The organism is Spiroplasma endosymbiont of Melanargia galathea (genome assembly GCF_964031075.1).
Classification (GTDB): Bacteria; Bacillota_I; Bacilli_A; order Mycoplasmatales; family Mycoplasmataceae; genus Spiroplasma_A; species Spiroplasma_A apis.
Genome location: NZ_OZ035000.1, coordinates 692,056 through 749,726, shown reverse-complemented (window position 1 = coordinate 749,726; position 57,671 = coordinate 692,056). Strand labels below are relative to the sequence as shown.

The following is a 57,671-nucleotide window of genomic DNA, read 5'->3' as shown; positions in this document are numbered from 1 at the left end:
ATAGGACAAAATATGACTTTTACAATTTTATCTTTATTTTTAATTAGTGATAATACTAAATGATTACTTAATTTTATTGTATCAATTATTTCTATTTTAGTAAGTATTTGATTATCAATCATGTTATTGAAAGTTTCTAAAAAGGCCAATAAAATAGCTTTATTATCAAATAATTTAACAGATGAAGATTTAAAGAAAAAGACTAAAAAAGCAGTTGAAGATGCAATAACAAATATAGATAATAATTATAATAATAAAAAGAAATCATTTAAAGAAAATCAAAATACCAAAGATTTCCAAGAACTACAAGACATTATGAAAAATATAGTTGAAATTAATACAAAAAGAGAAACAAAAAAATTTAAAAATGAACAAAAACAACAATTATTTAAAACTATAAAAAAATCAAAGAAAATAAAAAAATAGAGTATTATATATATAATAATAAATTTTAAGGAGAGTTTAAATGAATAATACTACTAAAACTAAAATATTAAAAGAAATTCAAGATATTATATTAGAACAAATTGATAGTGAAGAATATTTAACAAAATTTTTATATCCTTTATGATATAATTTTTTTGTATATGTTCAAAAATTTTTAAGTATAAATAAAAATTATATACAAATTTTAAAAGAAAAAATTAAAAAACCTGATAAAAAATTAGATAAAAAAAAGAATTTTTTATTTTTAGAAATTTTAGGTATTATAAATATATTAAATATTTATAATATAAAAGAAGAAAAATTTGAATTTGAATATGTTAAAAAAAGATACTTTAAAACTAAAATGGAAAAAAGTTACTTTAAAGAATTGGAAAATATTAATTCTACTTTAACTCCAATTTTTGCAGATAATAGAAATATTACTTTTTTTGATTTAAGAAAAATGAAAAATTTTTTTATAGGTTTGATTAAAGAAAAAGAATTAAGAGCACAAGTTTTTACAGATATTGTTTTATTAGAATTCGATAATGAAATTAGAGATCTTTTTAAGAATTCAATTGTAATTTCATCAAAAGAAGAAATTGAACTTAAAAAATTATCAAATATTAAAAAAATCAATAATAGTGATTATGAGAGTAAAAAAATATAACTTATGTTATAATTTTATTAAGGTAAATAGAGCACTAGCAGCGCTAGGACTCTATTTTTTTGTTTAAATTAATATTTTGTTACTAGCTATTGCTAGTTTTTTATTTACCAATTTTCCCTGGGGAAAATAGAAAGGTTTAAAAATGATTATACAAGATGAAATTTATGATTATAGTTGTGAACTATGTTGTATTGATCTAAAGGAAGAAAATATCAAATTAATAAGTTCGTATAAACAAGGAGCAAAAACGCTTTTAGAAGTTTGCAACGATTGCTATAAAGAAAATTTTATTTTAAAAGAAAGGAATATTAAATATGTTGTTTAATAGAAATTTTTATAAACAAGAGTTTATAACCATGGATAAGAGTATTAGAGCTTTTGTTGAATTAAAGGATGCAGAGCCAAATAAATACCAAATAATGTTTAAAAAAGATAATGAAATTTGAACAGAAGGAGAGAGTTTGATTACTTTCAATGATTGAACTAAAATAGTAGATAATAATTTGAAAATAGGAAGTTATAATATATATAATTCTCCAATAAATGATTATGACTATAAAAACATCTTATCGGGTTCTAAAAAGAAAGAATGTTATGGTTTTATTACAAATTTTGAAGGTTTTTTTCCTGACCGCGAAAATAAAGATATAGATACTTACTTGACTTTTAAATCACTGTTTAAGGAATTAGTGGAATATAGTTTAAGTCTTGAGGATGAAGATATTCAACAAAGTTGAGAAAAAGATAACATAAAGGATTGTTATATAGATTATTTAAATAAAAATTTTGTAGTCAATAATATTTGAAATAGCTTAAAGAATAACGAAATTTTACCAATAATATTAGACACTAATTCTGATGTTGTTGCTTATGTTGCAAAAAACGATGTTGCTTTAGATAATTCATTTATTGAAAACTATATAAACACTACTTCAGTAACAAACAAGAATTTTATTTGTGAGTTTGATGTAAAAGAACCACTAAATTTGAAAAAAACTTTCTTAAAAGTTTTTAAAAATAATTATTATAACAATTCAATATTAAATAAGAATGAAGAACTTGATATGGATTTTTAAAAACTATGTTATACTGAAATTAAGGTAAATAGAGCACTAGCAGCGCTAGGACTCTATTTTTTTGTTTAAATTAATATTTTGTTACTAGCAGCTGCTAGTTTTTTATTTATCGTTATTAAATTTTCCCTGGGGAAAATAATTGGAGGAAATAAATGCAAATAAAAAAATGATTATTAATAATATATATTATTCAAATAATTATTGCTTTAACTCCATTAATGATATATTTAATATATATATTAATTAATATAGGAGAAAAAAATATGGATTCAAGTTGAATAAGTGCTGTAATAACCGGTGTTTTTTCATTAATTGGTGTAATAATTTCTGGATATATAATGTATAAAATATCAAAAATTACTAAAAAAGATAAAAATGGTGAAAATACAATAGATAAAATATCAAAAATAGGAAATCCAAAGGAAACTTTAGCATCTGATCATGATATTATTTTAGAAATTTTGAAATATGATATAAAAAAACCATTAAGCGATGTAAAAGACAATATTATTTCTTTTACTTCTGAACAAAAAATAAGTAATGAGTATCTAAAATCAGATAAAGATAGTTTGAAAGATATCACTAATTCAATAATTAAAGACAGAATAAGAATTGAACAATTAAACGAGAAAATTTCTTTTTTAGAAAAAGATATACTAATAAAAAATGATAAAATTCAAACTTTAAATAAAGAAATAAAAATTCTCAATAATAAAAATAATATAGACAAAGAAAATAGAGACTATGATATAGAAATGTAATTTTAATGTTATACTTAAATTAAGGTAAATAGAGCACTAGCAGCGCTAGGACTCTATTTTTTTGTTTAAATTAATATTTTGTTACTAGCTACTGCTAGTTTTTTATTTACCAATTTTCCCCGGGGAAATAGAAAGGAAAATTATGAAAAAAATAATAATGTCTTTAGTACTTTGCCTAAATTTAGTTTATATCCCCATAACACCAGCTAATTCAGAAGGTAACAAATTAGAAAATATAGAATATAATAAAAATGAATCAATCACAAATTATAACTATGATCCATCATATCCAAGTTTTGATTTTTATGCTAACAATTATAGTGCCTTAAAAAGACTTTATATTAGTAGTAATGGAGATAATTGGTTGCCATATTATTCAAATTCCATTGATAGAACTTATTCAAAAGTTGGCAACGGAAGTTGATATAACTTTGAATGGGAAGTAAAAAGAATTAATATACTAAATTATTCTCCAAATAAACAAGTTTTTTTGAATAACTATAAAAATATGGAAGTGAGTTTTTTTTATAACTATAATTCTTGAGATTCATCAACTGGTTGAAGTGATAGTCTTGGCAAAAATATAAACTCAAGTATAAAAAGCAATAAAAATTATACACTAGATTCTAGTGACCGATGATTTAATTTAACAACGTATCATAACGAAACAAATAAGGCTCATTCAAATATGGATTTTGGTTGAAATTGAAATGGAAATGAAATAATTTTCAAATGAAGATTAAGTGCATGCGTTTATTGAACCGGATGGTCATCTATTAATCATAGTAGTTTAATAATTGTAAATTATGAATTAATAAAATTTAATTCTACTTTTAGTCAAAATAATTTAAAAGAAAAAATAATAAAAAGTTTAGAAAGCCCGTTTGAAATCAAAAGTGATACTTCTGCAAACATCTCATCAGAGGAAAAAAACGGTAGTGCAGGCAATTTAACCAAGTCGAACAAAGAATTTATAAATGACGAAATTGAAAAAAGATTAAAATACTCATTTGGGGTTGATTATGATGCTTGATTTAATAAACCCATTTTGAAAAGAAATGACACATTTAATGATGAGAAAAGTTTCGTTTCTATAACTTTTAAAGACGAGCAACAAATATCAGGAAATAGTCAATTTCTAAGTAATGTAGTTATGCCAATAACTGTGAAGTTAACTGACTTATATTATCAAAGAAGTGCACAAAAAAGGTTACAAGTTGTTCCTGGAAAAATTGTAAGTCCTAATTCAAACGAAAATGAATTAATTGTTGATAAACCTGAATATGATCCTAAAAATAATACATTAATTTATCATAATTCAGTTGATATAACGTTTTCTGCAATTAGTGAATCAGAAATTATGACAGTTAATGGTAAAGAAGTTCCGGTTTTTAACAATATTTATCGAATTAAATTAGATGATAGTGTTGATACATATAGAATTGAAGTAAATGGTATCAAAAATTCTGGGAATATCACTAAATTAAGTTTAAATATTAATATTCAATCGCTTTCCAATCAATTAAGTTATAGATGAGTTGGTTGAAATCCAAAAGAAAATTTAGAACAAAGTAAATTAATAGAAAAAAACCTTCCAAATGGAAAACCAAATCCCGATTATGATTCCTCAATTAACCCAAAAACAGGAATGAGAAATGAGTATGTTTATATTGAAAAAAAATCAAATTATCCCTTTTACCAAGATCCATTGGATAAGTTTGGAAACAGAATAACTGATTTTAGCAATAAAAATACAGGAATAATTGTTGAAGCTAGTGTTGCAAATAGCGGTGTAACATTAATCGAAAAGTTTGACATGTCAAAGATTTATAGAGTTGACAGATTATGATTAAACGAAGAACTTGAAGCAATTGAAACGCAAAAAAATGTGAGTCTAAATTTAAATGAGCAATGGTCTAAAGAGGGATTATGACATTATGTAATATATTTGAAAGATTATGTTGATAAAGAAATTGACCCCTCAAATCCAGGAAATGAAGAAATTTTAGCTACAAAAGGAAGCACTATTCATAAAATGCTTTATATATCTAATAAAACTAAAGATTATACAAAGTTCTCAGGTTTAGACTTTGTAATAAAAAACCAAAGTATTTCTAGATTTTGAGATTCTTTACAGGGTTCTCATTTAAAAAATTATTTAATTAATTACACCACAATAAATACAAGTCAAAAAATTGAACAATTAAGTTATGAACAAGTTATTATGTATTGAAAAAAGTATGTAAGTGATCAAATAAGTCAAAAAGTAGATGTGCCTCAAACCCCTGTTAACTTTAAAGACCTAAAAAACTTAAATATAAGTAATTTAAAAATGAACGAATTAAATCCTATTGAGGTAAGAAATAAAATTGTGGAACATGTTAAAAAATATGTAAAAAAATATAGTGATAACGCAGTTTATAAAGAAGACTATACAATTTGTGACTCAAACGAGAATCAAATAGAAAATATAGACTTTAAAGATTTCACTTCTTTTGACGAAAATAAAAAAATAAAAAAAATAAATTTATATATTATGGCAATAAACACATCGTCTCTATTAATAGGAAGAAAAGAATTTACTATTATTAATAATAAAGATTTCGAAGAAAATAATGTCTTAGACCTTTCTAAGATAAATAATTTAAAAGAAATTAAATACAATTTCACAAACCTTTCTAACGAGAAAAAACAAAACTTTGTCAAAAATTATATCTATGATTATGTAGAAAAAATTCTTGAGTCCTATAAACCAATAAATATAAAATGAGATTATATTTATAAGGAAGATTATTACATCTCTATAAACTCGAAAGATGGAGTTGATATAAAAGATTTAGATACTTTTGAAAAGACAATTTCTCTCTTTTTAGATTCCAAAGAAGAAAGTTCAATAGAAGTTTTTATTAATTCTAGTGATGATTCTATAAAATTGAGTGGTTTTACAAGTTATAAAATTATTAATGACCCTTCAAGTAAAGAGGTAGCCCCAGATAAGCCAACTCCTCCAACACCACCAGATAATAAAAATCATCAAGAAGATAAATCTAAAATATATAGAAAAAATCTATGATGAATAATTTCTTGTGTTATTCCTTTCATTGGATTAATAATTTTTTTCATATGATGGAAAAAAAATAAAAAAAATAAAAGAATAAAGTAATAAATGTGATATTATTAATTTATGGTTGATAGAGCACTAGTGGTACTAGTATTCTATCTTTTTTTGTCCTTTCAACACGTATTTTAATATTGAAAGAATCTAGTATAACTAGAGTTTTTTCAATCAGATTTTCTTAATAAGAAAATGAAAAACTGCTTGTTAGGAGGAAATAAAAATGAGCGAAGTAACTAAAAAATTTACAAATATATATTTGCATAGAAATGCAATTAAAAAAACATATGTAAACTCTAATGGGAATGAATTTTCTATTATAGAGATTATTAATAATGATAAGGAAAAAAAATATATTACACTTTCAACAAAGTTAATTAAAAATATAGCTTTTTCTAAAGAAAATGACAAAACTTTTTCATTGTCTGAAAATAAAGACTCACCTTTTGTGCAGGTAGCCATTCCAAATAGCGGTGAAATCACAATTGATGTTTTAAATAAAGAGAAAAATAAAGATAAAGAAAATAAAAACTATGAAAAAGAAACAATAAAAGCAAACGATTTATTTTCTGACCTTTTAAAAACTAATCAAGAAACAATTTCTTGAGCAAAACAAGCAAAACAAAAATGGGTAAGAGATATTGAAGAATCTGATTTACCTTCTCCAAATGTGCAAAAAGAAATCGATGTTCAAGAAGGAGATCTTGATTTGTATAATTAATTTAATCAAAATAAAAGCTATAAAACACCAAAAAAACTTGGTGTTTTTTATTTTGCTATAATAGTTAAAAATTAGAAAGGATTTATTATGGACAATATATTTTCAAACGAATATACTTCAATTAATCAAATAGATATTTTAAAAAAATTAGAAGAAATATACTTTATAAAGTTAAGGAATGAATTTAAATTGAATTTGGAAAAAATTGATGAAGAAGTTGTAAATTCACAATGAAGAATAAATAAAGGATGAATCATTAAAGAAAAAAATATAAAAAGAACCATAATAACTAAATTCGGAGAGGTTACCTATAAAAGAACAAAATTTATTAATAAATTTAATGGAAAGTGTAGTTTTTTAGCGGATCCTTATATGGAAATAGAAAAATATCAAAGAATATCATTTGCATTAGAAAAAGAAATTCTTGAATCATTTAATCATGGAGAAAGTAACATAATAGTTTGAGAAAAATTTAAAATGTCAAACATTACAAAAAGAACGATATCAAATATTTTAAAACGCAATTCAAATTTTAGATTTAAAAATTCAAACTTAATAAATCAAAAATTTGAGAATGATTTACCTATTTATGTGGACATTGATGATTGTTGAACAACTGCTAGATATAAAAAGAAAAAAAGATTGGTCAGAGTCAGGGTTGCTGTAGCATATCAAGGAAAAATAAAAGATAACAAAAGAAATAAACTAATTAATAAAAAAGTGTTTTTGAAAACTTTTTTAAAAGGCCGTTCATGTAACACTTATGAATATTCATTATGATTACAAAATAAATTAAAAGAAAATTATGGAAATATGGAAAATAAAAAACTTATTATTTGTGGGGATGGGGCAAACTGAATATCTGATATTTCAAATTTTTTAGGAGCTGAGTTTATTTTAGATAAATTTCATTTATTTCAAAAAATATATGCTTGTTTTCCATACAAAAAAAGTAATAATAAAAGTAAATTAATAAAATTATATGAATTAGCTATTGAAAAATACAATTCTAAAAGTATCAAATCACTAATTAATTTTTTATGCGAAAATATTGACTCAAATGGTTTGAATAACAAAAGAATTAAAGACGCTATTAGATATATTTCGAATAATACTAAAGGAATTGAAAATCACTTTAAAGACTGATATATAGGTTGTTTTGCAGAATCTGCAGTAAGCCATTTGGTTAAATCAATAAAAGGATATGGAGCTAAAATTTATAACAAAAAAACTTTTGAGTTACTTATTAATTTAAAAGCGGCAAAAATCAATAATATAAACATTTTAGAAATAATTTATTCTAAATTTAAAGAAAATTTAGAAGATCGAATTTATGATGACCTAAACGTTTTTATTCCAAATGAATATGAAATATTTGAAAAAACGGAAATAAAAATTGTTAAAATTCCTATTTTAGACTCTAAAAAATCTGCTTATACTGATTTAATTAGAAAAATATTAAATTAATTATTTTAAAATCAGATAATCTGCAAACTTGGACTCCAAGTTCTTTTTGTGCTAGTATTTATGCTAGCACAAAAATTGCGAATGATAGCATTTTTTTTGCCAAAAAACCCTTTAATAAAGGGTTTTTCAAAAAAAGTGATAGTATTCCTTATCCTGTTACCAAAAACTGCGTTTTTCGGTAAAAAAAAAGAAATTAGTCTTTTTTTTAAATAATATGTGTTAATATAATTTTGAAATAAAAAACTATTTAGCAGTTCTAAATTTTTACTTGAAAATAATTGAGCCTTTTTGATTCGAATAAACCGAATCAAAAAGGCCAACACCCCCTTATTTTTTCCCACAGCCTTATACACTAGCAATTTGCATATAAAGCATCTATTTGGTAGTATAGAAATAAGGGGGTATTTATATGGACATAGCAAAAGAAGTCATAGGTTGATTAGGATTTGCTACTAGTTTCTCTATGCTATTACCTCAGGTTATTAAAGTTATAAGATCAAGAGATACAAAATCATTATCTTTAGTTATGTTTTTATTAACCTTTGTTAATGCATTATTGTGATTTACATATGGTTTAATAGAAAAAAACATGCAATTATACATAGCGAACGCCTGTGCAATGGCAGCGAGTGTCATAATTTTATTTTTCATTATTGTCAATTTGTTGAAGATCAAAAACAAATCAAAGAAAAATAAAGTTGAGAAAAAGAGTGAATAATTTTTAAAATTATTAAAGGAAAATGAAGCAAGGTTGTGCTTTTTTTTTTTTTTTTTTTAAAAAAAAAAAAAAAACTACTTTAATTTTAGAGAAAGTAGTTTTTTATCCTTTAAAATTAATGTCTTTTCTTGTAAATAGTGGAGAATCATAATCGAAAGGGAATAGATTATGGAAATCAAATTATATGCACCTTCCGAATGTTTTGTGAAAGGTCTAGAAGAATGCTCTTTTAAAGACTTCTCACGCAAAAAAATAGGCAAGGTTTTATAATGATAAGTAATAATAATAAATTTTGTTCACCGTTTGATGATTTAAAGATAAAAAAAATATCATTTTCTAAAGAGTCTTTGAATTTAGAAGTAGAAATCAATAATTTCTGCATAATAATTCGTGTGTATACATATAACTTTAATAAAAATTTTATCACTCATAGCTTAAAATAAGGTCAAATTTTAAAGTAAGGCGAATCTTTTTTCAGCACTGATTTCAATAAGATGAAAATCAGTGACTCCAAATTTGAAGTAGCTTTAATTTTTCAAACAAATGAAAGTTTTAAACTTATAAACAACGTTCAAGAAAAAGGCTTGTTTAAAAAAGTTGACTTACTAGCAACTATAATTTTAGATAAAGAAAATATAAATGACGATGAGTTATTATTGACTAGCTATCAAAATAAATATCAAAATACCGCTAAGGATTTTATATCATATGTTGGAAGTTTTAGTAATTTTAAAGAAGTTTATAATTGCATGACAAGATTGAGATTCATTATTAAAGATAAAAAGCTTGTAGATACTAAAAGTATTTTAAAAAATGCTTTAGTTAAAGGCATAAAATGAAATGGTCTTGAACTTCAAATTGTTATTGGAGGAGAATGCTACAAGATTAAAGATGAAATATTTAAAATTAAAAAGTTAAATGAGGTACCAAATAAAGAAAATAAACCTTGTAAACCATCAATAGGTGCAAGATTGATGCAGGCAGTTGCTGGAATAATGGCACCAAATGTTCCAATTTTGATCGGAGCTGGAATTATATCAGCGCTTTACGCTGTGTTTTGTCAAGTCGGATTAACACAAGATTTAGGTCAAGGTACTTCAATGGGTAAGGCTGATTTATTTTCATCTATAATGTTCATTTCATCTAAAACTGGATTATTATTGATTGGAGTTTTCTTTTGTGTTAACACAACAAAATATTTTGGAGGAAATTACTTACTAGGTTTATTTATAGGTCTTGCACTAGTATCAAGGTACTTTTATGGAAGTGGTATTATTGATCCGAATAGCTATCATCTTGGTGCATATATCCAAAATGCTAATTATGGAGTACAGGGTTGGTACTTATTTTTTATATCCGACTACCCAATAGTTATTAGATCTTATGAAGGAAGTGTATTACCATTTATAATAGCAGGATTAATTACTGCATATTCTGATAAGTGAATTAAAAGTTGAATGCCAAATGCTGTTGATATAATTTTTAGAACAGCATTAGTATATACTTTCGCAATCGTACCAACATTATTCTTATTAGGTCCTCTATTATCTTTGATAGAGCTTGGAATGTCGCAGTTTATTTTTCAAATAGAAGGATTACCTATTGGATTAGGGGTGGCTATATTTGCATTTATTTGACAACCATTAGTTTTAACTGGTGTCCATGTTGCTGTTATATTGACAATTATGATTCCTTTATTTCAAGGCACTCCAAGTTTAATTTTACCTGGGTATATCATTGCGGTTTGAGCACAAGTTGGTGTTGCAGTAGGGGTATTGTTCGCAACAAAAAATAGAAATTTGAAGGTTATAGCTTTAGGGGCAATACCGGGCGGTATTTTTGGTGTTACTGAACCAATAATTTATGGTGTATCTCTGCCAAAAGGAAAATCCTTTTTAGTCAACTGTGCGGCTGCTTTTTTCGGTGGAATGTTATCTAGTATATTAGACATTAAACTTGATGTTCCTACTGGACAAGGTATTTTCTCCATATTAGGAATTTCAGCATTTAAAAAAACAACTTCTTTTCGTTTTGGTTTGAATCATTACCATAAGTTTAGCAACAGTATTTACATTCTTTGTTTACCGAGAGAGAGTTAACGAGTATAAATATGTCAAAAAAATTAACAAGAAAATAATAATATTTTTTAAAAAAGATGGATTTGAAAATATAACTATTTTGAAAAAAGAGTCCGATTCATTATTACATGATATTCATAACTCCAAAAAAATTATTCAAAACTACGAGAACTACCTGATCGGTTTAATAAAAATAGAATCCAAAATTTTTAAATTAGTTGAAAAAGAGGTACCAAAAAAACTTATTGTACATTTATGCCAAAAAGATTTTAAATAAGAAAAAGTCTAACAGAAATAGAAAAGTTGAAGCCGTTAATAGATATAACAGGTTTACTCTTGAATCCAAAATTGAAGTATTTTTAAAAGAAAAAGAGAATTACATTTTAAGTAACAAAAAAACTTATAAGTTTACTTAGGATTTGTTGATAAATTCATGATAAAAAGTGCAAACTTTATCAATAAGATTTCAACTTTGTCTAAAAGAATATATATAAAATCTTTTATCAATGGATATTTCAATGCTGCAAATAGTGTTGAAATTGGTTATGGTTATAAAGATACAATGTACTTTGGAAAGTTAAAAGAATAGTCGCTTTAATAAAATAATTTAGAAAATTTAACCAACCTACATTATAGGTTGGTTTTTAACACACATTTATTACTTTTTATATTTTTTTTTACTTATAACAAGTTATGATATTATCTTTAATATAAGAAAACAGTCGAGGAATTATAAATGAATAAATACAAAGATAAATGATTTTATTTTGAAATATTACTTGGTTCTATGATAATTTTTGGACTTGTTTATGTATATCTTGACCATATGATTAATCAATATTGATTACGTAATATTGATTATCCATTCTCTGTAGTTATTTTTCAAGGCCAGTTTTTTAGTTTTTTTACTTATCAAAGTAATTTTATGGTTGCTATTTTCTTGCTGCTTTCTGGAATTTTTTATAAAAAGAAATTGGCATTTTGTAAAAGTCAAACCATATTATTAGCGATTACTTCCTATATCACTGTAACATGTGTTACATACACATTTATTTTATTTCCATCTATACTTTTTAGCCATAAACCAATAAAACCATTGGATATGGTTGGGGGCATATTTTTTCATATGATTTCACCTCCTTTAATGATCTTATATTGTGTTAAGCATATAGATTTATCTGAAATAACAAAAAAGAATTATTTTACAAAGAGTTTCTTTCTATATTTGATTTATCCTTGACTATATACACTATTTTTATTGGGAAGATTGATAATGTATACTGTAGATTTTAAGTTCGCAGATGTACCAATTGAAATAATTTATCCATATTCACCATTCTTTGACTATAATACTAAAAGTCTTAACGATTTTATGAAGGAAATTGTCAATTTGATACTGTCTGTTATTGTTTTTTTTGTATCTGTGCACATTCTATTTATTTCAGTTAATTTAATATATTTCTTTGCTTTCAAAAAAAAAGCTAACAAGAGAGCATTTGATATTACTTTAACTCAACAAGATAATCTAAAATTAAAAATTAGGATTACAAATAATTCTAAAAAAATTAATGCTAATCAAAAACAAAAAAAATAAGAGTTTATTTTTTGCAAGGAAATAAAAAATATTTTAGACTTTTAAAAACCTTTTACAACTTGTATTACAATTAACAATATAATATATAATTTGTAAATATAGGAGAGAAAAAATGAAATATAAAAATTTTCAAGTGAGTTATAAATTATTTTTCGGTATTTTATCAGCTCTAACTTTATATGGTTATTATTTGTATAATGTAATTGATGGAAGTGAAATTAAAGATACATATTATAACAACTATGAGATATATACTATAGATTACTTTACAACATTTACTTTATTATCAAATGTACTTGTCCATGTATGATTAATTTATTCAGGTATCAAACATAAAAAGGAAGGTAAAACAAAATTATTAAGTTATACAACAGCTAATGCATTAGCTACTATGATAACAATCACATTCTTAGTATACAATTGTGTACTAATTCCAGTTAACGGTTTTCCATCATCTGCATTTTCAGTATTTACTACATTAGTGGACCATGCAATAGTACCTGTTGCATTTGTGATATACGTATTATTTTTTATGACAGGTAAGCAAAGAGTTGGCTACAATGAATTCTTCCTTAAAAAATTTTGAATACAATTTTCACTAGTTCTAGGTTATTGTATATTTGCAATGGTTCGTGGGGAACTAAGATATGCAAACGAGCCGTATTATTCTTATTTAAATAGTTCAGGTAAAGTTCAAAACCATCTTTACCCATACTTTTTCTTAGATGTGCACCATAGTGGTCCTATGAATCTACCTGGATATGTATGATTTATGATCGCTTTTGTAGGAATAATTGGAATCATGATTGGATTTTCCTATTTATACAACTTTTTAAGTAATTCATTAATCAAGAAAAATTATTACCGTAATTTTGAAACAAATTAAAATAATTAAATAAAAGTTTTCCGATAAAAGAATATAATGACCTTGGGAGATGAGTTTTATGAAAAAAATTATAGAAAACTTATACTTAGGTGATATGAATAGTGCTCCAAAAGATACAGAATTAAGAATATCTTGTGCTGAAGAAATATATTTAAAAATGGCACCAGATAAAGAAAAAAATTCTTTCTATGATGAAGCAGATAAATGCATTTATTTTAAATTTGAAGATTATCCAATTTTTGAAGAAATGGAAATCAATCTAGTTAAGGATGCAATCAATACTATTGAGCAAAATATAAATAACAAAAAGATTTATGTTCATTGTTTATGAGGAGTCAATAGAAGTGCTTCCATAGTATTCATGTTTTTAGTTAGAAATGGTCATATAAAAAGTTCTGATTATTATGAAGCGCAAACTAAGTTTAATCAAATATACCCTAAACATAGTCCAAACCCAGGTTGAAAAGACTTTTTGATAAAAATGTATCCGTACAAATTTTAATTATTAAATATAAAAACCCAGTTTAATCTTAATTAAACTGGGTTTTTATATTTAAACTGTATGCAATATTATTTAGTAGAATTTCATTCTTTAATCAAATCATAACCAATTTCAAGATTTTTGGCATTTTGTTCTATATTAGTTTTAAATAACTCCATAAAAATTAAGTCCACTACAACTAGTTGAGATAATTTACACGAAATTGATGTTAATTTTTGATTATCTTCGTATGTTTTAAAGTTAAGGAGATAATCAACTTTATCAACATTTTTAAAACTTAGTGAAGAAGTAATTAGTCCGCATTGAATGTTGTTTTCTTTAGACTTCTGTATTAAAAATTGAATTTCTTTAGACATTCCGCTTTTAGAAATTAGCAACACCATGCTATTTTGGTCGAGCTTCGCAAAATGTAACAATTGCTGATGATAATTCGTATTTAGGATTATATCCATACCGATTTTTTCTAAATTATTAGCTAGTTCACGGCAAGCCATGTAACTAGTTCCGACACCATACAATAAAATTTTGTTTGCTACTTTCATTTTTGCGACCAACTTATCAATCTCTTTTGGATCTAAGTCATCAAAAGTTTCATTTAATGAATATGAATGATAAAGCTTTAAGTTATTTATTATGGCGTTTGTATTTGTTTCGTCTATAAAATCATAATTTTGTTTTGCAAAGTTATGTTTATTTGATACTTCTAATTGAAAATCCTTCAATGATTGATATCCAAGCTTCTTAGACAATCTTGTGATCGTAGAAGTTGACACATTTGCTTTTTTTGCGATATCATTTATTTTTTCTGTAATAAATATTTCAGGATTTTGGTTAATATATTGAGCTAAATAAGCTTCTGAGTTACTTAATTTAACTTTTGGTATAACTAGTTCGATACTTTTCATCTTTTTCCACCTATAACTTCCATATCAATTTTTTAAAATTATTATTGATACATTATTTATAAGCCATTTATAGATAACTAATTAGGTCGTCATAAAATACTATGCTTGGATAGTAATTCTATAAAGTTGATAATGTAAACTATCATTTTGTCTACTTTATATTGTACTACCGAGATAGTGTCACTATTATAACACTATCTATGTTACTTTTACACCACTCATAAATGGTATTACTCTGAAACACGTTAAAAAACCCCTAAAAATCGTAACTTTCCAAGAACAATGTTTTTTTTCATTTTAAGGTAGACTAGTTAAAAATAATTTTCAATTTTAAAATAAATTTATTTTTTCAATTTATTACCTGTTGTAGTTATTATAAAACTTTATAAACTGGTGCTAATAATGATAAAATTATACATATTTAGGAGAATTGCTATGAATAAAAAAGAAATGATGAAACAAATAAACATTTTTTTAAATAAACAAGGGTGCCAAGATATTCTTTTTTATGCACCAAAAGATGCAAGATTTTTGGTAAAAGAAAACTATAGGGTAATAAAAGATCTGTTTAAAATAAGTTTTAAAAATAAAAACATGCAAAATATAAATATATTTTTAAAATTTAATCCCAATTCATACATTTATAGAGCTAGCAATGAGGACACTATTTCTTATTTGATGGAGTTATCTGATGATGACAAGAATAATATTGATGAGATATTAAATCTTTATTCAGGTAGAGATGATAATATAGGATTTGAAAAAATGGAATTTTCATTACAATCAAGTCCAGTAAGATTTTTAAACACTTTGGATGAGTTCGAAATTAATATTTATGTAGAAATTTTAAAATATCCAAATATGATAAAACAAACTTGTAGTATAACTAAAATAATGTTTTTTGATATTTTTGGACATTTCATGCGTGATTTTCTTCCGCTGTTTGTTTAATTTCTAATAAGTATCTAAAAATGAGTTTTTACAACTCATTTTTTTTATTTTTTAACATTGAAAAAAAACACTAAAAAGTTATTTTTTTCATAAATATATGAATTTTATGTTTTAATTATGTTAATAAATTACTTTAGCAAGGATTGAATTTATGAAACTGTTCAAACAAAAAAGTCTTTATAGCGATGATTACATTCTTTTAACAAAACTGTTAGGTGGAATTGAAAATATTGATAGTATTAATCGTTGCTCAACAAGAATGAGAATTGTTGTTAAGAATAACGAGGGTATAAATATCAATGATGTTGAAAATATATCATTTGTAAAAGGTGCAATTATCAAAGAAAATATAATTCAACTTATAGTTGAAGGTGATTTGAACACGATTAATAAAGAATATCTAAGAAGTTTGGGTATTTCCCTGCGAAAAGTGACAAATATTTTTGATGTTAAATTAACTACAAAGAAAAACTTTTTCAAGGCGATAATGGACGGAATTGGTGTTTTGATAACACCATTAATTCCATATTTAATAACCTTAGCAATTGTTTCGACTATTTCTAACATATTTAATGTGATAGAAATAAATGGTCAAAAGCTTTCTGGACAAGGCTCGACATTGAAAATAATTGGTGAAATGTTCGTTACTTTGCAGAATGCTTTAACATTAGCGTTTTCGATTCTAATACCATGATCAATTTTTAAAATGATGAATGGTAGTCAAGCAATTGGTATTTGCATTGGAGTTTCATTGTGTGCCAAAGACCTATATGTAAGTCAAAAGTTTATGGAATCCGATCAACCTTTATTTAGTTGAGTTACATCTAAAGGGGGTGAAGGATTGTCTTTTGGGGAGTTAGCCAGTGGTTATCCTTGAAAAATCTCTTACGAAGGTCAAATCATTCCTCTTGTAATGATTGGTTTTTTAGCGGTTTATATTGAAAGATTAGTCAAAAAAATAAAATATGGTGTGATAAAGGAACTTATAGGTATTCCGATGGTAACAATAATCTCTTTTTTTGTAGGAATATTGTTATTAGCACCAATTGGAATGATGATTACTTACGGAATGAATATCGGAGTATTATGAGGAACTACCAATAAAATAGCAAAGTATATTTTCAATCCAATATTTGGTTTACTTTTACCTTGGTTAGTTGTTACTGGATTTATTCAAATATTTGTTGTTATAAATCTTCAACAATTTGCAACTTATCAAGCTACTTCTATTATGCCAATGTTCACACAACTAAATGTTGCTGTCGCAACGAGTGTTTTTGCTTTTTCTTTACTACATAAAAGTAATAAAGAATTACAAAAAGAAGCAATTCCATCATACTTGATTGCTTATATTGGTGGAACAACCGAACCTGCTTTATTTGGTATTTCACTTAGATTTTTATTCCCTGTTATAGCAACAAGTATTGGTGCCACTGTCGGTATCTTGATAACTACAGCTTCAGGTGTAATTACCACAATGGGTGCGGCCTCTTTATTAATATTTTTATCAACAATTCCTCAAGCATTGACTGCTGCACCATCGTTTGGTATTGAAACATGACCAGGAACAGGATTTTTATGGATGGCTGTAGCACTTGGAGCAACAATAATAACTACTTTTCTAGCAACTATTTTACTTTCTAGATTAAATTATTTCAAAATTTCAACAAAAAAAGTACTAGAAAGAGATTTTGCACCAATCCCTATCAAAAAACGAAATGAATCGTAAGGAGTTAATATGAAAAAAAATGATGAATTATTAAATACAAAATACAACGAAATACCAAAAGATGAATATAAAAAAGCTAATAAGCTTGTTGAAAATGACATATATTACCGACCAACTTATCACATAGCACCACCAAACGGATTATTAAATGATCCCAATGGTTTAGTTTATAAAGATGGGGTACACCACATACATTATCAATGAACACCAATCCAGCCTTACCATGGTCTAAAGCACTGACGATATTTTACTACTAAAAATTTTATAGATTTTGAAGACCATGGCGTATCAATAGTGCCAGAAGAAGAATTTGAAATCAATGGGGCATTTTCAGGAAGTGCTATCGACTTGGGTGATAAGATTAAATTATACTATACTGGAAATATTGAAGATGAATCAAATAATATTGCAAAAGAACATCAAATCTCTGCAGATTTAATCAACGGTGTTGTAACAAATAAAAAAATTGCTGTTGAATGGGATGCAACTAAATTTACACCTCATGCTAGAGACCCGAAAATATTTGAATACGAAGGACAAAAATATATGTTGTTTGGTGTTCAATCTAGTGATGACAAGGATGGTGGTTTGGCTATATACAAAATGATAAACGAAGATCAATTTGAATATAAAACTACATTAAAATCTAATAACAATTATTATGGTTACATGTGAGAATGTCCAAATTTAGATAAAGTTGGAGATAAATACTTATTCATAATGTCATCAGAAGGTTGAATTAAAGAAGATGATAAATATGAATTAAATGGTTTCAGAAATGTTGTTTATACATTGATTGAAAAATTGGATTTTGATGATATTAAGTTAAATGAATTATTCGAGCCCAGAACAATGGACTATGGACATGATTTTTATGCACCTCAAACTTATTTTGAAAATAACAAGTTGTTAGTGATTGGTTGAATGGGAGCTGTTGGTGTTCAATACCCAACAGATCAATATTCTTGACATTCTATGTTAACAATACCAAGAGAACTATCAGTTGAAGGTGATAATCTTATTCAAAAACCATATATTGGATTTACAATGAATGCATTATCAGAAACTGAAACAATCTTTGATGATAATTTAGAAGTGAAGAAAAGCATCCACCTAAAGTTTGAACTTGATGACATTTTGGAAATTAAAATTTCAAACGATCAAGGTGAAAATGTTGTAATAAGTTTTTCAGAAAAAGAAATTATGCTTGACCGAGATTGTGGTTCAGAAATTGTAGATTGAGATTACGAAAATCCTCGATTTGCTAAAAGAAAATTAAAAGAACAAACTGTAGAAATATTTATTGATTCTTCTTCAATAGAACTATTTGCAGATAATTATCAAACAGTATTTACTTCAAGATTTTTTGTAAAGAACTTTAATAGAATTGAACTTTCTAAAAAAACTAATATGCAAGTATCAAAAATTAAATCAATCAAAGTGATAAATTAAAAAAATATTCACTTAGTTTAATAAGTGAATATTTTTATGCTCAAAATTTTTAAAAAGATTTTTTACCTTAGTAATTTATTTACATATGGAATTTAGGTAATTAAAAATAACACTATGATATATAGTGTTTTTCATTTATAATATAAGGGATAAAAAGTATAAATTAATATATTTAAAGATAAATTAATAATATTATAAAGTCAATTTAAAAAATATGTTAAATTTTTATTTTAGAAGAGTATCAAGGAGGAAAAAACTGTGCTGAATAAAAATGAAAAGAAGGTTTGAAATATATCGTTTTGATTACTATTGAAATTTTCTTTTAAATCTGTAGTTTTAGAAAAATCATTTGTAATATTAAATTTAGTAGTTTCAATATTCTCAATAGGGTTTTCTTTTTACACATCATTTTTGAAATCTGGAAAAGAAATAGTTATTGCTTTTGATTACTACACATTAATTTTCATATCAAGTCTACTTTTTATAATAATACTAAGGGGACTACAGTTTTTCTTTAATAGGAAAGTTGAAGATAAAACAATGTATATTGTTATATCAAATCAAGTGTCAAGAAAAAAATTCTTTATAGCTCAATGATCATTGATAGTTATAGTTTCATGAGCAAATGTATTATTTGGTTATTTTATTATAAATTTTAATTATTTAATTATGAATCAATTTGAGGTTAATAATGTTTTATTTAGAAAAACAACAGTTTTCCTACTTTATACATTTGTGGTTAGTGTTTGCTTAATCAATTTCATTTTATTTTTGTTATTATTAACAACACCTCAAATAACAATGATTGCTTCAACATTATTATTATCATTCTCATTTATAGCAAATCTACCTTTAAAATTTTTAAAAACTAAAGAAGAAAATGAATTATTAGTTTTTAACATGAAGAATACAAATAGATCACAACAGTTAACGGTTTCTTCTTTATATGAAACATTCAATTTACAAAAATATATTAACTCAGGAGATATTAAATACAATTATTTGGCAAAATCTCTTAATGATTTTATTCTTGAAAATAAGTTTGAAAAAGGAACATTTTCAAGTAAAGATAATATTGAAAAAAGACTAAATGATTATTGAAAAGAGTTAGGTCTTGTAGATGAAAAAACAAGAGAATTTAATAAATTAAACGCAACTTTATTGAATTCTCCAAATGAACTTAAGGGTTGGGATTTTAATGATCCAATCGAAATAGATATGAAAATGAAGAATTTATTTATTAACGATTATCAATTAGAAAACGTTATTTTAAATGAAACAGATCAAAATAAAAAAAATGTTTTAAAAGATTTTTATGATTTTTCAAAATCAATACAAGCAATTTTACCAGATCTACAAAAACAAAAAGCTGAATTATTTAACGACTTTATTTATGTTGATGAAGCTAATAGTTTTATGTGAAATAAAAACAAAAATAAAAAACTTGATAAAGTTACATTCACAACTTCATATCTAAAATCTATTTATAAATATTACTTTACAAGTGCGGCTTCTCCAACTGATTTAACAGTTTCATCAAGCACTGAGGTAGCAAGTTTTATGGAAAATAATATGTATTTCCCACTTATGTTAGCTGCAAATATAGTAGAAAAATACTTGGTTGATTATGCAACTATCTACCAAATAGCAACAGAAAACCCTGTAATTCAAGAGCAAGGTCAATGAAAAACTTATAAATCTGGAAGAGATGCACTTGAAATATTCTCTTATGTAAGTCCATTTTTTGGAACTTGAAGTACATATACTTATTTTTCTGGATACTCATTTAAAGACTTTTGATTTAGTCCATACAGTAGTTCGAAAATAATTTTAGACAACCAAGACAACTTATTTTTACCTTATGTTCAATATACCTTTAATTTAAATGATGACGGTGCTATAAAAAAAGAAACTTATAATGATTTCTTGAATCCCATTATATTTATAGGTGTTCAATTAGGTATTGCTGCAACATTAATGTTTATTACTGGTTTTAAATTTACAAGAAGGGACTTGAGATAATATGGAAGACTTAATCATACATTTTGATGAATACGTAAAAAAATTTAGAAACCACAAAATAGGTCCATTAAGTTTCGGTATAAAAAAAGGTCAATTTACAGCTATTTTAGGATCATCTGGAAGTGGGAAATCGGTTATCATCAACACCATAATTGGAGCTATTAAAACATTTCATGGAAAAGTAACGGTTAATGGATTTTCAAAAAAAAGTGGTAAACACTTTTACGGAAATAAAGATATTAGTCTTTATACTCAACTTGACTTCTCACTTTTCGAAATGTCAGCAATTCCATACTTAAAACAAATGTGTTTAATAATGGGAATTCCTAAGAAAGAAATCAAAGCTAAAATTGATTACTGATTGAAGTATTTTGATTTATGAAAAGATAAAACAAAAAAACTTAAAGAATACTCTTGAGGGATGCAAAATAGATTAAGTTTGATTCTTTGTTTAATAAAAGAAGCTGACGTTTTAGTTTTGGATGAACCAGCAGCCAATCTAGACTCATTTTGAAGAAATAAAGTAAGAAATTTATTAATAGATTACAAAAACGCTGGCAAGACTGTCATTATGACTTCACACAACATTGATGAAGTAAATGACCTAATTGATTATTATATAGTTGTTGAAGCAGGAAAATTACTTTTTACGGGATCAAAACTACAACTTGATATGTATTCTAAATATAAAGTTTTCTTCTCTGATGAAATTAATTTACCTAAATTGAAAGCATTCTTAAAAGAAAAAGGGTTAAAAACATTTAAATATGATGAGTTTGAAAACTCTCTTGTTATTGCTACAAATACTTCAAAAGAAATCAATTGAGTATTTTTATACTCACTTAAAGAAACTGCACCAATCTTAAACTTAGTAAAGTTACCAGTGAATATTGAATCAATTTATAAAGCATTAGAAGCAAATGCAAAAAATAACGACATAATAAAAAAATTAGTATAAAATAAATAAAAATGAAATGAAATGAAGGATGGAATTTATATGTATTATGTATTGGGATCAAGTTCATTGTTCTTTATAACAGATGCAAATGGTTGTTTTTATTATGTATTTAATGATTTTAATCAAGCTAAAAACTTTTGCGATTCATTAAATGCGCATACTAATAATTTTTATCAAACATTAATGAAAAACGATTATTATTTGAAAAGTTTATTTTATTCTACGCAAATAAACAATGTTTATCAAAATGTGGGATTAGTTAATAGTAATTTTTCTAATCAATCATATTATGATATAAATAATAGTTTATCATTTAATAATAATTACTCAACTAACTCTAGTTACTCACCTAGAAATGATTTTTTTGGAGCTCAATTAGCTTCTCATAATCAAGGTTCAGCTACTTTCATAGCAAATCAAGATTATATGAATAAAAATAATCAACCATTTCCAAATAGTATAAATCAAAACTATAATACAGTAGCAAATGATTATTCAAATAAAACAAATTCATTTTTATCAGAAAATAAAGATAATAGCTTTATTAATCCATTAGAAAGTATATTTGTTAAAAATAAACAAGTTGTTAAATCAAAAAATGAAGATTATCTGTCATCTACTATCGAAACTGCTAATAAGATTTTAGAAAACTCTAAAATTGATGTTGTTGACTTTGACGATGTATCAAGTGCAGATTTTGACACATTAACTGTAGATAACTTTGATAATGTCTCAAACGAAAATGAAGAGACAATTTTAAATGAGACAACAAACAATAATACTATTTTATCAAATGAAGCAAATGATAGTAATTTTAATGAAGAAACTAATGATAATAACAAAGAAGTTGAAGTAGTGGAAAACAAAGTTGAAAGAAATGAAGATGACGATTCTAAAGAATCTGAATACGACTTCTCAAATTGAAACTACAAAACTATAAAATTCGATGAGTTTATAAATAAAATCAATTAGTATAATAAAAAAACCAAAGAAAGTTGGCTTAAACATGTTTAAAAAATTTTGGATATATCTATTATCTTTCATTTTATTATCTCCAATGGTTATTTTTATAGCGAAGCTAAATTCAAATAAAGAAGATGAAGTTGTTACCAAAAACTTTGCAGAAGGACAAGAAGGTTCTTCGAATGTTAATGACTTTATGTGGGGCGGAAAAAGTCTACAATATTTTATTTACAAGCACTCAAATATTAAAGAAAATGAGGATGCAAATAAATTATTAAGAGAGTTTAAAAGCAGATCATTAGATATTTACAAAAATAATGAAGATGATTATTTTTATATGTCTTTAATATCAAGTGTAATTAATATATCAGCTTACGGTATGTCATCGTACCAAGAATTTTTCGCTGAGGCTTATTCTAAATGAACTACTACTGAGGATACTGCAAAAAATAAGTCATGAGAAATATTGAATGAATATTTTTTAAAAATTTATAATAATATTAAAAATGAGTATTCTGGTGTAATAAATGATACTAATTGAAATAATATAAAAGCATTGATTGATCAAAGTACAATTAGTTCTAATATTTCATATGACACAAAAAAAACTAAGAGTGAAAATGATTTATCATATAAGGATTTGCTTTATAAAAGTGAAAATTTTGGTTTAAGAAGTATTGGTGAAAATGACTCAATCAAATATTGTCAAAATGCATTATTAGCAAGTGCTCAATATTATATTGGTAATGGTTCTAATGATACCAACTATGGTGCCACTTCATCTTATCTTATTGATAATGAAGTTAAAAAGTTTTTTGGCATTTTTTCTTATAATTCCCTAGGTACAATTATGAATGACTCTTTCACAAAAGCTAGTGATAAATCTATCCAAGAATTTAAAACTTTTAAAAAAGAAAATGTCATGTTTGAAAGTTTCGATAAAATGAATGATTATTATTTAAAAGCTACAAATAATGATAGTTATTCAAATAACAAATACAAATTAAATCCAGGCGCTAATATAGCATTAAGTGATTCAATCGAAAGATTAGGTAAATTTTATAACTGAAGCACTGAAAAAGTAGAAGATTTTAAATCCCAAACATTGGATTTATTTAATATATCAATAAAATTGAGTAAGTACGGTGATGAATATTATTTATTATATTATTTATGAGGTTTTATAATTTCACGAGATTTTCCTTTAGAAGGTGCAGGAGAATCAACAATGGCATACACCTTAACTAAGTTCTGAGTTGATAATAGTAAAAAGCTAGCACTTTCTTCATCTAACGCGTTTCTAATATTTTCTAGTAAATCAATGAATATGTATTATTCATCAAGTTTGAATGATCAATACCAAAAAGGTTGATGAAGTAGTCCGAATATTTTTTGTACATTAAATCACGAAATGGGGCATGTAATGGATGGTTATTTAGGTTCTACAAAATATTATTCTGAAATAAATAAATCAAATTTTTCTAATTATATAAAGCAAAATCCAAACAATAAAACTTATGATGGGGATATTTTAGGATATGCAGGGGACCAAACATACAACAAATCAAACTTATTTATGATTATTGGTATCACTGTTGGTTGTGTTGTTGGGTCTTTATTAATCGCTCAATTGATAAGAACATTAGTTAGCAAAAAACCTAAAAGTGAATAATAATTAATCTTACTTATGTAAGATTTTTTTATATGTAGGTAAAATTTTTTTATTTATCTAAATTTGTTTTGAATTTCTATATTATTGGATATTTTAGTTTATTATAAATTTAACTTGTACTTCAAAAAAAGTTTAGAAAAGAGAGAACTTCGTGAAAAAACTATTAGGGATAATTGGAACGTTTACCTTATTGTCATCAGCTTCAACAAGTGTTGTTAGTTGTGGACCTAAGATATCAAGAACCACAATTAAAGATGAAAATGTACTTGAACATAGCGAATCTTTATCTGTTGTTCTTTCCCAAGTTACAAAAGGATTATTTTTTAATCAAAATAGTATTAAAAATAACGAACATATCAGTACTAATTATATTTTGAATAACTTCGTAAAAGACAAAGCTCTCAATGATCTAGGTATTGATAAATTACCTAGTGAGTTATCTGGTGATACTAAATACAAAGAAGTTTACGAAGAGTTTTTCGATAACTCTTTGTTTTCGGAGCAGATAAAATTATCTGATAATATTTATCAAGGAACCGTATTGTCACCATCAAACAGTACATTAAGTTCAATAAATGAATACTCTAGTTTAATACCTATGATTTTGAATGGATTGATAGACCCATCAATGTTAGCCAGTCTCGGAAGTATGGTTGGTGGATTTCTAAAGCCAGATTTATTAGCTTCGGTTGCTAATTATGTAAGCAATGAGAACTTGATGCTTTTAGAGAAGGCTTTTAGTCCAGATATTTATAAAGACATGAGTTACCAACAGGCAATGGATTCTAGTGCTATTGGACTCGCTAATGCGATTGAAACATTACTGAATGTCAACTCAAATAAAATATTTAGTTATGATAATTCTGATGACGTTGCTAAAAACTTTTTACCAGCAATTGATCAGTTAGGAGATAATTTGATCTCTTTAATCAAAGGTGAAAAAAAGTTAGCATTAGATATTGAGAAGAATATGAGTACAATTGCTGAGATTTTAAGGTTTGTAAGAACTTTGCTCCTTGCAATCGATTCATTTACTTCCGATGAACTAACAAAATCACCATTAAGTCTCGATTATGTTTTGGATAAAAGAAAAAGTAAAATTACAACAAATAAAATAAATATTAATAAACTTGTGACATTACTCAAAAAAATGACTGAAGATGAAAATGGAGTGATTTTAAAAAATATTATAAATATTTTATTAGGAACTGGAAATATAGTTGATGGTAATGATGCAAATAGCAATGTTAATAAAGATGAAAACGGTGCGATGAGTTATTTAGGGGACAGCAACGGTGGTTATGTCAAAGTCTTAACAAAGATATTAAGCAAATTGATAAATAAGGACTATTTAGAGATAGATATAAAAACAGTAAATTTAAAAATAAATGTTGATTATTTATTGAGATGCTTTGTTGATACAGGTTTAGGTGATAAGAAAAATCTCGTCTCTAATTTATTAAGGTCAGGTCTTATTACTCCTGGTTTAATATTACAGGCAGGGGATAGTTTACCAGATATGTTCAAAAATATAATCAAATCTTTTGATGATAAAGAGTGAAATAAATTCAAAGAAGACTGAATAGGTTATATATGGAATAACGATAACCAAACTTTAAACTTCTCTATAAAGAAATTATTAAACCAACCTTTAAAAAGTATTATGGAAAGTTCTTTATTTAGTTCAAACCCTTCAAAAACTTTTAATAAAGAAAAAAATAACTCAATGGATTTTCTAATGCAAAAAAGTATTTCTGAAATTGCAAATGACTTATATGAATCTGTAAAATCTTCTAATGCAACTTTAAATTTTGATGATGTTGCGTTATTGTTCAAAAGTTTATACGAAGGTAATACTTTGCAAAATGCATTGAAAGATCCAAAAAACATTTTTAATATTTTAGGACTAGATTCATCAAGTAAAAAGTTTAAAGAAGGGTCTCCGCTTTATTATTTAGCGTTAATTTTAAAAGAAAACATTGATTGAATAAAGAACGCTTTAACTAAAGTTCTATCTTATATAAAAACTTATTTACAAGAACTTGAAGAGTACAATAAAATAATAAATGAGGAATTCAATAACCTGAAAATCTCAAAGTCCAAAATACAAAAGAACAAATTTACATACAAAGTATCAAATGGCAAAATCGTTAATAAGTATGAAATTCAAATCACTCAAAAAAATGGTTTATATTTAATTTCAGAAATAACTCTTTTTGACTAATCAATGATCAAACAATAAAATTATGCTTGCTAGATATTAGCAAGATTTTTATAATTATGAACCATAAATAATTATTATTTTTTTTTATCGCTTTTGCTCACTATTACTTTCTAATAAATTGTAAAGTCCCGTTTTTAGTTTTATACATGGTTATTTCATTTGACTATCAAAAATGTTCAAATATTTAGACTTGTGCTTCAACTTTTGCTTTTTCATTTATGAATACTTTTTATAGATAGATTTTTTCTCTAAAGAGATTTATAATCTTTTTATTATTAAGGAGTAAGTATGTCGAGGTTATCTAAAACACTTGTGAATATCGGAGCAATATTTCTGTTGAGCTGTTTGCCATTAGTTATGACTTTTTCAATATTATTGATAAGTTCAACTTCTTTTATTGAAAGTGGTTATGACCAATTATATAAATTTGGTCAGTTTTTAAGAGAACTAACAAGTGAAGTTTTGAGTTCCATGAAAACGTTAGGATCATTATTGTTTGTTTTATGTTTAATCATACTTAGTTTTATAATAATTTTCTTGGTTTTTGTAAATTCACAAAAAGCCCTTACACAAAGAGTTGGATATCTTTTGGGAATTATTGGATCAGCAATCTTGTTTTTAGTATCTCTATCGATATTTTCAGCTACTGCAACAAGTGCATCTGATGGCTCTAAAATTTTATTTTCAGGTTTGGGTTTAATATTTTTTGGAATAGCAGGATTGATTATATTAGTCGGTTCAATTTTAGGAATGATTTGTGCAAAAAATCAATAAATAATAATTTTAAAAGGAGAACTATGAATAACCCATTTGTTAAATTTTATAAAAACTCCTCTAAACTACCATTATCATTAGCTGGTACAGCACTTGGAACAGCCACTATGGGTAATGCTTGGGGATCATTGATAATCCTATAGGTTTTGCATTTGATGGAAGTTTTGTGAAATATATTACCATAACAATTTCTCTTGTGTTGTTAATATTAATGTTAATTAGATACATAATACACCCATGTGATTTAATAAACGATTTTAAAAGTCCGGTGTCTAGTAATTTTATTCCTACGATCTTCATGGCTCTATTTGTGATATCTGGTTTTTTTGGTATAGTTAACTTTAATTGAATACAATTAGTTATTTGACTAGTTTGTGTTTTTTACGTTTAATTTACATAGTTTATTTTTTGATCTACCACCTAGTACGTTTTAAGTGTAATAACTATATGGCTTAATGATTTATACCACCGATTAGAATTGTAGTTGCTTGTGTTATGTCAAATAATCTGGGAAGTTTTTATGTGGTGATTTTGCTGCGGTTATCAATTTAATATCAAAGTCTTGTTGATATATCGGTCTTGCTTTTTATGTGATTATGTTACCACCAATGATGTATAAATATTTGTTTACAAATCATTTGAAAGAAAAGAAATTACAAACCTTTGGTGTTATGGCAGCGCCACCAAATCTTTTATTAGCAGGTTATTTAACTACATTAGAAATCAAGATATTAATAACCATAAATATTTTTTTGTATATATATTATGTGCACTGGCTATTTTGTTTACGTTAATTGTTTACTTACCTTTATATAAAGTTTCAAGAGAAAAATTCTTTCCTTTGTTAGGATGCTTATACATTTCCATTAACTATCGGAATGATATCTATGATAAAAATGAGTGAGTTTTTATTCACAAGTTTAGGGGCTGATAACATTTATGTGATTAGTTTTAAAATATGAGCCTTAATTGAAACTATCATAGGAACAATAGTAATTGTATTATTCAACTTTGCAATATTTACATATATTTATGTAGTTCTTTTTGTTGGAGAGTATCAAAAAAATAAAACGAATAAATTCATAAAGTATATAATGAACTATTAAGTTGCTAAAAAATATTCTTTTTCAAAATAATTTTTGAAAAGAATTAACAAATTTTAAAAAATATTTCCATAAACTTGCTATTTTCTTTTCAAAATGTAATCTTTTTATAAGCATATGTAAACATATGCGATATTTAAAAGGAGAAAAAATGAAAAAATTACTTGGATTATTAGGAGCTATGGGAATGGTAGCCTCTACTGGAGCAACAGCTGTTGCTTGTAGCAAAAAAGAAGACACTTTAGGAAAAGTTGAAGTTGACAAAAAAATTATCGAAAAAGTTGAAGATAAAATTACTATTAAAGTAACTTTAAATGAAGAGAAAAAAGATACTGTTAAATTAGAAGCTAAATCAAAAGCTGCTACTAGTATTTTAAAATTTGGAGAAGCAAAAGTTAACGAAAAAAATAAAAAAGAATACACTATCGAAGTATCTTTAAAAGCTACTGAATTACCAAAAGCTGATGTTAAAGAAGAAGTTAATGTTTCACTTGGTGAAAAAATGGTTGGTTCAAAAATAGAAATTACTATTAAAAAAGCAGCCGAAGTTGCTTTATCTGGTAAAGTGTCAGCAAATAAAAATACAATTGATACAAAAGATACTAAAATAATTTTGACAATTGAATTAAATAAAGAAGTGGAAGCTAAAACAATTATTGCATCTTCTGATGCAAAAACATCACTTCTAAAATTTGGTAGTGCAGAACAAGATAAAACCACTAAAACAAAATATACTATAGTAGTTGGTCTTATTGATGGTACTGATCTTCCAGCACAAAAAGTAGAAGAAAACCTAACTGTTAAAGCTGGCGACACAAAGATTGGTGATACTGTTAAAATTGCTATTAATGCTAAAACAGCTTAATTATTAAATATTTTTGAAAATTTTGGGTGAAACCAAAATTTTTTTTATTCTCGAAAAAAATAAATATTTTATAATACAAAAAGATTTTTACATTTTAAATCTTTTATTAGTTGTATTTTTTATGTTATAAAATTAAAAAGCAATTAGAAAGGTAAAAAATACATGAAAGCAAAACTTAAAGAGTTTTTCTCAATAAAATCAAAATTAAAACTGATAATATTTTCAGTTATATCTTCATTAGTATTCTTATTAAGCATCTTGATGACTGTTCCAGGTGTTGGATTAGAAGCTAAAAGATTTATAGACAGTATTGAAAAACAAATCAAGGAGGTTATGCCACAAGGAGTTTATGTAATTGAAGCTAGTGACCCGACATACGAAGCAGTCATGAACTCTGTTATAAAAAGTGCATACTCAAGCGATGCTGTTTCAACACTAAATTCTTATCAAGAAACAAATTATCAACAAAAAAAAGAAGCTTACATCAAGTTTTCAGATGATTGATTCAATAAAAGATGATCAAGTGTCATTGAAAAAAAACAAGATGTTGATCTTTACGATTTAGGAATGGACCTTGTTCAATTCGATCAAGCTGTTTCAACAGAATTTCTGAGCTATGGTTACGTTCACAGTGGTATCCAATGATTTTTCCAAAATGGAGGGATCAAAGATATCTTCTCTAAAGAAAGATTTGATGACTTAAAAAGAAATCAAACAAGTATAGACCAAGAAACTTATAATTCATATATGGACAATACTCCTCCAGGAACAGAGGGAATAACAATAAATCAATCAATAGGAACTTTATTAGTTAATAACAAAGTATGGTTCTTAAATCTACAAATTGAAAACATAAAATACGGTTTTAGTATATTTGGACATAGTATTTTCAAAAACAAAGAACTTAACGAATCAAATATGCCTAAAAAATTTGTTACTAAAAATGAATTATATACACCATTTTTCACTAATAATTTAGAAGTATTGAGATCTGGAATTATAATGTTCTTTATTTACATAATATTTATATTACCAATCTCTGCTTATGCAATTATAATGCTAGCAATCAACTTAAAGAAAGGAAGTAAATAATGAAAAAATTATTAGGGTTTTTAAGCTCAGTATCTTTAACAGTGAGTACAGCCTCATCAGTTATAGCCTGTACTCCAATTCAAGCAAACGTTAGCTTTGAAAAAGATTACACAATTGGAAAAAATTTAGACAAGAGTAATGCCAAAGATACTAGTAGTGATCCAGAAAAACATTTTGGATTCTCAAACTTCTTTACTCTTGGAGATAGTCTAAGTGACAACTACGGACTTACAACAATTATCAAAGATGAAATTGGAGCAGATGCAAAAATGACTGGGCAATATATAGAAGGTTTTAGTAATGGACCAACAGCCGCTAGATTAGTTAATTCGGCTCTAGGATTTAGTTCTGAAGAATTTGTTACATCAAATATTATTCATAAAGCAGATGTAACTAACGAAAAATATAAAGATACAAAAGTTTGAGGTAAAAATTACTCAATTGGTGGTGCAACAGCTTTTGTAAGTGATGGTGTTGCTGGAAAATTACTGATGGGAAACACAGGAATATATAAACAAGCACAAGCACTTGTTCAACAACAAGTTATCAATGATAAAGATCTATTTTTTATTGAAATCGGTGGAAATGATTTATTTGAAATGTTAGGAAATATTAATGACTATAATCATCAAGTTTCTGTTATGAACCAAGCGTTAGAAAACATCAAAAATGCTTTTTACACTTTATTAAATAATGGTGCTCGTAGAATAGTTTTTGCAGCTCCTCCAAAAATGACAATAATACCTAGATTCAATAAGGAAAATGATGAAGTCAAAAAAAATATTGAAAGAGTTAATAAAGAGTTTGATGTAAAGATTTCTAAAATTGTTAAAAATATAAACGAAAGTTTTGGCGATGTTATTTTAGAATATAACTTATACTTAGAACTAGAAAATATACTTAATGGTTTCAAAAAAGAAATCGGAACTGGTGCAAACACGATAGATGCGTTATGTAAATCAAACGCTTTCAACCTTGGTGACATGGACTTTAGTAATATAGAACTAAAAGCAGAAATAAAAGTTGGAAATAATGATAAGGAAGATAACTTCTTCTTTATAGATGAAGTGCACCCTACAAAAAAAGGACATGAGTATGTTTCAAAAATATTAATCGATATAGTTAAAGAAAAATGAAAATCTAATTAAAGGAGTAAAGTATGAAAAAATTATTAGGACTATTAGGTGCTCTTGGTTTAACTGTTTCTGCAGGCGCAACAGTTGTTGCTTGTCAAGCAGAAAGTGAACAGATAAACTTTGACAATAAAAGTCAACAAGATTCAATATCAAAAATCATGTCTTCTTACTCAAAGGGTTTATTTTTAAACCAAAATGAGTTAGGAAAAAATAAGTATCACTTTAGTTCAGAATATCTAATGGCTAAAAAAATAAAAAACTCATATTTGAGTGATTTAGGATTAAAAGATTTTAATGAAAATGAAGGTGTTATGGACACAACTAGATATAGTGAAATTTATAATAAATATCTAGATAGCAATTTACTATCTGATGATTTAAAATTATCTGATGATATTTATCAAGGAGAAGTTTTATCACCAGAAAGTTCTATTATTTCAACTCTATCATCAATTACTGGAATGGTACCAACAATATTAAACCTTCTAAGTGATCCTAGTAAGGTTGGACAACTTTTATTAGGTTTTGCAAGTAATGTTGACAAAATATCATCAATCATTTCTCCAAGTGTTTTAAAAACATTGGCTAATGTTTTGAACGATGAAACATTAGAAACATTAGAAAACGCTTTTAGTAATGATATTTATAAAGATATGAGTTACCAAGAGGCATTAAACTCAAGTGTTATAGGTCTATCTAATGTAGTTAATAAATTAATAAATGGTAAAAATGTAAAAAAATTAGCTTATAAATCAAATGAAGATATTAAAACCAATTTCAAAGAAGCAACAAATGTTATTGCTACAAACGTTTTAGGATTATTCTCTGGTGAAAAAAGTTTTAAATTTGATATTTTAGAAAATATCGACTCTATAGCTGAGGTAATTAGATTCGTAAGAACTATGGTTTTGTATCTTGACTCATTTAAAGATGAACTTGTAAAAGAGACTCCATTAACTATTAATGATGTTGACAAAAAAAGAACACAAAAGATTGGGATAAATAAAAACTCTTTCGATGTTAAAAAAATATTAGAGATTTTAGAAAAAATGGTCAAAGATGATAGTGGTGTCGTCTTTAAAAACTTAGTAAACATTTTCTTAAGTACTAATGAAAAGATTGAGTTTAACAAACCTTATAAGTCAACTGCATCTGATGGATATATGTCTATCATAACTGCTGTTGTTGAAAAACTAGCTGGTGGGGAAAGCCTAAAAGTTGGAACTTTTGAAATTTATGTTAGTAGTTTTGTAAGAAAGTTGTTTGATTATGGTCTAGGTCAAAAAGTTGATAAAGATCCTTTCCCGGGAATATTTGCAGCGTTACCAACTTTTATTGACAAACTACCTGAAATGTTAAAAAAAATACTAAAACCAATTAATGATAATAACAATGATTGAGAAAAATTTAGCAAAGATTGATTAGGTTACTTATGGAATAACAATAATCCAAAATTAAATTTATCTATTAAAGGATTACTAAATAACCCAATTAAAAATATTTTAAGTGGTGGTTTACTAGGGATTGGTGGAAATACTGAGAAGCCAAAAAAATTCAACCAACAAATGAGTACATTCAGTCTTATTTTTGGAGAAAAAAGTTTAGCAGATATTATTAAGGATCTTAATAGTTCTTTGCAACCTACGAACTCAGATAGTTTTACAATAAATTTTGACATATTCAAAGATTTGATTGTAAAAATGAGAAAAGACGACACCTTAGTAAGAGCACTTAGGGATGTAGAAAACATGTTCTTTATCCTAGGTTTAGAAAAAACTAGTGATGGTAAAGCTAATATCAAAGCCGATTCTGTTTTAGAACAACTATTTAAAATCGTGAAAGAAGTAAAACCAGTTGTAGAACCTTTAATGAAAGTTATCGATGGTTATTTAAAATCATACAACAAGAGTATGGATGAAGTTACAAGCGAAGCGTTTGAATTATTCAAAAAACTAACAGTGACTACTGAGATTAAAGATATAAACGATTTTATATACACTGTTTCAGATGGAAAAATAACTAACAAATTTGAAATTAAACTGAAAGTGGTTAATAAAAAATTAAAAGTATCAGAAATAAATCTAATAAAATAAATCTTAAACCCACATTTTGTGGGTTTTTTAAATAAAAAAAATAAATTTTATGCTATTTTTTTAAAATCGCTTTAAAATAAATATCTAAGGTATTTATTACGTTAGGAATTATAAATTATTTTAATAGAGGTGATTCGTTTGAATAAAAAAATAAATACTAAAAATATGGTCATGATAGCATTTTTAACAAGTCTTATGGTTGTTTTAGGAATGCTATCTAGTTACTTTACAAAACAAACAGGTAAAGGTATCCTTCAGTTATCAGAAGTTATTTCTTTATCATTAGTTAACACAGTTCCTTTTTTTATATTAGTATTTGCCTCCGTTTGTTCGGGAATATTAATTGATTTAGCTAGTGGAGGTATAATATATATACCAATCACGATAGTGGTTAAGTTACTTATTTTTCTAATAGTATTTCTACTTAAAAAAAGAATAACTATGTACATAGTGGTTTACATAGCTTACCTACCAGTGTTCATTTATGTACCTTATGCATGAATTACATATGATGGTAGTAGAGCAATTCAATCACTAATAAATGAATGCATACAATATACTGGTACAACAGTGTTTGCATGTGTGTTTTTAAAAGTGTTCAAAAATAAACGTATATATCAGTATTAAATTTATATTGTTTTCGATAAATCACTTGTTTATTTTTTACAAGTGATTTATTTTATATTAAAATGATGAGATTAATTATAAAATAAAAATAGTTTCTTTTAATGAAAAAGAAAGTTAATAGTGGAGTAAAACTATGGGTTATAAAGAAAAAATGCTAGTAATAATAATAATTATATGAATTTTTGCCTTATTAATTACAGGTTCCTTAGCGATAATATATAAGGTAAGACATAAAAATTATTTGTTTTTAAATAAAGAATACACTCAAAGTTTAAAGAATATCGAACCAGATTTTACTTTAAAAACATATGATGTAAAATATGAAATGCCAAAAGATGAAGAGTGTTACTATTTCTCTTCAAATATACCCTTATATGTTTATCCAATAATTAAGAAACAAAAGAAAAAGTCTATCAATGATGCAAATCCTAAATTTGAATTTTATCGCTCCTTAAAAAATAATTTTTCTTTACTATATATAAATCATAAGAAAAGTTGCCTAGTAACTAGTATCTTTGTCACTAATAATCGCGTGTTGTTTGAAACACCAAATGAGTTTATACAGTTTCCTATAACAAAGATAAAAAATATTTATGGAGCAACTTATAATATTGATAAGACTTGATATAATGGAATTGAAATTGTTCTAGAGAAAGTTAGATATCGTATTAATATTTCGGATATCGAGTTACTTATGACATTCAAAAAAATTATAGAGGGAGGTAATAATTAAATGATAATTTCAAAAACTAAAATAATCACTGGGTTAGTTATGATTTTAATTTGTACATTAGTTTACTTATCAATGTTAACAATCACTATTATTAGATTAAGGAAGTTACAAAAACTAGATAAAGATCGTTTATATATAAGAAAACCAATTTATCATTTGTTTTATTGAACAATTTGCTTTATTGTACCTTTCTTTTTATCAATTAATATAGCTTTAGGAACAATGTCCTTGGTTCTTGGGGAAAATGATAAGTACCATTTCGGTTTGGTTTTTAATATCTTATACTTATTTTATATTTTGATTATTTTATTAATAATATTAACTGGTCAAAAAATAATTAATTCTATGTACATTGCAGAATATCAAGGCAATTATTTTTTCATCAATAATTTAATTTCTAAGGATTCTATAATATCGATTCAACCAACATTAAGAAGAAAATCACTCATAATTACATTCAAAAATGAAGAGGAAAACATTGAAACAATGACTATCAAATATCATTGAGAATTATACGATTGATTTAAGGTAAACTAAACTTATTAAAATAATATACATTTTTTCTTACTCTTTAAATTATAATTATATTAATATTAAAGAAAGGTTGGAAGTCGAAATGATGAAAACATTTTTAAATAAAGAGGAAAAAAAGTTATTTTCAAAAAAGAATATTAAAAAAATTAAAAAAGAAGACTTTTTTTCATACTTAGAAATGCAAGAAACTTTCCTGAAATCCCTTAAAGAAAGTTATTACAGTGATAATTTTGATAATGAGGTAACCGAAAAACAAATAGAAAAGCAAGAAAAATATGTAGCAGATTTGAATAAGTACTACTACGATGTAGTATTAATTAGTGAAAAGTCAACTAAAGATCCTTTCCAAAACTTGGATAAGGAATTTAAAAATTTAATTAAACCCTTTGAAAAAATTCAAAAGGATTAATTATAGATCAGGAATAATTTATGATAAAACAAGCTAAATTTATAAAATCAGCAGCTCAGAAAAGCGGATGAATACAAGACAATGTTAATGAAGTTTGTTTCATCGGAAGAAGTAATGTTGGAAAATCAACATTTATAAATGCCTTAACTAATCAAAATAAGTTAGCTAAAACCTCTTCAACTCCTGGAAAAACTAGATTATTGAATTTTTTTGACATAAATAATGGTGAGTTTAGAATTGTCGATGCACCTGGTTATGGTTTTGCGAGAGTTAATCATGAACAAAAACTTCAGTTTGCAAAAATGATGGATGAATACTTAACATCTAGAAACAATTTGAAATTTGTATGTCAGCTGGTTGACCTAAGACATAAACCAACAAACGATGATGTAGAAATGTACAATTTTTTTAAACACCATAATATACCTGTTTTGATTGTTGCAACAAAAAAAGACAAATGTAAAAAAAACGATATCAAAAAGAATGAAAAGATCATAAAAGAAACTTTAAAAGTTGTGGATACGGATAAATTTTTGTCAATTTCCTCTATGGAAAAAAACAGTTTGCAAAATGTTTATGATTTACTAGTTAAAATGATCAACCCATAAATTAGAGAAAAAGGGGAATCGATATGTACAAAATCAAAAAAGTAGTGGCAACAGACTTAGACGGGACTATTGTTAACAGAAACAACCAAATATCTATGAATACTATAAATCTTATTAAAAATTTTAAAGAAAAGACCAACCATGCTTTAACTTTTGTTACTGGTAGAAATTATTTTTTAACCTTAGATCACGCAAAAACATTGGACATAAAACTACCTCTTATAACAACAAATGGTATCAGTGTAATTGATCCATTCACACATTCTTACATTGATAAATTACATTTTTTTAATGAAGAGTTGATAAGTATAGTTGATATATTACACAAAAAAAACTTTAAATATAGTTTATTAGGAGATTTTGAAGTTCATTTGGTTAAAGATGCTGGTTATGTTATGGAGTTTAAAAAAATAAAATGAGACTTTTCTCATAAAAAATATAAAGCTTTTAATGTCTACGATAATTATGAAGAATTATATAATAATATTATTCAATTAGAGTCTTTCCCTTCAATTAATGTAGAGTGTTTTAGTTATCAAGAGAAAGAGGAAGTCTATAATGCATTAAAAAATTTAGACATTGAAATAATTTCTTTCGATTATAATAAAAGAACTAATATAGAAATTTATAAAAAAGGTGCTGGTAAAGATTGAGGTATTCGAGCTTTACTGAAACATTTTAACTTATCTGATGAAGATGTTCACGTGTTTGGTGATGAATTTAATGATTATCCAATGTTTAAAGTCTTTCCTAACTCTTATGCCATGGGAAATGCCATTGATGAAATAAAAAAACTATCTAAAGAGGTCATTGATTCTATTGATAATGACGGTGTCGGTAAAAAAATTACAGAACTAATAGAAGAGTTTATTTAAAAAAACCTATGTTTTTTCTTTTTTTTCTTTATCATAAAAATTGTATTTAAAAAAATTTAAATACAATATCATATGGAAAGAGGGAATAAAATGAAAAAAATCCTTGGAATATTAGGAGCAATGGGAATGGTTGCTACAACTGGTGCGACAGTTATCTCTTGTGGAACAAAAGTTTCAAAAGAATCTAGTGATACAGAAAAAAATATGTTAGCAAAAGTCGAAGAAGCAGTAAAAGATAAAACATTCAAAAATAACGACGAAGCAATTAAAGCAGTAAAAGATGCTGCAACTTCTGTTAATAATGTAACTGCCAATGATGCTGATCCTGCTGCTAATGGTAAAATCTTATTTGTTGAGGCTAGCGTTGTCAAAAAAACAATTAAAGTAAAATACAAATATTCAATCAGCGATTCAAAAGATAAAGACAAATATATATGATCAAGCAAAGAAGAAACAAAATCATTTAATGTAAAAATTACAGAATAAAACAAATTTTAAATCATAAAAAATGTAATTAATAATTGTATTAATTACATTTTTTTTATCTTTGTTATAAAATAACAAAAAGAGGTAATCATAATGAGTATTCTAAAAAAATATCTAAAATTTAATAACGGATTAGAAATCCCGCAAGTTGGTCTTGGTACCTATAAATTAACTAATGAACACGAAACATATTCTTCAGTTCTTGCAGCCTTAAAAGCAGGTTATCGTCATATAGATACTGCTACAATTTATGGGAATCATAAGATTATTGCTAAAGCAATAAAAGATTCAGGTGTACCAAGAGGGGAATTATTCATAACATCGAAAGTATGGAATAGTAGCCACGATTATGAAAAAGCTAAGTTAGCTATCCAAGTTATGCTTGAAGAACTTGAATTAGAATATTTAGACTTGGTATTAGTTCATTGACCAACAGAAAAAAGATTAGAATGTTGAAAAGCTCTTGAAGAAGCGGTTGATGAAGGTAAAGTTCAATCAATTGGTGTAAGTAATTTCCTTAATGAACATTTGGAAGAACTGATGAAAGTTGCAAGAATTAAACCTGTCATTAATCAGTTTGAATTACATCCTGCACTTCAATGTAATTCTTTGGTAAAAGCTTGTCAAAATTATGGAATAGTTGTTGAGTCATGGGGTACATTAATTAGAGGAAAATGTTTTGATATAGAACAAATCAAAACATTAGCTAAGAAGTATCAAAAAAGTGAACCTCAAATATGCTTGAGATGAGCATATCAAAAGGGGTATGTCATTATACCAAAATCCTCTAAACCAGAAAGGGTTGTAGAAAACATTAAAATAGATGATTTTGAATTAACTATCGAAGATATGGAATTATTAGCAAGTATTTCTGAGTACCGTGACGGACCAGATCCAAATAACTTTGATTTTTAAAATTTTGTTGAAAGGGTATAAGTTTATGTTGTCAATCTATGAACAATTAGAAAACTTATCAAGACAAACTAAGAAAACTACATTTAAATTAATAGCTACTAAGTTGATTGAAATGTACTCAAGTGGAGTTTTTAAAACACAAGACGAAATCTCACGTGATTGTTATGTAGCAAAGTCAACGGTTACAAAATTTGCACAATCTATAAAGTGCAGTGGTTATCGTGAGTTGATAGTATTAATGAAAGTAGAGTATCAAAAAATTCTAACTAAAAAAAAATTAAAGTCAGTTGAACAAGACAAAAAAGATTTTATAAACAATTCAATTATTAAATGAGTCTATGAAGACATTGATTTTGTTAAATCTTTTAAAGAAGATTTGAAATATATTAAAAGTGTAAATATTGTTCCAAGTTTTCAATCGATGGAAAGCGCTAATTTTTTAGCACAAGTACTTTTGAACTCAAATATTTACTCTCAAATAATTGATGTTTCAAAACAAAACTATTTAATAAAGAAGCTTAATGTCTTTGATAATTCAATAAACCTGATTATTTTAACTGGAAGAGACAACGAAACTTTATTAAAATTTATTAAAAAAAATTATCTTTATTTCAGTCAAAATATTAATTATATTATTTCTACATTAAATCAAATCGAGAAGCTAAATTATCTTCCTCAAAAAAGTCAAAAAATAATTACTTTTGAAGGGGATAACTCTGGTTTTTTTTATAGACATATAGCCTTAACACAATTATTTTTCTATATATACGAGATACTGTAAAATATTTTCTTTTTTAAAAAATAGTTTCCAAAGCACTAATTAAGATGTGCTTTTTTTCTTTTTGTTGTTAAATATAAAACGAAAGGATTAAAGGAAAGGAATATGAAAACTAATAATATACCTTGAAGCTTCCTGTGGGGAACGTCAACAAGTGCTTATAAAGTAGAAGGGGTATACATTGCTAATGGTAAAGGGTTGAGCATCCAAGATATCAAAGATAAGAATTCTGGTATAGCAAACTTCGAAATTGCTTCCGACCATTATCATAGATTTAAAGAAGATGTTGCTTTAATGGCTGAACTTGGATTAAAATCCTATAGATTTTCTGTATCTTGAGCTAGAATTTTCCCAAATGGATTTGGAGAAGTTAATAAAAAAGGTATTGCTTTTTATAACGAATTGATAAATGAACTCTTGAAATATTGTATAGAACCAATTCTAACAATTTATCATTTTGATCTTCCATTGGAACTAGAAAAACTGAGTGGATGAAATAATAAGAAAGTTACTATTGAGTCTTTTTAAACTATGCGAAAGTATTGTTTGAATCTTTTGGAGATAGAGTTAAATATTGACTAACCATCAACGAACAAAATATGCTAATTTTAGCAGGGAATGCGATTGGAGTAAGTAATCGTAAAAATGGTAATTCTTGAAAAGAATTATATCAACAAAATCACTATATGACATTAGCACAAGCGAAAGTTATAAATTATGTCATAAAATGTTACCTAATGCTAAAATAGGTCCAGCACCTAATATTTCTTATGCTTATGCAGCAACGTGTAATCCCGAAGATAAAATTGCGGAGTTAAATGCAAATGCATTAAGGAATTGGTTGTATTTGGACCTTGCTGTTAAAGGTTAGTATAATCCAATAGTTTGAAGGTACTTTAAAGAAAATAATTACACTCCAAAAATCTCCAAAAGCGATATGAAAATAATCAAAAGTGGAAAGCCCGATTTCATAGCTTTTAATTATTATTCATCTTTAACTGTTAAAAAAAGTTTGTACACAAAAGAAGATAATATAAACAAAAAAACTGATCAGCATATTTATAATGATTTTTATGGCATGTATGATGTACAAAAAAAAGATTATTTAACTAGTAATAATTATGGTTGAACAATTGACCCTGTTGGTTTACGAGTAACATCAAGAAACCTTTATGAGCGCTATGGATTACCATTGATAATAACAGAAAATGGTTTAGGAGCAGAAGATGTTTTAACTTCTAATAATGAAATATATGACACCTACAGAATAGATTATTTAAGGTCTCATATCGAACAAATAAAAGAAATCGTGATGGTATCGAATTATTTGGATATTGTCCTTGAAGTGCTGTTGATTTAGTATCAACACACCAAGGTTTTAGCAAAAGGTATGGATTTATTTATGTAAATAGAAGAGAAAAAACTTTAAAGACTTGAAGCGATATAAAAAAGTAAGTTTTTATTGAAACAAAAAAGTTATTTCTTCAAATGGAAATAACTTGTAAATTCTACTTTTTTATAGGTAATTATTAAGAAAACTTTGAAACTTAAAAAACTTTCAGAATAAAGATATAAAATTTTAAAAGCTTTATCAAGAATTTATTAAAAATTAAAACATTTTTGTTATAATTTTCTTAAATAATGTAAAAGGATTTGTGACAAAAATGGACGATTATCTGTCGAAAAAAATTAATTTATTAGAAAAAGAACTTGGTTCAAATATAGAAATGGGTTTGACTACCGAGCAAGTAGAAGAAAAACAAAGGAAATATGGGAAAAATGAACTACCTGAGGCCAAAGTGACACCTTGGTATGTGATATTTCTCAAGACTTTAATAGAGCCAATTCAACTGATTTTAATAGCTGCTGGAGTTATTAGTATTATTGCACCCTTAATAAGCAATAATTGACAAGTTCACTTTGATGAGTTTATTGACTGTATTGTAATATTTTCAATCGTTTTGATTGACTCTATACTAGAAACTGTTCAAAGTGTTAAAGCAAGAAAATCTATGGACTCATTAAAAAGTTTGTCTAAACCAAAAACCGTTGTTTTACGAAATGATCAACAACAAGAAATTGACGCATCTGAATTAGTTCCTGGTGATGTTGTTATTCTTGAAGCTGGTAAGTATGTTCCTGCTGAGTTGAGAATTTTTGAAGCAAGCGACTTATGTTTGGATGAATCAATCTTAACTGGTGAATCATTACCAGTAGAAAAAACTCACGAAGAGTTAAAAACACCAACAAATATATTGGCAGAAATGCGAAATATAGCATTTATGTCAACTTTTGTTACTTCTGGTAGAGCAATTGGAATTGTAATTAAAACCGGTAAAGATACAGAAATAGGTAAAATTGCTACATCAATCAATAGTAGTGAAGAAGAAAGTACACCGTTAGAGAAAAAATTAGCTAAATTTACATTATGAGTTGCGCTAATGAGTTTCGTTATTGGTGCTCTGATATTTATTACTTTATTCTTTTCAGGTAACAAAAATGCATGATCAAATTATTTGATGGTAGCAATTACTTTAGCGATTGGTGTAATCCCAGAATGTTTAGCTGCCATTGTTTCGATAACTTTGAGTATAAGTACAAAAAAAATGGCAAAAGAAAATGTTATTGTTAAAAAACTACAAGCTGTCGAAACTCTTGGGAGTGTAAATGTGATTTGTACAGATAAAACTGGTACACTAACACAAAATAAAATGACAGTTAAGAAAATGATTATGGATAACAAAATCATTGAATCAAAAGATTATTCTAAAGAGAAAAAAGATAAACACATGGATTTATTCTTAAATTCCCTAGTCTTATGTAATGACTCTGTTACTGAGAACGATGAAAGAATCGGAGATCCTACAGAATTAGCTCTTGTAGACTATGCTGAAACAATAGGTTATGACGAACAAGATGCTCGTGAAGAATTTAAAAGAATTGATGAAATTCCTTTTGATAGTGAGAGAAAAATGATGACAACCGTTAATAATATTAATGGTGTAAATACAATATTCACTAAAGGAGCTATTGATGAACTATTAAAACATTGTACTAAAATTATGATTGACAATGTTGAAAGACCTATAACCCAAGATGATAAAGATTCTTTACTTGAAATCGCCAATAAATTGAGCAATGATGCTTTAAGGGTCTTGTCATTTGCATATAATAGGAATTATGACTCATTATCAGATAAAGATGACTTAGAACACGATTTAACATTCTTGGGTGGTGTGGCAATGATTGATCCGGTTCGTAATTCAGCAATTGAAGCCGTTAGAAAAGCACGAGATGCCGGAATAAAAGTTGTTATGATAACTGGTGATCACGCTGTTACTGCGTTAGCGATAGCTAAGGACTTAGATTTAACCGACAATAAAGATGAGGTTATGAGCTCTGAAAAACTAAATAGTCTTTCTGATGAAGAACTTTACAATATCATCGAGCAAATAAAGGTATTTGCTCGAGTTAACCCCGAACATAAAGTTAGAATTGTTGAAGCTTTACAAAAAAGAAATAACATAACAAGTATGACTGGTGATGGTGTAAACGATGCACCTTCACTTGCCAAAGCAGATATTGGGGTTGCAATGGGTATCACAGGTACTGATGTTGCCAAACAAGCTAGTGATATAATTTTAACTGACGATAATTTTGAAACAATAATCAAGGGAGTTCATGAAGGTAGAAACGTTTATCAGAAAATTAAACGTGCCATTGCATTTGTTATTGGTGTAAACCTTGCCAATGTAATATCGATCTTTATTCTTTCATCAATAAACACAGTTTCACCACTAGAAGCAACAGATATTTTGTGAATGAATTTAATCGTTGAATCACTAATAGCCTTAGCAATTGGTATGGGAGCAAACGATGATACGTTGATGAAGATAAAACCAATAAAAGGTAAAAACTCTTTATTTAAAGGGATTGTATTTACTTTATTTAAAATAATATTCTTTACAACAACTACAACCGTTGCTGCTTACTACTTAGGAATGACATTTTTGACAAATGAGGAGATAAGTAACATAACTAAGTCTAATGATTATAGTTCTTGATGAAAAGCATTAAGAGATCCTAACTTGGATATTGAGAAAAAAACTAGTTTAGGTAATTATGGAAGAACAGCTGTATTTATAACAATTACACTTGCTCCATGTTTATATGCAAACTTCATAAAACTTTCTAATTGAAAGGCTTCAAGGAAACTTAATATAATCATAAATAAACCTTTATGAATGTCTTCAATTTTATCGTTCACTTTGAATGTTATTGTTATTTTCTTACCTGGGTTGAATAATAACGTACTTAATTTACTTCCTACAAATAGTTATAATAGTTCTAATTGATATTTTGTTCCAATGTTTATAGCATTCGCAATGATACCAGGAACTTTAATTTTAATGGTGGATGGAATAATTTTTGTCAGTTATCATTATTTCCCAGAACCAAGAAGAAGAAATAAAATGATATTAGAAAAAATGATAGCTACCGATAAGAGAAAAACAAAGAAAAAAAGAAAAAGCTTACAAAGTTAATACCAATTATTAATCTTTTTGAAATCTAAAGAGTAAACACTCTCTAGATTTTTTTTTTTTTTTTAATTAACGGTCATATTATGAAATCAAGTTCTAATTTGGCAATGCACTATAATGAATAGCAACATATAGATATCCAATTTTAAAATTATTTGTAATAAGATTATGCCTTTATTAGTAATGTTGAAGTATGTTATAATTTCTTAGTAGGAGTTGTTTTTAATGAATGAAACAATTAAAAATATAAAGCAAAATATCAAAAAAGTATTAATCATATCAATTATAAGTTTCATACTATTTTCAATAATAGTATCAGTTCTTATTTTTATAAGACCTAAATGGTGGAAATTGGAAATAATATTTGCTTGCTTCTTTGTAATATTGATTGTCTTATGTTTATTTTCGATTGTTGGTGGAACAACCTTCTTGTTAGCTAATAGGAAAACCTTTGATATAAATATGATAAAAGCAAGAAAAGCTCTTAATATTGGAATATTTTACTTCAAATCATCAGGTAAAATAGAAACAGCACTAGATAAATAATTTTTTAGCTATAAAAAATATTTTTTTTATAAAATTGAGGATTTGCTATGAAAATTAAAACAAAAAATTGAAAAGATTGAAAATATTTATATAAGGTTATAGCTGCTTTATTAGTTTTTGCTGTGTTGATAGACACTTATACTACAAACATCGTAAGTATTGCAAATAGCGGTTTCGACTTTGATGGTATCGATTGAAGAATAATTTTAGATGATTCAAAAACTTCTTATGGAAATGATTATCAAGGTTTTACCATAAGATATTTGAGTTTTTTTACCATTCAATCAAACATAATGGTTCTTATTTGATTTTTTGTTAGTGCACTCAAACATTCTAGTGACAAAATAACCTGAAAAAAATCATTAATTTTATCAAGAGAAGCCACAATTTCAATAACAATTTACATAATAATTACTGGTGTAGTCTATAATTCTGTAATTTTACCAGCATCATTAATGAGCGGTAAAATATTTAATGCGCATGCTTGAGTTCAACAAATGATGTTACATTTAATAATTCCGTTAATGATGTTTTTATATGTCTTCCTATTTAATGATCGAACTTTCGTAACTAAATCATTCAGAAATTTTGCAAAAAAAGATATGTTGTATGCAATGATTTATCCAATTATATATTTAATTTATTCACTATTAAGGGGTGAAATGATATTTAGAGCCTATAATTCTAATTGGGATTTAGCAAAATTACATAGACCTTACCCATATTTTTTTCTTGAAGTACATAACCCAACGCCATTAAAAGGACTTCCAATTAGTGGTCCAGTATTGTTAATCCTAACAATCCCTGTGATTATTGGATTTATTATTGGATTGGGAGCTTTATTGAATTGAAAAATTTCTAAAGACTATGACTTAGCCGAACGTATTTCTAATAATAAATAATTTTCAAAAAGAAAAATTTTTTTTAAAAAATAAAATTAATACACTTAATAATGACTATTTGTTTTTTTTATATATAATAATTTATTATGAATATATATAAAAAGGAGAAATTTATGGAAAAACCAAATCTTGTAAAAGATCAGATGAAGTTCATTAATGGTTTAATGAAGCTTAAAAAGGGTGCGTTTTCATATTTCATTTTAGATCAAACAATATTATTATCAGTACTTATTGTATTTATATATAATTTTTTTTATAACATAAGCTACTTAAGTATTTTGATTTTTATTGGTGCAGGTTATTTATTATTTAAATTTATTTTAATAAATTGATTTAAAATAAATTCTTATTATAAATCAATAAGTGTATTCAAAATTAAGTTACATGTTGATCGTACTAAAGTTTATGTACAAAGAGATATTGATTTCTCACCATTGACATTTTTATTTTGAACAGTTGCTTCAAACTTCTTTACAGCAGTCTTGGTAAAATATGAAATTCTAACATTTTTGGAAACTAGCCCAAAACTAACTGCTGTAAAAGCTTTTACAATGGTTTCTATGGACATGCTATTAGTACCAACATTTATTAATTCATTCAATACTATGGCAGCTGGAAACCAATCAGTAACTTCAAACTACATCAAGCTAATTAAAGATCAATATTATTCAAATGAAAGTTTATTTGAAGATGTGGAATTTGAAAGCAATTATTTAAACTTAACTTGCGTAAAACCAAATCTAAAATCTAAAAACGGAATATTTGTGCTGTTAAGTCAAAATGATTTAAATGATAGAGAAGCAAAAGATATTAAAGAAATAAATAACGAAATTTTAAAAACATACTCAAAAATATGAACAAGTTACTACGATTTACTTCAATCTCGTTTGAAAAGCAAATTTAGTAAATCAGCTTCACACAAACTGTATTGAATGGAAAGAATATACGACCACATATTTTTAGACTTTTTTGAAATTTAATCATTAGATATATGAAAACACTTAACTCCTAAATATTTAGGAGTTTTTTTAATTCTTGAGAAAAATTTTAAAATGATTACCCAACTCAAATATTTAAGTCAAATGACTTGCTTTTTACTTTATTATAAAGTAAGTTTTAAATAAGTTTGAGAAAACTCAAAAGAGGTGTTTTTATGAGAGCAAGCAAACAACATTTTATATGCTTAAAAGTATTGCTCTTTTTGACATTGATGTCATTATTTGTTACATCTTTTATATTAGAAAATTATTTTGTCACTTTTGAAAATATAAATATTTTTATATTATTCAAAGTTGTACTTAATATAACATTTTCTATTTTTATAAATTGCATATACATAACTGTTCTTGTCAAATATACTAAACGTGAGAAACTAAGTTTGTTAATTAAGAATGAAATAACCACTAAAGAAATATTTAAAACTTTTATTTATTTCAGTTATAGATTTTTTCTTTTAGTGATACCATTTCTTGGATTTTTTATAATTAATGTTATGGTTAAAGAATGCAATATTGAAAGCTTGGTTCATCAAAATCATAAAGATAACATATTAACTTCATCATTTTTTGGTTTCATAAAGATATTCAATATTCAATACTTAATTTATGAATTGATTTTAATGTTGCCTTTTGCCTTTTTACCGATAATTTTTTCTACACTTCTATTTGTAATGGTGATACTTTACAAGTTGGCTTCAATTATATTTAAGAAAATGGTTGATTTTAGAAATTATATTATACTCAAAAATATTTCAATTTATAAAAAAGTTATTCTTGGTTTGAGTATTGCTACAATAATCTTACTTTTTATAGAAAAAATAAAACTATTTCTAAATTTAGTAAGAAAGTCTATTTTTTTAATAATAAAAGTAAAGTTTTCTAATATTATACTCATAATCAAAAAAGGAAATACACCTCCAAACCTTAAATTCATTTAATTTAACAAAATTAATTAAATTTAAGGAGAAAAGAAAATGAGAAAAATGCTTAATATTTTAGCAATAACAACTATAGTAGGGGCTTCTTCTTCAGCCACACTTGCTTGTGGTAATAAACATAAAGAGTCCAATAATAATTCAGAAAATTTAACAACTTTACAAAAAGATATGTTCGATGGTGTTAAATCTATTACTAAAATGATAATAGGTAGTAGACACGAAAACTTAAATTATAATTTAAATGAAATTTTATCAATGTATCTAACACCAACTAATACAGCTTTAAGAATACCAACTTCATACACATTTGAGAATAAACAAATAAACGCCTTGGAAGATGTGATTAAATTTAAAAATCTTATGTTCCCAAGCATTAATAAGTTTGATGTTGATAATTATGCAGGTATGTATGCAAGTTATGTTATGGGTATGTATGATGATGACTTTTATCAAAGCTTTATCAAAGGTAATAATGGAGCCTATTCATTTGAAGATACCTTTTCTGCAAGTGGTAATGTTGGAAACAATAAACCTAAAGATAATGCAACTGGTTATCTTGCAGGTCTTAATAAAGATTTAAAATTATCAAATAACCAAGAAAGAAGAAACTTAAGCTGAGGTATTCAAGATACAGGTGCCTTAACTAACTTTTTATTAAACAATGGTCTTGATGGTGGTTTTCCAGGAGACACAAATAGTACAAGTGGACCTAAATCTAGTGCAACTGATAAAAAAGGTGGAACAAATGGTGGTGGTTATGCATGATATAACAGTTTAATAAGTTCGACAAAAGGCGAAAATAATGCGAACGAAATAAAATCATTAGATATCAATAATAAACTGAATAATGATATAAAAATCACAAAGGCAATTAATTCAAAAGATCAATATGGCTCAAAGCTTAAATTTAAGGGCGAAGATTTAGAATTTAATAACACAGGTTCATTACTAACTAATACTGCTGGAAAAATGAATGTTAATGGTTATATTAATATGTTTGGTGGTATGCCAGATAATATTTTTGAAACCGAGTCCGGAGCATTGGTGTTAGGGGAATATCTTAACTATGTGCTACCCACAAGAGTTACCGAGGCCGGTAGCTTATTCTCTCCAAATGCCCATACTTTAATGCAACAGCAAGGATTTAAATTAATAACTTCTGGATGAGAAGGATTTTACAATTTATTAAATAATAAAGAAGTTGTTGATTACCTTAAAACAGTTGGTTTTGATGATAATAAAGACTACTTCAAATTAGATAAAGCACCAAATGTTGGTGGAAGTATTTTTCCAAAACCTGAAAATATTGGTTTTGATAAGTTATATGGGTTGATGCCAAATGACATAAACGAAAACGGAACTAATATGAAGTACTTAAAAAATATCATTATGGATCTAACTAACATTTATAAAAATCTTAATAAAGAACAAAAAGTTGAGTTCACAAACCGTTTAATGATCGGTAAAAACACTCCATTTGAAAAAGCTTATTCTTCGCAATTAAATCAAATTGACAAAGATAGAAGCTTATGAAATAACATCATCCAAAATGATGGTCAAGGAGGAATAAATCTTTTAAATATGCTTAATAGGGTTTTTGAAGATGCTACCAATGATGATATAAAAGAGCAAGTGAAACAAGCTGGGGAATTTATGGATAAACTTGAAAACTTTAAATTTAGTTCATTCGACCTTGCCTCTAAAAAACAGTATTTGAAAATTCTAGGCTATGAGAATGGTAAGTTCAAAGATGGTAGTTTCTTAAAAAGATCTTTTGATGGATTAAAAAATGACAATGTAATCGGTTCAAAAGAATTTAGACAATTATTTGCAGGATTCAAAAATACAGTTTCAAATGAAATGCAAGATGTTCACAATAAATTAATCAAATACTTGATAGATGATAACTACTGAGTTTCTAAAAATGTAAATATTTCTTCAACTAGTAATACAAGTATTGGTGCCAAACTTGAGTTTGACTTAGAATATCAAGGAATCGGTGATATTTCTTCAAATGCATCAAATCAATATAAAAAAGTTGATGTTCCTGAGAACTTTAATCCTTATCAAACTAAAATCAAACATCAAGAAGAGGTTGCCAAATCTTTAGAAAACAAAATAGATAAATCAAGAATTTCAGGTGAAGTTTTAATAAACAACAGCATGTTCAATGGTAATTTCAATGATGAAGATCTAATAAAATATGATGGTTTAGGTAATTACAAGAATTATAAAAATGTTCATAACAAATATAAAATAATATGGGAAAATATTAGTAAAGACCCAGATACACCCTTGTGAGTTATAACTTCTTTGAAATGTTATAATGATAAAGATTTGGAGTTTTTCAATATATATTAAGGAACGTGGACGATGCTATTATTTAAAAATGGTTTGAAAAACCTTTTGAAAGATTATATACAATTTTCAATATATATTATACTAATTAGTATTGCTGTAATTTTTACAGCAACTTTTGGTATATCGGCTTCCAATCTATTAAGAACCAATAATCAGGTATCTAGTCATAGTAAACACCACGATTACTCTTTTAGATATACTTCTAGTAAGTATAAATCTAACGATACACAAACACTGTCGCCTTGATTTGCGTTCGATTCAGATTTAGTAAAGGATTATAAAAATAATTATTTTCCAACACTTACGATTGGTGGAAACGATGGTGTTTTAAAAGAATATGAATTTAAAGATGAATTAAAAGAAAACAAAAGTAGCTATGATTCAAGCATATATATAATTGGTGACAAAAATAATGGTGGCAAAAAATGAATCAACTTTCACTTTGGTGATGTAGAACCAAACGTATTGTCTCCAGAAGGTAAAAATTTAAGTTATAAGCCAAAATCTGAAAAAGATTACATACTTAATTTTACTATGGAGCAAAAAATAGAAAAAGTAAGAAGTATGGAGTTTGGAAGTTTTTATAGATTTAACAAAAACTCTAATGCATTCAAAAGATCATTAATTGGTCAGTTATATGAAAAAAATGATTATTTCCAAGGCAAATTATCTAAGAAAACAGAAAAAACTGCTCTTGATATTTTTGATTATATGTTCTATGTTAATAACTCTTCAATCACATCACTTATAAAGTCTTCTATGGTGAATTACTATGAAACACTAGAAGATGATAAAGAACAAATGATGAATAAATACATAAATGGTGATGGTATAAATGGTGATAAAACCAAAGAGGATATCATCAACAACGGTTATAATGGTAGAATTGGTAACATAGTTAAGGGCGAAAAAAACGATCAAGATTTATATTTTATTTGTGAAGATAAAAACTTTAAACCGAATGGTAAAGATTTGGACCCAGATAACACACTTAAAAAGTTTGGAAGTTATTTAATTAAAAACTTTTCTGCTTATAGCCTTTTTATAAATCCAGGGACTAATAATAATCCATATAATATAAAGTCTAATCCATTAATTTCTAGAGATTTATTTAAAAATTATTATTCTTTATTAGGTGATCTCTCAGATTTTAATATCGATTTAACAAGTGAAGTTGTTATGTGAGACTCATCTGGTAAAAAGTTTAGATATGTTTCTGCATTTTATAATGAAAAAAACGAAAAAAATGAAAATATTGTAAAATTCTATAATAGAAAAAATTACACTATTTACGAAAGTTTAAAAGTTGATGATGGATCTCTGTTTACTGAAAAAAGTTTCATGGTATCAAGTGGTTATGCTAAATATAATAATATGGAATTAGGAGATGAGTATGAAATCTTTCCTGGTCAGGGTAAAAATGGAGCCCTTAGATTAGATGCAATTGGTGTTGACTCTCAAAATGTGTATCCATCAATCTACGAAGAAGACTTATTAACTAACCAACAAAATGAAGCGATATTTTATATATCAAACGATACCTTTAGAACAATGTTTAACGAAACTAACAATCAAAAAAACAACATTGTTGATGATAGTAAATATCAAGACGTTAGTAGAGGGTATATGTATTATCACGGAAAGATACATGAGAAAAAAGACAACCTTGCTAAGTTTAAATTATATGCAGCAGATAATTTGGTTAATATAAATGAAGTTAAAGAACAACAAGAAGCCTATGCTAGCAACGGTTCTTTAAGTGAAAACTCAGATTTGTCAAGAATAAATGTCCAAAGCTATAAAGATACTAATTTGATAAATTTAAGAAGTACACTGTTTGGTAGTGTCACAAAGTTATTTTTATTAATAGCAGTAGTATTTTGTGTCATATTCTTACTAATAATTTTATTTGTGGTATATAATATTGTACGAAAAATCTTAATATCTCAAAGATCTCAAATAGGTACCCTAAAATCATTAGGAACCACCAATAATAAAATATTAGTGAATTATGTAATGTATATGACCTTACCAATAATTATTACAGTTCCGATTGGTTGAGCAATAAGTGTATTCTTGCAAACTCCAATAATGAACATTTTTGAATATTATTTTAATATTCCTTCAATGTTAACAATTGATTGAAAATTTTTGTTGATAATGTGATTAGGGTTCTTCCTTGTTGTCGGTTTTATGGTCTATATGACAGCATATTTAACTGTTAGACAAAGTCCTTTAACATTATTACAACCATCAAAAAGCTCACATCCTAATTTATTTTTAGTTAGAATATTCTCGCGCATTAAATATATCAATTTTACTTCTAAATTAAGAGGTGTTATTGTTTCTGTCTCTTTAAAAGATATTTTCATCTTTTTGACAGTGATGTTCATTTCTTCAATAATTTTAATGGTTTCTGTAGCCACACCTAGCATTTTATCAACAATGTCTAATGAATATTACCGAAATGTTCGTTACAATAATGACTACACATACTCCTACAATACGCCAAATAACCCTTTGTCTAGATATTCATTTTATAATTTGAATAACAATATCACTCAAAGTACTATGGATGCTTCAACTTTTTCAGGTATTATAAAAACCAAAGAAGGAAAAGAAGTGACTTTATTTGGTGAAGATAAAGCATCTAAAAATTATTGAAAAGAAAACTCGGGAGATTATAAAAATTACTTTGAAAAAATGTTGATAAATAATTTATTTACATTTAAAGGAAATGTATTATCAGTTGGAATAATGGATAAAATGGTAGACCATTATGAAAGTTTATTTAATAAAGGGGAAGAAAATCTTGTTCTAACGTATCTAAATCAGTTAACTTGTGAAGTTATTCCTAAATTATTCAATCAAAAACCACTAAGTTGTGACAATAAAAAAAGGTCATATAAAGAAAGTATAAAAGAAATTTCTAATAACATCTTGCCATCATCTATTAAGCAACTATGGGATAATGATGAGTCAGAATTTAAGAACTTTACATATGGATTTGGTTCAATTCCTTTCAACTCAAATGAAGATGAGCTATTTACAAAATTCGACGCTAGAATATTAGATGGATCAAAAGACGGTATAAATGTTCTTGGATATGGTTTGGATAAAGAGTCTAATTTCAAAGGTATAGGTTTCAAAAATAGAAGCAAGTTATTTGAAAGTATGAGAGATGATGAAATACCAATCATTATAAATAGGAAACTTAAATTAAAAGGATACAATATCGGTTCAAAAATTAATTTAGCAACTGAACAAAATATAATAGAGTTAAAATCTGAAAATAACTCATTTACACCCGTAAATAATGATTGATGAAGCTATTCTGATTCTAAAAATACTAAAGACGTCTTCTCAATGGATTTAAGTAAACTAACTTTTTATGAGCAAAATGATGATAAGTTGTCTGAATGGAATTATAGAGATAATAATAAGCTAAGTAACTATAACAAATTACAAAATATCCAATTGAAAATCCCTAAAAAACTATTTAACCAAGAACTATTGAAAGAAGTTAATAGTAAGTATAAAGAGTATTCTGGATTTGATGTAGGCAAAGACACAACTAATGAATATATTATTGTAAAACCTTTTGATGTAAGAATGTATCGTGATGATAAATGAGAACCTCTTCAGATTACTAACTTACTTGGTGGAACTAACAATTGATGAAACATAGCTCTTAAAGAAGGTCTATTCGTTAATAATAAATTATCAAATGAATCTAAAATTAATTATAGAGTTGTTGATATAGTCGATACTTATGATCAACCAAAAATATTCGTTGATCAAGAAAAGGCTAATGAAATACTTGGATATAAAAATCCTAAAGAAAGAGTAAAAGTTGGTCAAACAAGCGTAAACATCTGAAGTAATGCGAAAATGAGTTCAAATGATATGATATCAGATCAATTACAAAGAATCATTTTCCAATCAAAAGATGGAAATATAACAACAGATGGTTTCAAACAATATATGGCAACCGCAATTGGTAAAACTGATTATATGAAAGTACGAAAAGAAGCTACTTCAAACTTGATTAGCTCAGCAACGAGTCTATCAATTGTCTTTGTAAGTATTTCAATCATTAGTGCCATCATCGTTATATACTTAATTACCGACTTATTTGTAGGTAAATATAAAAGATTTATGAACTATATGAGAATACAAGGGTACTCGATGCGTGAAGTTAACTCCATAATTATGTGGATATTCCTACCTTTAACACTTATAGGAATAGTTTTAGCAGAAGTATTAGTAACTTTAATTATTTACACAGCAATTCCTAAAATTTTAATATCTTTAAATATTGCAGTGCCTTTATCATTTAGTTGAACTGTGTTCCCGATAATATTGGTTTCTGGTTTATTGATATTTGCAATCGCTTACTTTGTAATAATATATAGTATGTCAAAAACTAAGTTAGCATCGTTAATAGGTGTTTCTTAAAAAACTTTCTAAAACCATTCTAAATCTTAAGTATTTAGAATGGTTTTTTTAATAATTATGATTTATATGCTAATATTTAATTAAGTTTTAAAGAAAACTTAATATTTCAAATTAAAGAAAGATGATTTTTATGTACATAATAGAAAACATTAAAAAAATATATCAAAAAAAAGCTGTATTAAATATAAAACACTTGACAGTAGATGATTATGAACATTTAGGGATAATGGGTGTTAATGGTAGTGGTAAATCAACCTTAGGTGAAATTATTTTAGGTACTAAAAAACCTACAGAAGGAACCTTGAAAATCGATAATATAGATCTTAGAAAGAATGCTGTTTTTCAAGAAACATCATTTGATAATGAGATCAATTTAAAACAAATTGCAAATTTTTATAATGAATTATTTAAAGCTAGTGCAAATATAGATGAATTATTCCAAATTTTTGAGTTAGATGACTTTAAAAAGGCAAAATATGCAAAGCTTTCTGGTGGTCAGAAGCAAAAGTTCAAGCTGCTAATATCTTTTATTAACAAACCTAATTTATTGTTGTTAGACGAACTAACAACTTCCCTTGATTATCAATGAAGAAAAAAAATTATAAATTTAATAAAAGAATATCTTAACAAAAACAAAGTTACATTAATCCTTGTTTCGCATGATGTTAGTGAAGTTGCTAGTCTTTGCAAAAGGGTAGTTTATTTAGAAAAGGGCAACATAGTTAAAGATATTGCTTTAGGTTCTGATTATAAAAATAACTTAGAAATATTAGAAAAGGAAAATGATTATGAAACCGTTGATAAAACTCCAAATCTATAAGTTTTTTAAGAATCCATTTAATATTATTTTTTCTGTTATTTTTCCAATTGTATGAAATGTAACAATAGCACTTTTGTGAGGAAAATATTCTATTAAGTTTCACGGTAGTGATATCAATATGATGAATTTTATTATGCCTTCAATAGTTATTTTTCTGATTTTATCTTTTACGATAGCTAATGTACCTATTATTTTAGGTTCCGATAGATTAGATAAGAGAATCAAACATATATCATTAGCTGAAGGATCAAGAAAGAAGTATCTATTATCTTTAATTATATTTTATTACTGTTCATATCTTATTATTTTCACTATAAATTTAGCAACTAGCCTAATCTTTTTTAATCTTGAAGTTTCGGCCAGAATGATCTTGACTTTAATATTTTTGCCACTATTTATTTTCTATATACATTTCATGTTGTCTATTATCATTGCAAATAATACAACGACTCTAAAAAATAATACATTTGTAACCATTATTGCATTGTATGCTCTAATGTTTCTTACAGGAGCAACAGTGCCAACTTACGTTTTAGATCCAAAGGATATTTGATTCAAGTATGTGCAATATCTTTCTCCCACTGGGTGCTCAGTAGTTTTAATGCAATATCTTTGCAATGGTTTAAATACTGGGGAAGTTTGATGATTATATTTAATATTGATAGGCTATACTGGTTTGTTAAGTTATTTAGCGGTTAAAACTTTTAAATGAGAGTAATATTTTACAAAACAAACAAGTATTTTGGTATTTATTAAATAGAAAAAATACCTTTAAAAGGTGTTTTTTTAATCACTTAATTAAAAGCTGATAGTAATTTAAAACATATTTGTTTGATAATGTTTATTTTTCAAGTGTTTTTGGATAAGGGTTAGTGTCGTTACTTTTTTTTGCTTCAATTTTATTTTGTATATAATATTTTAAAGCCCCAATAGGTAGAATCAAAATAACTAATATAATCATAACAATCGGTTTTCAAAGTTCCTTAGTTGATATTCCACTTATCATAATCATGACTGAACCAACCAAAGTTAATATGCAAGTAATGTATGAAAATATTACAAACAACCAAAACAATCAATTTTTATATACTTTCTTATAATCTTTGTCTTTCAATCTTAAATAAACAACGTTTGTGGTCATTATTATTTTCAAAGCACTAACTGCAAGGGAGAAGTAACCCAATAAATCTCTAATTTCATTGAATATTATGTAAAATGAAGCAGCAATCATCAACAACAACATTGAGTTATATGGTTTTCCTGAGAATTTAGACTCTTTTAAAAAGTGGTGAGATAAGTCTTTTTCTGTTGCCATTTTTTGAACTAAACTAGTTTGATAGACTAAATAGGAATTAAGGCCACCAACAAATAAGATAATAGCAATGGCATTGAATACTATTTTTGCTCAATAAGGAGTATATGCAAAAACATTTAAAAATTTATTTTCACCAACTGAACCAATTGACAAGATAGCAACTGCATATATTAGATAGACTAACATAACAACTAGGACACCGACTAAAATAACTTTTGGTGTTGTTTTCTCGGGTTCTTTAGTATCAGAAGTAACATATGTAGGTATTTCTGTACCTGAATATGAGAACATAGTCATAGTAATTGCGGGTATCATAAAAGCACCACCGATATAAGCTTCTGTTAAATTTTTTTTCATAGCATTTGAACTAAGTAAGTCATCTTTTGTACCATAAATTAATGCCAATATTAATATGAATAAAATTGGAAAGGTTTTTAAAACCATAAAGACAATTTGACTTTTAGTACTCATATTTTTAACAAATATTTGTGTACCACCAATAAAAAATAATATCAATATTGATGTAAATTTTCACAGATACTCGTTTTGATAATTTGTAAACTCTTGTAAAATGTTTGTTATCGCTAGACTTGCAGTAGCAATTGCTACTGCAGAAACAAACAATGTTAGTACTCATCCAAACCAAAAGGCAACAATCTTTCAGTTTGCTCTCCTTAGTCAACTATAAGCGGTACCATTTTCTTTGAATGATATTGCTGGTTCGATCATTATGAAAGTTTCAGGAAGAATTATTATTCCACCAATAATTCAAGCAAAAATCATCAATAAAGGATTATTTTGACTTAAAGAATAAACATTACCATAAGTAAGTATTATACTTGTACCAATGGTTGCAGTTAATGTCATAGCTAGT

The 57,671-nt window shown here is 26.1% G+C and carries 49 protein-coding genes and 1 pseudogene (1 of these 50 running past the window's edge); 48 read left to right on the top strand and 2 right to left on the bottom strand.

Going from position 1 to position 57,671, the window contains the following annotated elements; translation table 4 throughout:
• The first annotated feature begins 12 nt into the window (after positions 1-12).
• The 14 genes from AAHM92_RS03345 (at position 13) to AAHM92_RS03280 (ending at position 14,014) form a co-directional block, all read left to right on the top strand.
• Positions 13-426 (top strand): hypothetical protein, encoded by a 414-nt coding sequence (locus tag AAHM92_RS03345; RefSeq protein WP_500221967.1) that lies wholly within the window; start codon positions 13-15, stop codon positions 424-426.
• 40 nt (positions 427-466) lie between these two features.
• Positions 467-1,096, top strand: a complete 630-nt coding sequence (locus AAHM92_RS03340) for a hypothetical protein (RefSeq protein WP_500221965.1) — start codon at positions 467-469, stop codon at positions 1,094-1,096.
• A 142-nt stretch (positions 1,097-1,238) separates the two neighbouring features.
• Entirely contained in the window at positions 1,239-1,421 is a 183-nt protein-coding gene (locus tag AAHM92_RS03335) for a hypothetical protein (protein ID WP_500221964.1), read from the top strand.
• Complete coding sequence (locus tag AAHM92_RS03330) at positions 1,411-2,172, top strand: hypothetical protein (protein ID WP_500221962.1); 762 nt, start codon at positions 1,411-1,413, stop codon at positions 2,170-2,172. Before AAHM92_RS03335 ends, AAHM92_RS03330 begins: the two co-directional genes overlap by 11 nt.
• A 152-nt stretch (positions 2,173-2,324) precedes the next feature.
• Positions 2,325-2,933, top strand: coding sequence for a hypothetical protein (locus AAHM92_RS03325; protein ID WP_500221961.1), 609 nt, complete (start codon positions 2,325-2,327; stop codon positions 2,931-2,933).
• Between the two features lie 142 nt (positions 2,934-3,075).
• Positions 3,076-6,096, top strand: coding sequence for an Mbov_0399 family ICE element protein (locus tag AAHM92_RS03320; RefSeq protein ID WP_500221959.1), 3,021 nt, complete (start codon positions 3,076-3,078; stop codon positions 6,094-6,096).
• A 175-nt stretch (positions 6,097-6,271) separates the two neighbouring features.
• A complete protein-coding gene (locus tag AAHM92_RS03315) occupies positions 6,272-6,769 on the top strand; it encodes a hypothetical protein (protein ID WP_500221957.1) in 498 nt (165 codons plus the stop codon).
• Between the two features lie 87 nt (positions 6,770-6,856).
• Positions 6,857-8,236, top strand: a complete 1,380-nt coding sequence (locus tag AAHM92_RS03310) for an Mbov_0401 family ICE element transposase-like protein (RefSeq protein ID WP_500221956.1) — start codon at positions 6,857-6,859, stop codon at positions 8,234-8,236.
• 409 nt (positions 8,237-8,645) lie between these two features.
• Positions 8,646-8,954, top strand: a complete 309-nt coding sequence (locus AAHM92_RS03305) for a SemiSWEET family sugar transporter (RefSeq protein WP_500221955.1) — start codon at positions 8,646-8,648, stop codon at positions 8,952-8,954.
• Positions 8,955-9,448: 494 nt separating this feature from the next.
• Positions 9,449-11,053 (top strand): PTS transporter subunit EIIC, encoded by a 1,605-nt coding sequence (locus AAHM92_RS03300; RefSeq protein WP_500221953.1) that lies wholly within the window; start codon positions 9,449-9,451, stop codon positions 11,051-11,053.
• Positions 11,054-11,465: 412 nt separating this feature from the next.
• A complete protein-coding gene (locus AAHM92_RS03295; RefSeq protein WP_500221952.1) occupies positions 11,466-11,621 on the top strand; it encodes a hypothetical protein in 156 nt (51 codons plus the stop codon).
• 147 nt (positions 11,622-11,768) lie between these two features.
• The gene (locus AAHM92_RS03290; RefSeq protein ID WP_500221950.1) at positions 11,769-12,626 is read left to right on the top strand and encodes a Pr6Pr family membrane protein; all 858 of its coding nucleotides are present in this window, start codon (positions 11,769-11,771) and stop codon (positions 12,624-12,626) included.
• A 112-nt stretch (positions 12,627-12,738) separates the two neighbouring features.
• Positions 12,739-13,512, top strand: a complete 774-nt coding sequence (locus AAHM92_RS03285) for a Pr6Pr family membrane protein (RefSeq protein WP_500221947.1) — start codon at positions 12,739-12,741, stop codon at positions 13,510-13,512.
• Positions 13,513-13,570: 58 nt separating this feature from the next.
• Entirely contained in the window at positions 13,571-14,014 is a 444-nt protein-coding gene (locus AAHM92_RS03280; protein WP_500221946.1) for a dual specificity protein phosphatase family protein, read from the top strand.
• Positions 14,015-14,082: 68 nt separating this feature from the next.
• On the opposite strand, the gene AAHM92_RS03275 is transcribed toward AAHM92_RS03280, so the two are convergent.
• Positions 14,083-14,919: a MurR/RpiR family transcriptional regulator gene (locus AAHM92_RS03275; RefSeq protein WP_500221944.1), complete on the bottom strand. Its 837-nt coding sequence runs from the start codon at positions 14,917-14,919 to the stop codon at positions 14,083-14,085.
• Between the two features lie 435 nt (positions 14,920-15,354).
• On the opposite strand from AAHM92_RS03275, the gene AAHM92_RS03270 reads away from it, so the two are divergent.
• The 34 genes and pseudogenes from AAHM92_RS03270 to AAHM92_RS03105 all read left to right on the top strand — a co-directional run bounded on the left by AAHM92_RS03270 (position 15,355) and on the right by AAHM92_RS03105 (position 56,200).
• Positions 15,355-15,870, top strand: coding sequence for a hypothetical protein (locus tag AAHM92_RS03270; protein WP_500221942.1), 516 nt, complete (start codon positions 15,355-15,357; stop codon positions 15,868-15,870).
• Between the two features lie 151 nt (positions 15,871-16,021).
• A complete protein-coding gene (locus AAHM92_RS03265) occupies positions 16,022-17,599 on the top strand; it encodes a PTS transporter subunit EIIB (RefSeq protein WP_500221941.1) in 1,578 nt (525 codons plus the stop codon).
• 9 nt (positions 17,600-17,608) lie between these two features.
• Entirely contained in the window at positions 17,609-19,051 is a 1,443-nt protein-coding gene (locus AAHM92_RS03260; protein WP_500221940.1) for a glycoside hydrolase family 32 protein, read from the top strand.
• A gap of 258 nt (positions 19,052-19,309) precedes the next feature.
• A complete protein-coding gene (locus AAHM92_RS03255) occupies positions 19,310-21,073 on the top strand; it encodes a hypothetical protein (RefSeq protein WP_500221938.1) in 1,764 nt (587 codons plus the stop codon).
• Between the two features lies 1 nt (position 21,074).
• Positions 21,075-22,031: an ATP-binding cassette domain-containing protein gene (locus AAHM92_RS03250; RefSeq protein WP_500221937.1), complete on the top strand. Its 957-nt coding sequence runs from the start codon at positions 21,075-21,077 to the stop codon at positions 22,029-22,031.
• Between the two features lie 39 nt (positions 22,032-22,070).
• On the top strand, positions 22,071-23,003 hold the full coding sequence (locus AAHM92_RS03245; RefSeq protein WP_500221935.1) for a hypothetical protein: 933 nt from the start codon (positions 22,071-22,073) through the stop codon (positions 23,001-23,003).
• 34 nt (positions 23,004-23,037) lie between these two features.
• Positions 23,038-24,666, top strand: a complete 1,629-nt coding sequence (locus AAHM92_RS03240; RefSeq protein WP_500221934.1) for a hypothetical protein — start codon at positions 23,038-23,040, stop codon at positions 24,664-24,666.
• A gap of 151 nt (positions 24,667-24,817) precedes the next feature.
• Positions 24,818-26,890, top strand: a complete 2,073-nt coding sequence (locus AAHM92_RS03235; RefSeq protein ID WP_500221932.1) for an MOLPALP family lipoprotein — start codon at positions 24,818-24,820, stop codon at positions 26,888-26,890.
• Positions 26,891-27,178: 288 nt separating this feature from the next.
• Positions 27,179-27,664, top strand: coding sequence for a hypothetical protein (locus tag AAHM92_RS03230; RefSeq protein WP_500221931.1), 486 nt, complete (start codon positions 27,179-27,181; stop codon positions 27,662-27,664).
• Between the two features lie 166 nt (positions 27,665-27,830).
• The gene (locus tag AAHM92_RS03225; RefSeq protein ID WP_500221929.1) at positions 27,831-28,055 is read left to right on the top strand and encodes an SLAC1 family transporter; all 225 of its coding nucleotides are present in this window, start codon (positions 27,831-27,833) and stop codon (positions 28,053-28,055) included.
• A gap of 496 nt (positions 28,056-28,551) precedes the next feature.
• Positions 28,552-28,770 (top strand): hypothetical protein, encoded by a 219-nt coding sequence (locus tag AAHM92_RS03220; RefSeq protein ID WP_500221928.1) that lies wholly within the window; start codon positions 28,552-28,554, stop codon positions 28,768-28,770.
• Positions 28,771-28,918: 148 nt separating this feature from the next.
• Positions 28,919-29,632 (top strand): lipoprotein, encoded by a 714-nt coding sequence (locus AAHM92_RS03215; protein WP_500221927.1) that lies wholly within the window; start codon positions 28,919-28,921, stop codon positions 29,630-29,632.
• Positions 29,633-29,794: 162 nt separating this feature from the next.
• Complete coding sequence (locus AAHM92_RS03210) at positions 29,795-30,724, top strand: hypothetical protein (RefSeq protein WP_500221926.1); 930 nt, start codon at positions 29,795-29,797, stop codon at positions 30,722-30,724.
• Positions 30,724-31,872 (top strand): SGNH/GDSL hydrolase family protein, encoded by a 1,149-nt coding sequence (locus AAHM92_RS03205; RefSeq protein WP_500221924.1) that lies wholly within the window; start codon positions 30,724-30,726, stop codon positions 31,870-31,872. Before AAHM92_RS03210 ends, AAHM92_RS03205 begins: the two co-directional genes overlap by 1 nt.
• Positions 31,873-31,883: 11 nt before the next feature.
• Positions 31,884-33,953 carry an MOLPALP family lipoprotein gene (locus tag AAHM92_RS03200; protein ID WP_500221922.1) on the top strand — a complete coding sequence of 690 codons (2,070 nt, stop codon included), beginning with the start codon at positions 31,884-31,886 and terminating at the stop codon, positions 33,951-33,953.
• Positions 33,954-34,091: 138 nt separating this feature from the next.
• Positions 34,092-34,580 (top strand): hypothetical protein, encoded by a 489-nt coding sequence (locus AAHM92_RS03195; protein WP_500221920.1) that lies wholly within the window; start codon positions 34,092-34,094, stop codon positions 34,578-34,580.
• A gap of 133 nt (positions 34,581-34,713) precedes the next feature.
• Positions 34,714-35,313, top strand: coding sequence for a hypothetical protein (locus AAHM92_RS03190; protein WP_500221919.1), 600 nt, complete (start codon positions 34,714-34,716; stop codon positions 35,311-35,313).
• Positions 35,314-35,850, top strand: a complete 537-nt coding sequence (locus AAHM92_RS03185) for a hypothetical protein (protein ID WP_500221917.1) — start codon at positions 35,314-35,316, stop codon at positions 35,848-35,850.
• Between the two features lie 79 nt (positions 35,851-35,929).
• Complete coding sequence (locus AAHM92_RS03180; protein ID WP_500221916.1) at positions 35,930-36,256, top strand: hypothetical protein; 327 nt, start codon at positions 35,930-35,932, stop codon at positions 36,254-36,256.
• Between the two features lie 20 nt (positions 36,257-36,276).
• Complete coding sequence (gene yihA / locus AAHM92_RS03175) at positions 36,277-36,864, top strand: ribosome biogenesis GTP-binding protein YihA/YsxC (RefSeq protein WP_500221914.1); 588 nt, start codon at positions 36,277-36,279, stop codon at positions 36,862-36,864.
• Between the two features lie 23 nt (positions 36,865-36,887).
• On the top strand, positions 36,888-37,739 hold the full coding sequence (locus tag AAHM92_RS03170; protein ID WP_500221912.1) for an HAD family hydrolase: 852 nt from the start codon (positions 36,888-36,890) through the stop codon (positions 37,737-37,739).
• A gap of 90 nt (positions 37,740-37,829) precedes the next feature.
• Complete coding sequence (locus AAHM92_RS03165; protein ID WP_500221910.1) at positions 37,830-38,225, top strand: lipoprotein; 396 nt, start codon at positions 37,830-37,832, stop codon at positions 38,223-38,225.
• Between the two features lie 93 nt (positions 38,226-38,318).
• A complete protein-coding gene (locus tag AAHM92_RS03160; RefSeq protein WP_500221909.1) occupies positions 38,319-39,140 on the top strand; it encodes an aldo/keto reductase in 822 nt (273 codons plus the stop codon).
• Positions 39,141-39,165: 25 nt separating this feature from the next.
• A complete protein-coding gene (locus AAHM92_RS03155) occupies positions 39,166-39,921 on the top strand; it encodes a MurR/RpiR family transcriptional regulator (protein WP_500221907.1) in 756 nt (251 codons plus the stop codon).
• Between the two features lie 102 nt (positions 39,922-40,023).
• Positions 40,024-41,423, top strand: a pseudogene (locus AAHM92_RS03150) (glycoside hydrolase family 1 protein).
• Positions 41,424-41,582: 159 nt separating this feature from the next.
• Positions 41,583-44,462, top strand: a complete 2,880-nt coding sequence (locus AAHM92_RS03145) for a cation-translocating P-type ATPase (protein WP_500221906.1) — start codon at positions 41,583-41,585, stop codon at positions 44,460-44,462.
• A gap of 222 nt (positions 44,463-44,684) precedes the next feature.
• Positions 44,685-45,005, top strand: a complete 321-nt coding sequence (locus tag AAHM92_RS03140) for a hypothetical protein (RefSeq protein WP_500221904.1) — start codon at positions 44,685-44,687, stop codon at positions 45,003-45,005.
• Between the two features lie 47 nt (positions 45,006-45,052).
• Complete coding sequence (locus AAHM92_RS03135; protein ID WP_500221902.1) at positions 45,053-45,907, top strand: Pr6Pr family membrane protein; 855 nt, start codon at positions 45,053-45,055, stop codon at positions 45,905-45,907.
• 113 nt (positions 45,908-46,020) lie between these two features.
• Positions 46,021-46,887, top strand: coding sequence for a hypothetical protein (locus tag AAHM92_RS03130; RefSeq protein WP_500221900.1), 867 nt, complete (start codon positions 46,021-46,023; stop codon positions 46,885-46,887).
• A 173-nt stretch (positions 46,888-47,060) separates the two neighbouring features.
• The gene (locus AAHM92_RS03125; RefSeq protein WP_500221898.1) at positions 47,061-47,843 is read left to right on the top strand and encodes a hypothetical protein; all 783 of its coding nucleotides are present in this window, start codon (positions 47,061-47,063) and stop codon (positions 47,841-47,843) included.
• Positions 47,844-47,879: 36 nt separating this feature from the next.
• Positions 47,880-50,204: a hypothetical protein gene (locus AAHM92_RS03120; RefSeq protein ID WP_500221896.1), complete on the top strand. Its 2,325-nt coding sequence runs from the start codon at positions 47,880-47,882 to the stop codon at positions 50,202-50,204.
• Between the two features lie 12 nt (positions 50,205-50,216).
• Positions 50,217-54,662 (top strand): FtsX-like permease family protein, encoded by a 4,446-nt coding sequence (locus AAHM92_RS03115; protein WP_500221895.1) that lies wholly within the window; start codon positions 50,217-50,219, stop codon positions 54,660-54,662.
• Positions 54,663-54,792: 130 nt separating this feature from the next.
• A complete protein-coding gene (locus tag AAHM92_RS03110) occupies positions 54,793-55,482 on the top strand; it encodes an ATP-binding cassette domain-containing protein (protein ID WP_500221893.1) in 690 nt (229 codons plus the stop codon).
• Positions 55,451-56,200, top strand: a complete 750-nt coding sequence (locus AAHM92_RS03105) for an ABC transporter permease (protein WP_500221891.1) — start codon at positions 55,451-55,453, stop codon at positions 56,198-56,200. The genes AAHM92_RS03110 and AAHM92_RS03105 overlap by 32 nt, the downstream gene beginning before the upstream one ends.
• 123 nt (positions 56,201-56,323) lie before the next feature.
• On the opposite strand, the gene AAHM92_RS03100 is transcribed toward AAHM92_RS03105, so the two are convergent.
• A protein-coding gene (locus AAHM92_RS03100; RefSeq protein WP_500221889.1) for an amino acid permease crosses the window boundary here: on the bottom strand, positions 56,324-57,671 show its 3' portion. The gene runs 32 nt beyond the window's last position; the window shows 1,348 of its 1,380 coding nt (coding positions 33-1,380); the start codon falls outside the window, past its right edge; the stop codon is at positions 56,324-56,326.